We start from the raw sequence: 57,671 nt of genomic DNA, 5'->3' as shown, positions 1-57,671 counted from the left end.
ATTCCTTCCCGCGCTTCTTCATCAGGATCTTCATTCCGCTGATCGCAAGCGGCGTCGGCGTGGCGGCATTCTTCTGCTTCATGTTTTCCTGGGTCGAACTGCTGCTTGCCCGCACGCTGACGACGACGGCGGCAAAGCCGATTTCGGCGATCATGACGCGAACGGTTTCCGCCTCCGGCATGGACTGGGGCGTGCTGGCGGCGGCCGGCGTGCTCACCATCATTCCGGGCGCGCTCGTCATCTATTTCGTCCGCAACTACATCGCCAAGGGCTTCGCGCTCGGGCGCGTTTGAGGAGGAGACGGTCATGAATTTTTCCTGGATGGCCTGGACGCTGCCGACGGCGCTGTTCTTCCTGACGATCCTGGCGCTTCTGATCGCCATGAGCGTCTGGGAATATTTTTCGCCGGGCGGGTCGCCGCGCACAGGCGTGCTGCGCTTCGAGACGACGCGCGGCGACCGGCTCTTCGTTTCGCTGCTGGGCAGCGCTTTCATTCATCTTGCATGGCTTGGGCTCGCTGGGCCCAACCTGTGGTGGGCTCTTGCCATCTCCGTGGTCTACGCCATCGGCGTGTTCCGTTACGTGTGACGGCAAAGTGAAGACAGATGGCCGGGGGTTCTTGGCCGCCTGAGTATGTGACTGCAATCGCAAACCCTGGGAGGATATTATGCGACGGCACTTATTGACGACGACAGCAGGCTTGCTGCTGGCGATGACCGCATCGGCCTATGCCGGCATGGACGAGGCGAAGACCTTCCTCGACAAGGAAGTCGGCGATCTCTCGACGCTTCCCCGCGCTGACCAGGAAAAGGAAATGCAGTGGTTCGTCGATGCAGCGAAACCCTTCGCCGGCATGGACATCAAGGTCGTTTCCGAAACGATCGCGACACACGAATATGAATCCAAGGTGCTGGCCCCGGCCTTCACCGCCATCACCGGCATCAAGATCACCCACGACCTGATCGGCGAAGGCGACGTCGTCGAAAAGCTGCAGACGCAGATGCAGTCGGGCGAAAACATCTATGACGCCTATATCAACGATAGCGACCTGATCGGCACCCATTGGCGCTATCAGCAGGCCCGCTCGCTGACCGACTGGATGGCCAACGAAGGCAAGGATGTCACCAACCCGGGCATCGACATCGACGACTTCATCGGCAAGTCCTTCACCACGGCGCCTGACGGCAAGCTCTACCAGCTGCCCGACCAGCAGTTCGCGAACCTCTACTGGTTCCGTTACGACTGGTTCAACGACGAGAAGAACAAGGCCGACTTCAAGGCGAAGTACGGCTACGATCTCGGCGTGCCGGTCAACTGGTCGGCCTATGAGGACATCGCCGAGTTCTTCACCGGCCGCGAAGTCGACGGTAAGAAGGTCTATGGCCACATGGACTACGGCAAGAAGGATCCGTCGCTCGGCTGGCGCTTCACCGACGCCTGGCTGTCGATGGCCGGTAACGGCGACAAGGGCATCCCGAACGGCAAGCCCGTCGATGAATGGGGTATCAAGGTTGACGAGAACTCCCGTCCCGTCGGTTCGTGCGTCGCGCGCGGCGGCGATACCAACGGCCCTGCAGCAGTCTATTCCATCCAGAAATATCTGGACTGGATGAAGGCCTATGCACCGGCTGCCGCCCAGGGCATGACCTTCTCCGAATCCGGCCCGGTCCCCTCGCAGGGCGAAGTCGCCCAGCAGATGTTCACCTACACGGCCTTCACCGCCGACTTCGTCAAGGAAGGCCTGCCGGTCGTCAATGCGGACGGCACGCCGAAATGGCGTTTCGCGCCGAGCCCGCATGGCGTCTACTGGAAGGACGGCATGAAGCTCGGCTATCAGGACGCCGGCTCGTGGACGCTGATGAAGTCCACGCCCGACGATCGCGCCAAGGCGGCCTGGCTCTATGCCCAGTTCGTGACGTCGAAGACCGTCGACGTGAAGAAGAGCCATGTCGGCTTGACCTTCATCCGCCAGTCGACGCTTGATCATAAGTCCTTCACCGACCGCGCGCCGAAGCTCGGCGGCCTCGTCGAATTCTACCGTTCGCCGGCCCGCCTGCAGTGGTCGCCGACCGGTACGAACGTTCCCGACTATCCGAAGCTCGCACAGCTTTGGTGGCAGGCGATCGGCGACGCCTCTTCCGGCGCCAAGACGGCGCAGGAGGCGATGGACTCGCTGTGCTCAGAGCAGGAAAAGGTGCTCCAGCGCCTCGAACGCGCCAAGGTCCAGGGCGACATCGGCCCGAAGCTCGCCGAAGAGCATGATCTCGCTTATTGGAACGCCGATGCGGTGAAGAAGGGCAACCTCGCTCCGCAGCTGAAGATCGAGAACGAGAAGGACAAGCCGCTCACCGTCAACTACGACGAACTCGTCAAGAGCTGGCAGAAGAAGTAAGGCGGACCAGGCCGGAGGCAACGAGGCCTCCGGCCATCCCTTCCTGCCACCGGCGACAAGCCGGTGGCACCCACAATCTATCTCTCATGAAACATCCGCGTCCTGCCGATCGCCGGCAGGCGGAGCGATCTCGTGCGAGCCGGAGACGGATATGAGCGGCTATATTCTTTCGATCGATCAGGGCACGACGTCCTCGCGTGCGATCATCTTCGACGGCGACATGAAAATGGCAGGCTCCGCTCAGGCGGAGATCACGCAATATTATCCGCAGCCTGGTTGGGTGGAGCACGATGCCGCGGAAATCTGGCGCTCCGTCGTCGACACAGCGCGCAAGGCGATCGCCGATGCCGGTCTTAAGGCTGTCGACATAGCCGCGATCGGTATCACCAATCAGCGCGAGACGGTGGTTGTCTGGGATCGACGGTCGGGCGCTCCGCTTCACCGCGCGATCGTCTGGCAGGACCGGCGCACCGCCGAAATGTGCGAGAGCCTGAAAGCCGATGGGTATGAGAAGCTGTTTTCCGCCAAAACCGGCCTGTTGCTCGACCCCTATTTCTCCGGCACCAAGCTGCGCTGGCTGCTCGACAATGTCGGCGGCTTGCGGGAGAAGGCGGAAGCGGGCGATGTCTGCTTCGGCACGATCGACAGCTGGCTGATCTACAATCTGACGGGCGGCCGTGTGCACGCCACCGATGCGACCAACGCGTCGCGAACGCTGCTCTACAATATCGATGACGGCGCATGGGACGAGGAGCTTCTCGGCATTCTCCGTATTCCCACAGCGATGCTGCCGGAGGTCAGGGAATGCGCCGATGATTTCGGCCGTGTCGACAAGGCTCTGTTCGGCGCCGAGCTTCCGATCCTCGGGGTCGCCGGCGACCAGCAGGCGGCGGCCGTGGGCAATGCCTGCTTCGAGCCCGGCATGATGAAATCCACATATGGCACCGGCTGTTTCGCTCTGCTCAACACCGGCCGGGACCGCGTTTCCTCCTCCAACCGGATGCTGACGACCATCGCCTGCCGGCTCGACGGCGAGACGTCCTATGCGCTCGAGGGCTCGATTTTTATCGCCGGTGCGGCCGTGCAATGGCTGCGTGACGGCCTCGGCATCATCGAGCAGGCGTCAGAGGCGGGGGTGCTTGCCGCCAAGGCCGATCCCGGACAGCAGGTCTATATCGTTCCGGCCTTCACCGGTCTCGGCGCCCCCTATTGGGATCCGGCCGCGCGCGGCGCGATTTTCGGCCTGACGCGAAACAGCGGACCGGCGGAATTTGCCCGCGCCGTGCTCGAATCCGTCGCCTATCAGACGCTCGACCTGCTGGTGGCGATGAAGAAGGACTGGGGTGTCAACCAGCTGGAAACCGTGCTGCGCGTCGACGGCGGCATGGCGGCTTCGGACTGGACGATGCAGTGCCTGGCCGACATGACCGGAAACCCGGTTGACCGCTCGGCGATCCGCGAGACGACGGCACTTGGTGCCGCCTGGCTTGCCGGCTCGAAGGCCGGCATCTGGCCGGGCAAGCATGAATTTGCCAAGGCCTGGGCCTGCGACCGCCGCTTCAATCCTTTGATGGCGGAGGGCGAGCGGCAGGCCAAGATCATCGGCTGGAAGAATGCTGTGTCGCGGATGATCTCGGATACCGCGGCGGGGTAGCGACAGCCAGGTCACTGAACCGTTGAATAGAAACTCAGGCGCAGCCCACAGTCTTCTTTCGTTGAAATTGCGGCCAATGTCGCCAACACCTATGGGCTTCTCGAAGCCAACATAGGCCCGGTTGTTCAAAGGCCACGCAAATTTGACCAGAATCGCTCCTGAGTCGCCGAGCCGACGCCTTGCCGGCGGATGGCGAGGACGTTCAGGCTGACCTCTGTGGGTTTCCTGTCAATGATGCAGAGTTCGTTCTGTTCTATCTCGCGGACTGCGGCGCTTTCCGGCAGCCAGCCAATGCCCTTTCCTGCGAGGATCATGCGCTTGATGGCTTCTGACATCGAGTTCTCGTAGGTTGCACGGAAACTCGATCCTGCCTTCTGCATGTCGAGCATGAGTTGACTCTGTACCTTTCCGAGAAAGCAGTCGGATGAATAGGCGACCAGGGGTATGTCCTTGTTTTTCGGCCAGCTTGCCGGGTCGATGATCGGATTTCCTTCCTGATCGGCCTTGCTGACAAGGTAGAACGGATCGATCCGGATGATTTTGGACGCAAACTGTCCGGTCTGCAGCACTGGCGGGCCGAGTTCGTGGGAGTAGCAAAAGGCGATGTCACAGCGGCCGAGCGCAAGCGACTCCACGCAGTCGTAGAAGTCCGTCGCATGCATACGGGTGATGAAGGGGCCAGTGCGTTCCTCGATCGCCGTCAGCAGATCGGGAAAGATGCTGAGCGCGATCGTGTGGAGCGCGCTGAAGGTGACCGCCTCGATACCGGCGCGCGCTTGCTGCCGGCATTCATCCCGAACCCGGTAGATTTCGCGCATCAGTTCGCGGCTGGACTCAAGAAACGTCTCACCGGCGCCGGTCAACCTGACCGGATAGGAGCTGCGGTCGATCAGTTCCGTGCCGATCCAGTTCTCCAGTGCCCGGATGCGGCGGCTAAAGGCTGGCTGGGTGACATGGCGGGCGGCGGCCGCGGTGGAGAAATTCCGGACCGCGGCGAGTTCCATGAAGTCTTCGAGCCAGTTCAATTCCATTGCGCACCCTCATGCAATTTTTGCATAACCTAGAGGAAAACGGCATTTGCCACAATGCGGCCTGCCTGCCACGTTGCCCATCAAGGACGGGAAACACCGCCCGCGAGAATGCCTTTTCAGAAGAACATAGAGGGTGAACGAAGCATGCGAACGATTACGAATATCCTGACCTCCGCGGTATTGGTCTGCTCGACCGCGCTCGCCGGCGTGGCGCCGGCCTATGCGGCCTCCTGCGTCAACGAAACCTGGGGCAAGATCAAGGAGCGCGGCAAGATCGTCGTCGGCATCAAGTCGGACGCCAAGCCCTGGGGCTTCATCGACACGGACGGCAAGCTGGTCGGCATGGAAGCGGACATGGCAGAGGAAGTGGCGCACACGATCGGCGTCGAGCTCGAACTCGTCGGCGTTCAGTCCTCCAACCGCATGCAGTTCCTCGAACAGGGCAAGATCGATTTGATGATCGCAACGATGAGCGATCGCAAGGACCGCCGCGACATCGTCGGCGTGGTGCTGCCGAACTACTATACGTCAGGCACGAATATCATGGCGCCCAAGGCGCTCGGCATCAAGGAGTGGTCGCAGCTCAAGGACAAGCCCGTTTGCGGCCTGCAGGGCTCGTTCCACAACAAGGCGATCGAAGAGCACTACGGCGCCAAGATCATCGCCTTCGACAACAACGCTGCGGCCAAGCAGGGGTTGCGCGACAAGAAGTGCATGGCCTGGGTGTTCGATGATTCCTCGATCGCCGCCGATCTCGCTTCCGGTGACTATGCCGATTACGAAATGCCGCTCAAGACCGAAAACGACAATCCCTGGGCGCTTGCTGTGCCGCTTGCCGAGCGCGAATGCGTCTTCGGCCGCTTCATGTCCGGCATGGAGTTCAATTGGCTCCAGTCCGGCCGCCTGATGGAGCTGGAGAAGAAATGGGGCATCCAGGAAAGCGCTTTCCTGAGTGGTCAGAAGGAACGCTTCAGGGACTGGCTGGCCAAGTAGGCCGCCTCCTGACGTGCTGCCCCGGCCATTCCCCAATGGCCGGCGGCTTTCCTGATGCCTTGCGGATCCGAACACCATGATCGAAATCGTCCAGAGCTTCTTTAGGGAGCTGGCGCAGACCCATCCGAAGTGGAATTTCATCTTCTTCTACGAGCCGTCGCAATGGGCGCGTTTCGTCGGCGGTCTTGCCGTGACGGTCGAGCTTTCGGTGGCGTGCGTCGCGCTGAGCCTCATCATCGGCATATTGGGTGCCTGGGCGCAGGGTGCGCCGTCGCCTTTCGTGCGCTGGCTGACGCAGGGCTATATTCAGCTCTTCCGCAACACACCGCCGATGATCCAGCTTCTGTTCTTCTATTTTGCGCTCGGCCAGTTCACTCCGACGATCACCGGGACTGACGGCTGGACCGAAGAGCCTGTCATCTCGAATATCGGCTGGGCGATCGTTTCGCTTTCCTTCTTCGCCGGCGCCTTCAACGTCGAAATCTTCCGGGCCGGTATCGAAGCCATTCCGCAGACGACGAAGGAGGCCTGCGAGGCGCTCGGCATGAACCGGCTGCAGACTTATGCCTATGTCGTGCTGCCGCTTGCCCTTCGCGTGAGCTTGCCGGCGCTCAACAACAACCTGGTCAATCTCGTGAAGACGACGACGCAGGCCATCGCCATTGCGGTGCCGGAACTGCTCTATCAGATGGTCTCGATCTGGAACGACTACGCCTCGGCGCAGAATGCCGCGATGACGGTCCTGTTCGTCTCGTACATTCTTCTCGTCGGCGCACTGGCTCTTGCGATGAACCGCTGGGAGCGCGCGCTCCGCATTCCAGGCTTTGGGGGAGGGCGATAATGTCCGGTTTCACGAATCACTCCCTCCACAACGGTCAAACCGATCTTCCTGTGCTCCTGCCGCCGAAGCCGCTGGAAACCGATATGCTCGGCCTGTCCCGCTGGCTCGACTCGATGCCCGGCTGGACGCTTCCCGTGCTTGCAGCCGTCATGCTTCTCTGGCCGGCGCATGCCCTCGCGCAAACCACTTATAGCGGCCAGCATGTCTTCGCCATCCTGGTGAAATGGATGCCCCTCCTCCTCACCAAGGGCTTCGTCCTGAATATCCTCATCAGCTTTCTGACGATGGTGTTCGGTACGATTGCCGGCGTCTTTCTCGGGCTCGGGCGGGTATCGCGAAACAAAGCCGTGCGCTTCTTCTCGTGGCTCACGGTCCAGCTCTTTCGCAACTCGCCCTGGCTGGTGCTGCTCTTCGTCGTCATGCTGTCGCTCCCCTTCGAAGTGCGGATCGGCGGAGCGATCGTTCCGGTTCCGGACTGGATGAAGGCGGTATTCGGGCTCAGCTTGCCGGTCATGGCCAATATCGCCGAGATCGTCCGGGGCGCCATCGGGTCGGTTCCGAGCGGCCAGTGGGAAGCTGCGGAATCGCTCGCCTTCAGCCGCACCCAAACGCTCTGGCAGATCATCCTGCCGCAATGCTTCAAGCGGATGATCCCGCCGTGGATGAACTGGTACGCCATCATGACCATGGCCACTCCCCTGGTCTCCCTGCTCGGCGTGACGGAAATCATCGCGCTCACCCGCCAGGCCATGGAGGCGGAAGGCAACCATCCCTCTCTGCTGGTTCCCTTCTACGGCTTCGCGCTGATCGTCTTCTTTGCCTATTGCTACCCCATCGCCCGCCTGACGCTGTCGCTCGAGAAGCGCTTCGCAGTGAAACTCTGAAGGAACTGCCCATGAGCGACAACACTCCCTGGACCGCCGAACAGCCGATCGTGTCGATCAAAGACGTCCGCAAATCCTACGGCGATTTCGAAGTGCTCAAAGGCATTTCGCTCGATATCATGAAAGGCGACGTGGTCTGCATCATCGGCCCCTCGGGGTCGGGTAAGTCGACCCTCATCCGCTGCATCAATGCGCTTGCAGATATCCACGACGGCTCGATCAAGGTCGAGGGACAGGAGGTCCACGATCCGAAGCTCGACAAGCTGGCGCTGCGGCGCAAGGTCGGCATGGTCTTCCAGCAATACAACCTCTTTCCGCACAAGACGGCGCTCGAGAATGTGATGATGGCGCCCGTCAAGGTGCTCGGCCAGCCGAAACGGGAGGTGGAAGTCCGCGCCCGTGCGCTCCTCAGGAAGGTGCGACTGGAGGGAAAGGAAAACGCCTATCCCGGCGAGTTGTCCGGCGGCCAGCAGCAACGCGTGGCGATCGCCCGTTCGCTCGCCATGCAGCCCGATGTGATGTTGTTCGACGAAGTCACGGCGGCGCTCGATCCCGAAACGGTCAAGGAAGTGCTGATCACCATCAAGGAACTCGCGGCCGAGGGCATGACCTGTATCTTGGTCACCCATGAAATGGGCTTTGCCCGCGAAGTCGCCGACCACATCTATTTCACAGATCGCGGCGTGATCGTCGAGCATGGTCCGCCTGCGAGCTTCTTCGACAATGCCCAGGACCCGCGCACGAAAGCCTTTCTCGGGCAAATCCTTTGAGGCCGCACGACGATGGTGGAGATGCGCAATTTTCCGTCGCCAACCAGTCTTCGCGGTGGAACCAGACTACGGTCGGCGGCAGCGTCGCTCGTCTATGGGGCCAAAGAGCCGAATGAATGCTGGGGAGTGTCATGACCGGGCTTTCGCTTTATGTCACCGAAAACCGTTTCCCCGTCGCCGGCGCTTTCGCTCTGGCGCGCGGGGCGCGGTCTGAAATCCGCGTCGTGACCGTTGAACTCCGCGATGGTGATGTTTGCGGCCGCGGCGAATCCAGACCTTGGGTGCGCGGCGGCGAGACCGTCGAGAATGTGGTCGAAGCCATCCAGTCGATCCGACCGGACTTGCGCCACGGGCTGGACCGGAATGCGTTGCAACTGCGTCTGCCGCCCGGCGCTGCACGCAATGCGCTTGATTGTGCGTTCTGGGACCTCGAGGCGAAGAAAAAGGGCGTTCGGGCGTGGCAGTTGGCCGGGCTTGCGCCGCCTGTGCGCTTGAACACGGCCTACACGCTATCCCTTGCCGCGCCGGATGTCCTCCGGAAAGCGGCGGCCAGGAATGCGCATCGCCCGCTCATAAAGGTTCAGCTGGGTTCGGAAACGGATCTGGCGCGTATCGAAGCCGTGCGTGCCGCTGCTCCGCACTCGACGTTGATCGCCGATGCCAACGGGAGTTGCACTATCGAACGATATCTCGATCTCGCACCGGCATTTATCCGGCTCGGAGTCGTCATGGTGGAGCAGCCTCTGCCTGCCGGTGCGGACCATGGCCTGGGAGAGATCGAGCGCCCGCTCCCGGTCTGTGCGGACGACAGCTGCCGTGACCGGCTTTCCCTGGAAGAACTGAATGGCAAGTATGACGCCATCAACATAAAGCTCGACAAAACCGGCGGGCTCACCGAGGCGCTGGAGCTCAAGCGGGAAGCCCTGGCGGCTGGTTTTGACATCATGGTCGGCTGCACCCTCGGTACCTCGCTTGCCATGGCGCCGGCCTTCCTGCTTGCGCAGGACGCCAGATATGTCGATCTCGACGGCCCGCTCCTGCTGGCAAGGGACCGCGACACGCCAATTCACTACGAAGGCTCGCTGATGGAGCCGCCACCTGCATCTTTATGGGGTTGATCTCATGCGCCAAGTCTATGTCAACGGGAACTATCTGCCTGAAACCGAAGCTCGGGTTTCGGTCTTCGATCGGGGCTTTCTGTTTGCCGACGGAGTCTATGAAGTAACACTCGTGCTCGACGGCAAGCTCGTCGATTTTGCCGGCCATATGCGCCGCCTGCGCCGGTCGCTCGGCGAGCTCGGCATGGCTTTCGCACTCAGCGATGAGGAATTGCTCGATATCCACCGCGAACTGATCCGCCAGAACGATATCGTGGAGGGTCTGGTCTATCTGCAGGTGACGCGCGGAGCCGCCGACCGCGATTTTCTCTTCCCTGCCAAGGAGACGCCGAACACCGTCGTGCTCTTCACGCAGAAGAAATCGCTCGTCGACAGCCCGCTCGCCGAACGCGGGCAGCATGTCGTCACTGTGGAGGACATGCGGTGGCGGCGCTGCGATATCAAGACCGTGCAGCTTCTCTACCCTTCAATGGCCAAGATGGAGGCCAAATCACGCGGTGCCGACGATGCCTGGCTCGTGAAGGATGGTTTCGTGACCGAGGGATCGTCGAACAACGCCTATATCGTCACCCCGGAAGGGACGATCGTGACGAGGGATCTCTCGACCGACATCCTGCATGGGATCACGCGGGAGGTCGTTCTGCAATGCGCGCTGGATCTTCAACTGAAGATCGAGGAGCGTCCCTTTACCGTTGAGGAAGCCGAGAATGCCACCGAGGCTTTCTCGACCTCCGCATCCGGCCTGGTGAGCCCGGTTGTCAAAATCAACGGGCGGATTGTCGGTCTGGGAAAACCGGGTTCGACGGCGGCCCGGCTTCGGCAAATCTATATCGAGCGAAGCCGTGCATCGGCGATCTGACAGCCGCGCGAAAACACCGGGCATCTCGAAGGATTATCGAAGGAAAACATAAAAATCATCGTTCTCGGCGCTGGAATTATCGGCGTCGCAACGGCTTACCATCTCGCCAGAGAAGCGCATGAAGTGACCGTGGTCGATCGCCCGCCCGGTTCCGCGCTGGAAACCAGCTTCACCAATGCTGGGGAAATATCCTTCGGCTACTGTCCGCGCTGGGCGGTTCCGGGGATTCCGGTCAAGGCGCTCAAGTGGATGATGATGAAGCACGCCCCGCTCATCCGTGCGAACGGATGGTCCGCTCCGGAAACAAATCAAAATAGGGCAAATTGCTCGCCAGAAAAGGGGCGTGGCATTCACGCCTCCTACCGCGGCGAGCGCGCCATCAGCCGGGCATAGGCGATGGCTGAGAGCATGTTGACGTGATTGGCCTTGCCGGTGCCGGCGATGTCGAAAGCGGTGCCGTGGTCGACCGAGACGCGGTCGATCGGCAGGCCGAGCGAGACGTTGACCGCCGTTTCGAAGGCAACGAGCTTGATCGGGATGTGGCCCTGATCGTGATATTGGGCGATGACGAGGTCGAAGGCGCCATTATAGGCGCGGGCGAAGACCGTATCGGCGGAGATCGGGCCGACGACGTCGATGCCCTTGGCCTGGGCCTGCTCGACCGCCGGCGCCAGGAATTCCATGTCCTCGGTGCCGAACAGGCCGTTTTCGCCGCAATGCGGATTGAGGCCGGCAACCGCGATGCGCGCCTTTTTGCCGAGACGCAGGAAATGATTGTGGCCGGCTTCGATGGTGGCGAGTACCCGCTCGGTCTTGGCGCGCTCGATCGCGCCCTTCAGCGAGATATGGGTCGAGACATGGATGGTGTTCAGCCGCTCGGAAGCAAGCAGCATGAAGGAGCTTTTCGAGCCGGTGAGATGGGCGAGAAGTCCGGTATGGCCGTCATGGTGATGGCCGGCAAGGTTCATCGCCTCCTTGTTGATCGGCGCGGTGACGATGACATCGGCTTGTCCTGATATGGCGAGATCGACGGCACGGGTGATGTAGCGCACCGAGGCATCGCCGGCGATGGGGCTGACCTTGCCGATCTCGGGCAGGGCCGCGCCGAGCGGAACTTCATCGACGGCGATCCTGTCATCGCCGGGGGCATCGGCAGGCCCGAATTTCAGGCCGGTGCCACTGACGCGGTCGGCGCGTTCCAGCGCTTCGACATTGCCGATGATGACGAAATCGCGGCGCTCGTCGCTCGGAAGAGCCGCCAGGGCCTTGACGATCACCTCTGGGCCGACGCCGGCGGGATCACCGAGCGTGACGGCGACTTTCGCATTCCTGTCCATCATCAAAGTCCCTTCTGAAAACCGTGCCGCCTAAAAGGCGGCTGCGTAAATCGAGCGAATGTCGGCGCGGGTGAGGTCACGCGGATTGTTGTCGAGCAGGCGCCGGATGGCAAAAGCGTCGTCGGCCATGGCGTCGAGATCGCTTTCCGGTACGCCGAGCCCGGACAGTTTCATCTCGATGCCGAGTTCGGCGCAGAAAGCGTAGGCCGCATCGAACACGGATGCAGTGTTTTCCGAGGTTTGACGCCCAAGCGCTGCCATCACCGCTTTCGTCTTCTCCGGTGCGGCCGGCGTGTTGAAGGCGAGCACATGCGGGAAGATCAGCGCATTGGCCGCACCATGCGCCACATGCCAGCGCGTGCCGAGCGGATAGGCGAGCGCATGGCCGCCGGCGGTGTTGACGGGGCCGAGGCAGAAGCCGCCATAGAGCGAGGCGAGCGACAGGCCGGCGCGCGCTTCGGCGTCGTCGCCGTCCCTGACGGCGCGGGCGAGATATTTGCCGACCAGCCGCGTTCCCTCGATCGCGTAGATATCGACCATCGGATGAGCCTTGCGATTGGTGAAGGCCTCGACGCAATGGGCCATGGCGTCGACGCCGGTGGCGGCCGTGGTGCGGGCCGGCACGCTGAAGGTCAGGGCCGGATCGATGACGGCGATGTCGGCCAGCATATGCAGGCTTTCGACGGCAAGCTTGGCCATCGTCCTGGGGTCGGTGACGAGCGCGCGGATGCCGGCCTCGCTGCCGGTGCCCGATGTCGTCGGCACCTGGGCGAGCGCTGCCTTGCGCGGTCCTTGCACCTTGTTCGGGCCGACGACGTCATGCAGCGTCTGCGCCGAGCCGGCAAGAACGGCGGCAAGCTTTGCCAGATCCATGGCGCTGCCGCCGCCGAAGCCGACGATCAGCTCGGCGTCGGCGCCGTTCGCCGCCGCCAGGACTTTTTCGAGGTTGGCCGTATCCGGCTCGGGCGTCACCTCGGCAAAGACCGTCACCTCGCCCTTTAATTCCAGCAGGTCGATGCGCGAGGCATTGAAAGCGTCGGAGATGACAAGCGTGCGCCTATAGCCCTTTTCGGCGGCCCATTTGCCGAGCTTTGCCGCCGTGCCGATGCCGAATTCGATCAGATGCGGCCGAATGATCGTGATTGGCGAATCCAAGCTGGCCATGAACCAGTCCTCCTGCAAGATCTTGCGGCAATAGTGTTAACCCATTTATTGTAAAGTTGTAAGATCAATGTCAAGCCAGCATTCCCGGCTAGGGGATATTTTATTGCCGACCGTGCCGAAAAACAGATTTCAGCGGATCGAAATGTGCCAGTATAAGCTTAAAAATCAAATATTTATGATGTTGTTGGATGGGGTGGGCAGTGAAAGGGCCAGCCGCCATCATGTCGGTGGCGGAGAGCCCAAATCTGTTGTCAAATCCTCGGCGTGACCGGCCAATCTCTCTGTGTCCCGCATCCTCTCACGCCGGATCGGACAAGCAGATTTACAATTTCAGGCCGGCATCTTGCTTACGGCAGCGCTTGCGGGGCGAGCCGCACATATTTGATGGCGCGCCGGTAATAGGTGTAGGCGACATGGAGCGTGCCATCGCTGCCCTCAATGACCGAGGGGTAGGAGAATTCGCGGTTCAGCGAATCCTTGGAATTGTTGCTGAGGCAGAAGCCGTCGCCCGTATCGAGATCCATGCGATGCGGGAAGGTCCTGCCGCCATCCCTCGAGATCGCCAGGCTGAGCGGCGCGCGCGGAACACCCCAGACCGCCTTGCGGCCGGTATCGGCAACGATAGCAGCGCTCTCTCCAGCCTCGTCCCCCTCGATTTCGTCGTAGAGAGACTGGCGTCGCGCATCCGACATCGTCGCATTCGAATGGTTGTAAACCATTGCAATCCCTCCATCATCCAGAACGGTGGCCTGGATCGAGGAATTGTTGTTCGGCAGTTCGGTCGGCTCTGGCGGGCTCCACGTTTCGCCGCCATCCGCCGATCGGCTCGACAGTATGGTTTCGGCGAAACGATTGCGGTAGAAGGCGATCATCTCGTCGCCGCCAAGCGACAGGATGTTCATGTGCACGGCGCCGATGCTGTCCGAAATATCGACCATTTGCCAGTTCGCGCCGCCGTCGCGCGAGATCAGCACCGCTGCCGTATCGGCATCGCCGCTCCAGCGTTGGCCCGCAAGGCCGACGCAGCGGAAGATCGGCAGCAGCCAGTCGCCCCGGTCGTTGACGACGATCTGTTGGCGAACGAAGGTACCGGGGCTGTCGCAGAGGATTCGGACCGGGCCGAATGTCTTGCCGCCGTCATCGGATATCCGGCATTTGACAATCGAGCCATCCTGGTTGCCGGAGGTCTGCGATGTGTAGAGCAGCCATATCTTTCCGTCCGGAGCGTTGAAAATCAATGGGTTCTGCTCGGATTTCTCAGGATCGTCGCTCATCTTTTCTGCTTCCGACCAGCGATCGGAGCCCGGGGCCAGCCGCGACATGTAAATCGAGATGTCGCCCATGCCCTCCATCGTGCCGCCGAACCAGACGCAGGTCAGCGTCCCGTCGGGCAGAAAGGCGAGATTTGCTGCATGGTTCTGAATGCAGGGCGAGGGCAGGTAGGCATCGGCGCGGCCTGCGACAGAGGGGTGAGGGGTGACGGTCCCGGTCATCAGAGCGGGCACGGCTTCCGGAGGCAGGCCGGTAAATGTCATGGCGGATCTCCTCAAGGCAGTTTGGCGTAGCTATCGGCGAGTGCGGCATAATCCGCCTCGGCGAGCGGCATCAGCGGCGCGCGCGTGCGCTTCCAGGCGGGATTGCCCGTCTTCAGCCCGACCATTGCCTTGATGGTCGGGATCTGGACGTAGGAGTTGGAAAGCGTGCGATAGGCGTTGATGCGCGCCTGCGCCGCCTCGACATCGGCGCTGCGCGCCTCGTCATGAACATGGTCGTAAACGGTGCGGAGCGAATCCGCCACCAGATTGGAGGTGGCGGTGATGCAGCCGGCGCCGCCGGCCTTCATGAGCGGCAGCAGCAGCGGATCGGCGCCGGCCAGGACAGAAAAGCCGGGATGAGCGGCGATGATGGCCTGCATGTTGTTGAAATCGCCGGCCGATTCCTTGATGCCGACGACGGTTTCCGGGAAGGCCGCAATCAGCCGGCCGATCAGCGGAATGGACAGCGGAATGCCCGAAACCTGCGGGATATGATAAAGGATGACCCGCAGGCGGGTGTCGGCGACCTTTTCCAGCACTTGCGAATAGGCAGCGAAGAGGCCGTCGTCGGAGACGCCCTTGTAATAAAAGGGCGGCAGCATCACCACCTTGGTGACACCGAGCGACAACGCGTGCCGTGTCAGTTCCACGGTCTCCGGAATGGCGACGACGCCGGTGCCCGGCAAAAGCCTGTCGGCCGGAATGCCGGCCTTCACAGCCGCTTCCAGAATGGCGCGCCGCTCGCTACCGGAGAAGGAATTGGCCTCACCGGTCGTGCCGAGCAGGGCCACGCCGTGACATCCCTCGGCCAGCAGCTGCCGGCAATGGTCGGTGAAAAGCGCGAAATCCGGCGTGTCGTCAGCCGTCAGCGGCGTTGCGGCCGCGCTGAAGACGCCGGTGATCCTGTGATGGCTCATTTCTCCTCCTTCGGTGCGTCCTGGCTTGGCGATCCGTGTCCGAACCGCGCGACTGCGCCCGATTGTCATGCATCTGTCTGCGATGGAGTGCTAAGAACTTTTCCATTGCGGCGCTTTTGTCAAGAAGACAAAATGGCTTGACGTGAAGCAGAAAATTTATCTTGTTGTAATTATTGTTCTTTTTTTAGAGATAAATTTTGTTCTAGTGAAAATCATGATTTTTTGTTGACATATTTACAATAACGAGAGAACGATAGGCGACGGATTGTGCTGCGCCTGGCAGCGCAGGGAGAGCGCTGCCGATTTCACCTGGGAGGAATGCCATGTCTTTTGATCAATCGGATAAAACCAATCTATCGCGCCGCAACGCGCTGAAGCTCGGCCTTGCCGCCGGCGTCGGGCTGACCGTCTTCGGGATGAATGCCCGCATCGTGCTCGCCGACGAAGGCCAGGTCCTGAAGGTCGCCCATCCGGCCTTCGACCAGGATTGGTCGCCGTTGCGCGGCGGCGGCAGAACGTTCCGCTGGAACTCGATCTGGTGGGCTTCGCCGATGTATTTCGACAGTCAGGGCAATATCAAGCCCTACGTCTTCACCAGCTGGGAATCGGCCGACAACACAGTCTGGACCTTCAAGATCGACCCGAAGGCCGTCTTCTCCGACGGCAGCAAGATCACCTCGGCCGACGTCAAGGGATCGTGGGAAGTCGCCTCGATGCCGAACACCAAGAGCCAGCGCGCCGACCAGGTACTGAGCAAGGTCAAAGGCTACGCCGAAATCGCCGCCGGCTCGGGCAACGAGCTCACCGGTGTCGCGACACCAGACGAGGGGACCGTCGTCGTGACGCTGGCCGCCGCCGATCCGATCTTCTTCATGCGCCTCGCCAACCACATCGCACCGATCACCAAGGCGTCGCAGTCGCGCGGCAGCGACGGCGAGGAGATCATCGACTGGTACAAGCCGGAGAACAATCCGGTCTTCTCCGGCCCCTTCAAGCTGACGAGCATCGATATCGATGCCGGCAAGATCACCTTCGAGCCGAATGAGAACTTCTTTGGGCAGAAGCCGAAGCTTGCCCGCATCGACATCACCTCGATCGAGGACAATGTCACCGCCACGTCGCTGATCAAGTCGGGCGAGTTCAACGCCCATACCGAGCTCGTCACCTCGACGATCATCCAGGATCTCGGCCCGGAATTCTCGGCCGGCCCGCTGATCCCGACCAGCCAGCACTTCTGGTTCAACATCTCCCGCGCGCCGATGGACGATCCGAAGGTCCGCCAGGCACTGATCATGGCGGTCGACCGCGACGGCCTGTTCAAGGCGTCCTACCCGGATGGGCCGCACAAGAAGGCCGACCAGATCCTCAATTCGGTTCCCGGCGCCGACAATTCCGGCTTCGAGGCCTTTCCCTATGATCCGGCAGCCGCAAAGAAGCTGCTTGCCGAATCGAGCTATGGCGGGCCCGAGCGCCTGCCGAAGATCCTGTTCGTCGGCATTTCGGCGCCGGCCATTCAGGCCGCCGCCCAGTTCATCGCCGAGCAGTGGCGCCAGAACCTCGGCATCACTGCCGTCGACATGAAGCCGCAGCAAGACTCCTATGCCGGTCCGGATCAAAACTCGGTCCAGATCTTCCGCGACGACGTCGGCACCCGTGTCCCGGACGCCGTTTCCTATCTCACGGGCAGCATCGCCTCGACCTCGTCGAACGCGCAGAACAAGCTCGGCGGATACAAGAACGACAAGGTCGACAGCGCCCTTGCCGAAGCGGCGACCAAGGCTGCGGATGATCCGCAGCGCGTTGCTCTCGCCCAGGAAGCCCAGAAGGCGTTCCGCGAGGATTGGGCCTTCATTCCATGGTATTCTCAGGCGATGTCGCGCTGGGCCACCAAGGAGGTCACGGGACTCGAGAAGAACCTCGACTGGCAGATCGCCGAACCCTGGAACATCTCCATCGGCTGATTGGGAATTATCGTTCCTGGCAATAAGCGCGCGAAGGCTGCAAGGCCTTCGCGCAAGTTTCAAGACGAAGAGATGCGATCTGCCTTGCTTTAGACGGACCGCATCGAACAACAGGTGGGAGGTGGCCTTGCTGCGCTACGTGCTAACCCGGTTTGCCATCTGGATTCCGTCCGTTCTGGTGGTGATGCTGGCCGTTTACGCGCTGGCCTTCTATGGCGCCGGCGATCCGATCAAGCTGATCTTCCTGCGCGCGCCGGGCGACGTCGCCTATAATCCGCAGCGCATCGAAGCCATCCGTGAAAGTGCCGGCCTCAACAGGCCCTTCATCGAGCAGTTCGGCCTTTACATCTGGAACCTGCTGCACGGCCAGTTCGGCAATTCGCTGACGTCGGGCCGCGCCGTCTGGGCGATGGTCTCGGCCGCCGCACCCGTCTCCTTCCAGCTTGCCCTCTGTTCCATCATTCTGACGGCCCTCGTCGCAATCCCGCTCGGCATGATCGCCGCGCTGAACCAGAATTCCCGCCTGGACTACGCCATTCTCGGCTCGGCGCTCTTCCTCTGGGCGATCCCGGCCTATGTCGCCGGGCCGCTGCTGATGGTCGGCCTGATCGTGCTCTTGCCCGGTGCCAGCGTGCCCTATGGCTGGGGCGGCATTCTCGATGTCCGCATCCTGCTGCCGCTGCTCGTGCTGTCCTTCCAGCCGATCGCTTTGATCGTGCGTCAGACCCGGGCCGCCGTCATCGAGGTGCTGTCGGAGGATTTCGTCCGCACCGCCCGGGCCAAGGGCGTGCCGGAGATCATCGTGGCGCTGCGCCATATCCTGCGGCCGGTGCTGACCCCTGTCGTCACGCAGCTCGGCCTGATCATGATCACCATCGTCAACGGCGCGATCTTCGTCGAACTGGTCTTCGGCCTGCCGGGGCTCGGACGCCTGACGGTGCAGGCGCTGATCAATTCCGACTATCCCGTCATCCTGGCCATCACGCTGATCGGATCGTTCCTGGTGATGGTCTCGAACCTGCTGGTTGACGTGCTCTATCCGCTGCTCGACCCCCGCGCCAATGATTCAAGAAGGAGCCGCTGACCATGTCCGCAATCCCTCTTTCCCCCACCGAGACCATCGAGGAACCGCCGGTCAGCCTGTGGCGCGATGCCTGGCATCGGCTGCGGCGCAACAAGCTCGCGATCTTTGGCCTCATCGTCGTCCTGATCCTCGCCTTCACGGCGATCTTCGGGCCTTATCTCACGCCTTACGACTATCTGAGCCAGGATCTTAACGCCCGCAACGCGCTGCCGTCGATGAGCCATCTCTTCGGCACCGACGACCTCGGCCGCGACGTCTTCAGCCGCGTGGTGTTCGGCACGCGGACCGCTTTCCTCGTTGCCGTCATCGTCACGTTCTTCGCGGTGCTGATCGGGCTCACCCTCGGCGCAGTGGCCGGCTTCTTCGGCAATCCTTTCGACCGCGCCATCATGTGGCTGACCGACGTGACGATGTCGGTTCCCAACCTGCTGCTCGTCGTCGTCATCAACGCCTCGCTGAAATCGCCGATCACCCGCTGGATGGAGGCGCGCTACCTCGAGACCCTCAATCCCTTCTACCGCCAGACGATATGGGTGGATTTCATCCTCGTCTTCGGGTCGATGGCGCTGATCTCCTGGCCGCCTTACGCGCGCCTGGTGCGCGCCCAGGTGCTGTCGATCCGCAGCCGGCCCTATATCACCGCGGCCCAGGCGCTTGGACTTTCGAACTGGGTCATCATCAAGCGTTATGTCGTGCCGAATGCGCTCGGCCCCCTGATCGTCTCGGTCAGCGCCGGTCTCGGCACGGCGATGGTGCTGGAAAGCGCCTTCAGCTTCCTCGGCGTCGGGGTCAATCCGCCGACGCCGAGCTGGGGCAACATGATCTCGGACGGCCTTCGCGTCTGGCAGCATTATCCGCATCTTCTCGCCGCTCCGGCGGCCGTGCTCGGCCTTGCCTCGGTTGCCTTCAGCTTCCTCGGCGACGGCCTCAACGACGCGCTCAACCCGCGGGGCAGCAAATGATGGACACGCAAAACAGAGAACACCTGCTCGATGTCAGGGGACTTACCGTCGAGATCGATGGCCGCAATGGCCCGGCCGTCGTCGTCGACGGCATCGATCTCCATGTCGACAAAGGCGAAACCTTGGGCGTCGTCGGCGAATCCGGCTGCGGCAAGAGCCTCACCATGCTGAGCCTGATGCGGCTTCTGCCGAACAAGATCAAGGTCGCCAAGGGAACGGCCACCTTCGCCGGCCGCGACCTGCAGACGATGTCGAATGCCGAGCTGCGCAAGGTGCGCGGCGGCGATATCGGCTTCGTCTTTCAGGATCCGATGACCTCGCTCAATCCCGTCATGCGCGTCGGCGACCAGATCTGCGAGCCGCTGATCTATCACCGAAAAATGAAGAAGGCGGAGGCTCGCGCCCGCGCTGTAGAACTCCTGCGCCTCGTCGGTATTCCCGGCCCGGAAGAGCGGTTGCAGGCCTTTCCGCACGAGCTTTCCGGCGGCATGCGCCAGCGCGTGATGATCGCGATCGGCCTTGCCTGCAATCCCAAGCTTCTGATCGCCGATGAGCCGACGACGGCGCTCGACGTCACTATCCAGGCCCAGATCGTCGATCTGGTGAAGGATCTGCGCGCCAAGCTCGGCATGTCCGTCGTCTGGATCACCCACGATCTGGCATTGATCGCCGGCCTCGTCGATCGCGTCGCGGTGCTTTACGCCGGCACGGTCGTCGAGGATGCCCCGGTCGACGAGCTCTATGCGCGGCCGAGCCATCCCTATACGCGCGGCCTGCTCTCCTCGATCCCGAAACTGTCAGATCCGCCGGCAAGCCGGCTGAGCTCGATCGGCGGCACGCCGCCGGAACCCGGCCGCCGGCCGAAGGGATGCCCCTTTGCGCCGCGCTGCCCGCTCGTCGAGGCGATCTGTCACGAGAAAGTGCCGCGGCTCGAACCCTTGAGCGGCAGCAGCAATCATCGCGCCGCCTGTTTCGTCGTCCAGAGAATGCAGGAGGCCGCGTGATGGCTGCGCAACCGCTGCTCAAGGTCGAAAATCTGGTCAAGCATTTCCACGTCAAGCTCGGCGCTTTCGGCGAACGCTCGGCAACCGTCTATGCGCTCGACGATGTCGATCTCGACATCATGGAAGGCGAAACGCTGAGCCTCGTCGGCGAATCCGGGTGCGGCAAATCGACGACCGGCTTCACCATCCTCAACCTCTACAAGGCGACCAGCGGCAAGGTGGTCTACAAAGGCCAGGATCTCGCCAAGCTTGATGAAAAGCAGATGCGGCCGTTCCGCCGCGACCTGCAGATCGTCTTCCAGGACCCCTATTCGACGCTCAATCCGCGCATGACGGTGGGCGAGGCGATCGGCGAGCCGATCCTCTTTCACAAGCTGTGCACCAAGGCCGAGCTCAAGGAGAGGGTGGCGACGCTCCTCACCGATGTCGGCCTGCCGACACGGTTTGCCCAGCGCTACCCGCATGAGCTTTCCGGCGGCCAGCGCCAGCGCGTCGTCATCGCCCGGGCGCTCGCCTGCCAGCCGAAATTCATCGTCTGCGACGAGGCGATCTCGGCGCTCGACGTGTCGATCCAGGCGCAGATCATCAACCTGCTGCTCGATCTGCAGGAGAAATACGGCCTGACCTATCTCTTCATAGCCCATGATCTCGCAGTGGTGCGTCATATCAGCACCCGTGTCGGCGTCATGTATCTCGGGCGGCTCGCCGAACTCGCGACCCGCGAGGAACTCTTCGACAACCCGCTGCATCCCTATACGAAGGCGCTGTTGTCGGCCGTTCCGGAGACCGATCCGGAGCATGAGCGCACCCGTCAACGCCAGATCCTGCAGGGCGACGTGCCGAGCCCGCTGAACCCGCCTTCCGGCTGCCGTTTCCACACGCGCTGCCCGATCGCCATGGATGTCTGCAGCAAGGTCATTCCTGTCTGGAAGGAAGCCAAGCCCGGCCATCTCGTCGCCTGCCACGCCGTCAATACGGGTGAGATCGCATGACGCTGAAGGCCGTGATCATCGCCGACGATCTGACGGGGGCGGTCGATACCGGCACCCCCTTCGTTGCGGCCGGCCTCTCGGTCGCGGTCGCCGTCGATGTCGCAGCGGCGCAGGATGCGATCGCCACCGGCTGCGATGTCGTCGTCGTCAATACCGCCTCGCGCGCCCTTGGCGAGCGCGATGCCGCCGAAAAGGTCCGATCGGCGGCGAAGGTGTTTCGCGACGTGAAGCCTGACGTCGTCATGAAGAAGATCGACTCCCGGCTGAAGGGCAATGTTGCGGCTGAAAGCCTGGCGCTTGCGGATGCGCTCGGCCTGAAGAATATCCTCGTGGCGCCTGCCATTCCCGATCAGGAGCGCCTGACCTACCGGGGCTGCGTCGTCGGCCGCGGCGTCAACAAGCCGCTGCCGGTCGCCGATCTGTTCGAGAGCCGCGCGGACAATGTTGTCGTAGCCGATGCCGAGGACGATGCCGATCTCGATCAGATCGTCGCGGGTCATGTCTGGCTGACGACGCTCGGCGTCGGTGCGCGCGGCCTCGGTGCGGCATTCGCCCGCCGGCTCGGCGAAACCGGGCGGCGGCCGGTGACGGAATTTACGCCGACCCCCCGCACGCTGTTTGCCTTCGGTTCGCGCGATCCGATCACCGCCGCCCAGATGAACCGGCTCGAAGCCTCCGGCGCCTTGCGCGTGGTGGTGGACGCGCCGGTGGGGCAGATCGAATGCGGGGAGGGCCTGGCGCTGCCGGTGCTGCTGCGTTGCACCGGCGACACGACGGCCGATGCGGCGCTCGTCGCCCATGACTTTGCGGCCGGTGTCAAAAGGGTGATCGACGATACGAGGCCCGATATGCTGATGGTCGGCGGTGGCGATACGGCGCTGGCAATCCTCCACGCGCTTGACGTGAAGGTGCTCACGCCGAAGGGCGAAATCGAGGCCGGCATTCCCTGGTTCGATGTGACGGCCGCCGACGGGCGGCCTTTTCGGTGTGCCGTCAAGTCAGGGGGCTTCGGCAATTCCGATAGTTTGCTAAGACTGGTTCTTCGGAATCAGGCGGCCTAGAACAGGATGATTTCAGGCCGAGTCGGCCTGAAATCATCCTGTTCTCAATTCAAAGAGTTGGAGCATGATGTCGCCCGAAAACCGCTCACACTTTTCGGCATCATGCTAAGATACCGTCGGGGAGAATGACGTGACTGAAGCGAATGGCGAATCTTTGAACGCGGAAGCCGGCCCGCCGGGCAAGCCCGAACGCGGCAAGGCCGTCAAGCTGGTCGATCGCGTCTTCGACCAGCTGCTCGAGCGGATTCGCGGCGGAAACTATCCGCCGGATTCACGCCTTCCCGGCGAACACGAACTTGCCTCGATGCTCGGTGTTTCCCGGCCGATCGTCCGCGATGCGCTGGCGCGCCTGCGCGACCAGGGCATGGTCTATGCCCGCCAGGGAGCCGGCACCTTCGTCAGCGCCCATGGCTCGCCGACGACACAGCTTGCCTATTCGCCTGTTAAGACCATTGCCGATATTCAGCGCTGCTACGAATTCCGCCTGACCATCGAGCCGGCCGCCGCCTATTTCGCCGCCAAGCGCCGCAATGAGCAGGCGATCCAGAAGATCGCCAGCGCCCTTGCGGATCTGCGGGAGGCGACCAGCCATCAACTTCACCGCACCGATGCCGATTTCATCTTCCATCGCGCGGTGACCGAGGCTGCCAACAACCATTACTACACTGCCTCGATCGATGCATTGAAAGCCCATATCGCCGTCGGCATGCATCTTCACGGCCTCTCCTTGCTCGGCCCCCGGCAGGGGCTGGAACAGGTCTACGAAGAGCATAACGCCATCTACAAGGCGATCGCCGATGGCCGGGCCGACGATGCGCAAAGGCTGATGAAGGCACATCTCGAAGGCTCCCGGGACCGTCTGTTCGAGGGCAGGGTGCTCGACTTGTCCTTCTGAAGGGGCATGGGGAGCGGGTTTGCCCCGAACGAAGCATGGCGCAGATCGTAGCTTGCCGCCGCGACGCGGGTTCGTCGTAGCGGGTCCGGCACAGAGCTTTGGTAGGCCGACGGGCTGATGATCGCTCGGTACGCTATGGCCTGAGGTGACCCCAGGACGGATCCCACACAACGTCTTCGACAAGATCGACGAAGATCGGGGCACCGTTGGTGTCGCGATGGGTTTCAGCCAGCCTGAAGGCTGCTTCAGGTTCCATTTCCTCGCCGGGAAAGATCGTATCGTCGTGGTCCGTGTCTGCGACCTCGCTGACATATCCCCTGATCTGGCTTCCCGATCGATAGAGCTTGACGATCAGCGACCCGGCCGGGACGGGGCCTGGGGAATAGCTGACATATTCAGACATATCTGCCGCCTCCTCATTCGGCTTCGTACCAGTGCGCCGGGTCCTGATTTTCGCGGCGCCTCCGAGTGAGGCGATAACCAAATGCTTCACATGGATCTGCTGGGGCGATCAACCACTAAACTTGCGGATGCGCAGAGAGTTCCCGCTCTGTCGCGTCGATCGATCCCGCCTCGCTCTAGAAACCGAAGGGGAAGGTTTCCTGATCGCCCGTCCCGGACTGCCGAGCGATGAGTGGCGAAAGCGCGTGCGTTTCATCGAACCAGAGGAAGGCGTCGTATTGCCGCGACAGCGATGCCGACATGTAGTGGCTCAGCCGTTCGGTTTCCGGCCTGTAGATCACCCCTATGAAGCGCTGAAGCCGCTGTTCGACCAGGCTTGCGTGCAATTCCTCATCGGCCCTGAGGTCGAGAAGAAATCGCGGCTTTGCCGTGTCGTGACATAAACGCTCGCAGCTCTCCGGAAGCGACGGGTTCATCTGTTTCGCCTCCGCCTGCCCGTCCCAATCGTCAGCGGCGATCACCTCGCCGCAGTGTGTTCCCAGCCCTATGAGGCTTGTCATCTCGTTGAAGCGCTGCCGGCATAGCTGACCGAGGCTCAGTTCGTCGCGGGCGGTTGCCATATCCGTGTAGCGGGCGTCGCCGATGTGGGAGTTGTGAGCCCATATGATGATCTTTGCCGCCGGTCCGTGAAAGTCGAGAAGATGCTCGACGGTGTCGGCCATATAGGTGTCGCGCAGGTTCCAGGCCTGAGCACCGCCATAATACATAATGCGATAATATCGTTCGGCGGCGGCGAGCAGTCTTGCGGACTGGACGGCGTTTAGAAAATCATCGTCACCTGAGGCCGCATCATCCAGCGATCGCGTCAAAAGCTCCGTGCATTGCTTCAGCACCGCATCCTCGCATGATCGATAGGCTTCGGTCAGCACGGCCCGACCATAGATCGCGGGATTGCTCTGCCAGGGACTGAGGCAGCCATAGCGCTCCTTGGCAATCTTGGCGGTTTCCGGGCTGACATTTTCGAGATAGTCGAGGACGGAACGGATCGACCCGGACATATTATAGAGATCCAGGCCGTAAAACCGCACCGGATCCTTGTGCGACGCTTTGCGCCGTTCGTTTTCCTCCTTCATCCAGCCGATGAACCGCGAAAACTCCCGGTTCCGCCACATCCACGTGGGAAAGCGGCCGAACGGCTGTCCGTCTCCCGGTGCCCGACCATTTATCCAGTGGTCAATGGCGGCCGCATCCGGCCAATCCGCTTCGACTGCAATGAGATTGAATCCGTGATGCTCGATAAGATGCCGGCTGATGGCAGCCCGCGTCTCATAAAATTCGGCGGTGCCATGCGTGGATTCGCCAAGCAAAACGATGCGGCTGCCGGCAAAACGATCAAAAAGGGCGGCAAAGCCCTTGTCGTCGATCGAGGAAAATTCTTCAGCCGCGGCCGAGATGAGTTTGCTGGATGTTTCCCCTGTGCGCGATGACGGGGCTGTCGCCGTATACATCGGATGGGCGGTAGTCCAGGCATCCTCGCCGATCAACGGGACGAAAAGGACGCCGCCCAGATCTTCCTCGTCGAAGGTGGATGGCCCCGTGCGCGTGATGCGTTTCAGGCGCTGTTCGTCCCTGCGGCCGACCGGGATGATGAGCCGCCCACCGAGATCCAGCTGCTCCTTCAGGGCGGCCGGCACCTCGGGTGCGCCAGCGGAAACGATAATCGCATCGAAAGGAGCGGCGTTCGCCCAGCCCTTGCTGCCGTCGCCCACCCGGACGTCGACATTGCCGTATCCCAGCTTTTCAAACCGTTCTCTGGCTTGAAGCGCCAGCCGTTCATGGCGTTCGATGGTATAGACGTGCCTGGCGATCCGGCTGAGGAGGGCCGAGGCGTAGCCGGAACCGGTTCCGACCTCGAGCACTTTGTCGCCCGCACCCAGATGGGCCTTCTCGATCATCAGAGCGACGATGAAAGGCTGCGAGATCGTCTGACCCTCGCCGATCGACAAGGGCGCATCCTCATAGGCGAATTCCTCGAAGCCCGGATCGACGAATTTCTCGCGCGGCACTATGCGCATCGCCCTGGTGACGCTTTGATCGCGAATGCCGCGACGCACGACATGGTGTTCCACCATGTGGTCTCGCATGCGGTTCATATCCATGGGGTCACCTCCGCTCCAGGAGAAAACAGCCGAAAGCAGGTGGTTGTTCCGAAGCAGCGGCACCGATGGCCTGGGTTCGTTTGCCGCCACGGTTTTCCTACGCACCGCATCGCTGCGCCCGTCAGCACGGCATCGATTCCAACACGCGCCGGAGGCGGTATCGAACGTCTCGGCGCTGTCCGGCGGATCGCGGACCATTTGATGATCCGAGTGGAGCGCCGGCGAAAGCGGGATCCTGCGATCAATTTGCGACATGCAGCAGCGGAACTTAGTGTGAAGAGCGAAGTTGGACAGGCATCAGCAAGAGGCGCGCCCATGTCCAGCAATTCGCTTGTCAACGAACCGGTCGAAGATCTCGCCTCCCGCTTGGAGTCAATGACGGATGACGAGCTGTTCGGGACCATGAACGATCTGGAAAAAGCAAGCAACGCTGCCGAGGAGGGCGACGCGGTAGAAGAGATTATCTCCCGCATTGCTTTGGCCGAAAGCGAGATCGAGCGGCGCTATCCCGGTCGACTGCTCGCACCGTATCGCGAATGGAAGCAAAGGCAACCGCTGCTGTGACTGTTGTCGGCCGGTTTGCGCCACAAAAGACAACCGATGGAGATTTCGATGAGCAGTTCCGAGACAACGACGGACCACAGAAAAATTCGCAAATGGGCGGAGGACAGGAAGGGCAGGCCGGCGGCCATCCGGACCGCCGGCAAAGGCGGCGTCCTGCGCATTGATTTCGGGGACAAGGAAGAAGAATTCGACGAGATCGGCTGGGACGAGTTCTTCAGAATCTTCGACGAAAACAAGCTTGCCTTTCTTTACCAGGATGAGACCAAGGATGGAAAGACAAGCCGCTTCAACAAATTCGTCGAGCGTGACTGAGCGCCTTGACGCGGCGATCGGATCGCCGCGTTCCTGCTGAGGACCCTTGTCATTTGCGGCCAAGAGCCCGGTTCCGCCATCTTCGAATGCTGGTGGGCGGATAGGTTTCACGAGATGGCGGCAGGCGTCGGTAGCCAGGCACGGTAGAGATTTCATCTCGGCCATCCGCGGCGGCCCACGCCATGGACCGTTTTCCGGCAAGCCTGTCGATCACTCAGGCATAGGCAAAACTTTTAGTCGCACCGACCGACGGAACATTTCGTGCCATGACTTTCAGATCCTCGCGAACCATCTCCGCAACCAGCTGATCAAGACTGGTTTCATGTTTCCAGCCAAGCTGCGTGTGCGCCTTCGTCGGATCGCCAATCAGAAGATCAACTTCAGTCGGGCGGAAGTAGGCTGGATCGATCTCCACGACACACTGACCGGATGTCTTATCGTATCCTTTTTCCTCGACACCGCTCCCACGCCAATCAATTGGCATGCCCACCTTGGCAAAGGCCTTGTCCACAAAGGAACGAACCGAGTGCGTTTCGCCGGTCGCAAGGACATAGTCACCCGGTTCGTCCTGCTGCAGCATCAGCCACATGCCGCGGACATATTCTCGTGCATGTCCCCAGTCGCGCTTCGCATCCAGATTGCCGAGATAGAGCCGGTCCTGCAATCCAAGATGGATCGCAGCCGCCGCCCGGGTGATTTTACGGGTCACGAATGTTTCGCCGCGGATCGGGCTTTCATGATTGAACAAAATCCCGTTCGAGGCATGCATGCCATAGGCCTCGCGATAATTGACGACAATCCAATAGGCATAGAGCTTGGCCGCCGCGTAGGGTGATCGAGGGTAGAAGGGTGTCGTTTCGCTCTGCGGAACTTCCTGAACCTTGCCGTAGAGCTCCGAAGTGGACGCTTGATAGAAGCGGGTCTTCTTGGTCAACCCAAGGAGGCGAATTGCTTCCAGCAGCCGCAGGGTGCCGGTTCCATCCGCGTTCGCAGTATATTCCGGCGTCTCGAACGAAACTTGGACGTGGCTCTGTGCGGCGAGATTATAGATCTCGTCCGGCTGTGTTTCCTGTATGACGCGGATGAGATTGGTTGAATCGGTCATGTCCCCGAAGTGCAAAATGAAGCGAGGATTGTCGACATGGGGATCCTCGTACAGATGCTCGATGCGACTGGTGTTGAAGGACGACGAACGTCGTTTGAGGCCGTGGACGATATAGCCCTTGTCCAGCAGCATTTCGGCCAAATACGCACCGTCCTGGCCTGTTATACCCGTTATCAGCGCAACTTTTCGGTTCTTTTTCATTCCCGTATCCATGATTGCTCTCCAACTCGAATACAAATGCAGAAGCAGATGATGCTGTATTGTTGTGCAGCTTCAGAGAAAATCGGCGTTTGAATCGCACGTGCGGTGTATTTATACCTTGAAGTTATAGTACTTCATCAAGGATCTCGAAAACAGCTCTGAGTCGCTGAAATTATACAGCGCGTGCTGTTTAGGATTTACGCTGTTGATCGCGACAATGATTTCCAAATTTCGCGGGCTTTTCATTTGTTGCAGGCTGAACTCGACCGCGCGGCGGCTCGTCTTTCCCCATCTGACGACTGCCAGTGTTCTTTCCGCCAGCGCAGTCAAAAGCACCGTGTCCGTCGAGGCGAGCACAGGCGCGCTGTCGAAGATGACGATCCGGCCGGCCGCGCCCGCCATTTCGATGATTTCTGCCAGGCCATTCGAACGGACCCGCCGCTGAAGACTGAACTTGCCGGATGGAATGAAATCGATACCGCTTGGATGGTGGTCGACGATGTCGCGGATATCGGCGTGGCCATTCAGGAATTCGTTCAATCCCTGCTGTAGCCCCGACTTGAAATAGGACTCGAGTTCTCCACGTCGAAGGTCGCCGTCGACCAACAGCACCGGAATTGCCGCGGCGGCGAGTTCCATAGCCAGCGATCTTGCGATAAGCGACTTGCCTTCTCCGCTGTGAGCCGACGTAACGACGATACTGTTCGGCAACTTGCCCCCGTTGGACTGTTTGAGTGTAAGGATCACGGTGCGGATTGCTTCGTCAAACATCGGGACCTGCACATGTCCGAAAATCGTCTTCGGATTTTCCTTCCGCGCCAGCCGCGGGATAAGCCCAGCCGGTATCGTGCGGGCCATTCCTGCTATTTGGTCGAAACTCCGGATGGACCGGTCCCACATTTCAACCACGAAAGCAGCCGTTACCGCTGCCGAGATTGCAGCCAGAAGGGCGCTCACCAGATAGAAAAGCCGTCCACGGCCCTGCGATGCGAGCGGCACCGAAGCCGGTGATAAGACTTCCAATTCGGCTGCGGGAAGCTTGGCTTTGCCGACGAGGTCACGGCGCTGGTCCTCAAACTTTTCGAGCGCCGTTTGTTCCTTGTCGGCGATCCGCTGCAGTCGCGTCAATTCCGTTTGCACGAGGGCGTCGCGTGCGCGTTTTTCATGAGCGACATCCAAGACGGATTGTACTGCGGCAGCCTCATGGTCAAGCGCGGCGAGCTTGGCGCGCATTGTTTGCAGATATTGCTTGGTCGCCAGGTTGAGATCGGCGCGGGATTTTTGGATTTTCCCGCGCAAATCCACGACGGCCTCGGCATTGCCGTCGTACAGTTCAAGCAGACGGGCAAGATCTGCCTCCTGTGCGTGAAGATCACGTTGCTTTGTGGCAATGTCGTCCGGGAGGGCGATGTTCTGCACAGCGACCGAAGCGCTATCCGCTGCCTCAAGCGTCGATATCACCGCCTTTACCTCAACCCGGCTTTCCTCAATTTTCCCTTCGCGGCCGGTGAGTTCTATAAGTGATTTGAGCCGTTCATCCTGAGCGTCCTCTTTCGAGACGACGTCCATCGATTCTTGATAGTTTCGGGCAGCCTCGCGCGCAATATCCGCGCGAGCCTTCTGTTCGGAGATGCGCTGCAGGATCCATTTTTCCGCTGAATCGAGTCGGCTGCGGACATTGCCCTTCCGCTCATCGAGGTAGATGCTGATGACACGGTTCGGAACCGCGGCTGCGAGTTGAGGGTCATTCGTGGTGAAGCTGATCTGGATAACGTTGCTCTTATCTTCGTGCCAGACGCCGAGCGCCCTAAAAAATTCCGGGATGACGGCGTCGATGCCGTCGCGTACCGGCTCGGCGGGTTTTCGCGGATCGAACAGGCCGCGCAATTTTGTCCGGATGCTCTCAAAGAATGAGGGCTCCCGCAGCGCTGGATTGAATTCCGGCCGCAGGTTAAGCCGCAGCTCGCGAACGACCCGCTCTGCAATACTTCTGGATAGAAGCCGCTCAGTTTCCGCTTTCGCGTCAAGCATATCACCGCTGCTGGTATCCTCCTCACCAAGTGTCTTTGCGAGAGGCTGGTGGATAATCAACCGGGCCCAGGCCTGATAGGCGGGCTTCATCCCGGAGATCGTAATCGCCGCGGGCGCCACCAGCAGCACGGTTATCGCAATGATCATGACCATTCTTCGCCGGAGCAGACGAAAGGCGGATGCGAGGTCCAGGTTATCCGCCTTGGTCTCTACCTGAGCGCGAGGATCGTATCGCATCGACGAGATCGGAAGGTTGCGGTCCGGCGGAAGAGTGGAAATCGTCATCGCGCGTCAACCCATGCTTGAGGTTTCGCGGATACGGTTCCGTAAAGATTTTCGAGCGACCGCATATAGGCCATCATGCTAAAATGGTTGAGATAATGTGCGCGTCCCTGGACGGAGAGGCGGATGCATAATTCTGGATCAGACACCAGCTTTGCCAAAGCCGCCGCCAGGGCATTCTGGTCTCCTACCGGCACGAAGATACCGGTCTCACCATCGGTAATGACTTCGTCATGCGCCCCGACGCGCGTGGTGACGACGGCGAGCCCATGGGACAGTCCTTCGAGCACGGCCATTGCCAGCCCTTCGGCGTGCGACGGCAAGACCAGAATATCTGCACGCCCACACAAGGCTCGCGCCTCACCGGCGTCAAGCCAGCCAGGCATTTCGACCCGATCGGATAGCGCCATGGCGTCAGCCACACGGCGATAATGCTCGACAGGGCCATCGCCGGCCAGTACGGCCCGCCACCGGAGTTCTTTCATAAGCGGGTGGCTCAGGGCTGACAGAAGCTCCGTGACACCCTTGCGTTCGCTCAACCGGCCGAGGAATACGATCAACGGTGTCCCGCCGCCGCGAATATTGTGCGTTCCGGGATCGGGGACGCAATTATGGGCAACGACCGCGCGGCGCTCGTCGACACCGAGAAGCGTTGTCAGCGTCGCGCGATCGCGCTGGCCCAGTGCCACGACGCGGTCGGCATTCTGAAACATCCGGCGGATGAGCCGTTGTTGACCCGGCGAGCGTTGCGCGAAATCGCCGGCGTAATCGTAGTCGTGAAGGTGCAATATGTGGCAGCACCCTAGCAAACGGGCAGCCGCGGTCAGGATCAGTTTGCGGGAGGTGCTGCCGCGGCCAGCGATATGGATATGGTGAATGCGGTCAGGCGCAACGATCCGGTCCTTTGCCATCATCAGGATGGCACCGGCCAGTCGCGCCGGCGATGTCAATTTTGACCACCGAACCCCTCTCGTATCGGTGACGAAATGCTTGGTGCCGGTCTGTTTTGCCGTCTCTGTTATATAGCCGACGAGCCGGCCGATGCCGCCGCCGTTCTCGCAGCCGCCCGGAAGATAGTGGCGGACGCTCGCAGCGCTGCGTGCCGTCAGCCCGCTTCTGTCTGTGAGGGCTTCCATCAGCATGACCCGACCACCTCCCGATAAACTGCTGCGGCCTGGCCGCCGACCCGTTCAGGCGAATTCGGCCCTTTGGCCCATTCGAGCGCATTGGCGCCGAGCTTGTTTCTGAGCTCGCCGTCCTCTGCCAATGCCCTGATCGCTGCCGCGAGCTCTTTGACATCTCCGGGAGGGACCACCATTCCCAGCCCGTTGGGCTGAACGGTCTCCCGCAACTCGCCGACGTCAGTAACGATGACCGGTTTGCCAAATGCGGCGGCAAGGTTGAGCACGCCGCTTTGGGATGCTTCCGTATAGGGAAGCACGACAATATCGGTGTCCAGGAAAAGCTGGGCGACCTCTGCATCTTCGATAAAACGATTGCGAATATCATAGCGGTCGGCATCCCCCATAAGCGGCAGGAATATCGCCGGATTGTCGCCACGGCCCGCGACCGTGACGCGCAGGTTGGGGAGCACGTCCTTGAGCATCGCCTCGGCCCGGACCAGATGTTCCAGGCCCTTATAGGCAAAAATCCGTCCGAACAGCAGGACGCGTATCGTTCCGTCCGCCTCGCGCGGCGCCATTTTCTGTCGCCGGGCGAGTTCCGCATAGCGAAGGATGGAGGGATGCGACAGAACATGGACGCAGTCCGGCGATTTTGCATATCGATCGAGGACCATCCGCTTCAGTCCCTGGCCATGCACGACAAGGTGTCCGGATTGCTTCACCATCAGTTCGGGCGCCCAGCCGGGCAAGGTACGCGTATCGGAGTCGCCCGGATGGATTTCGACGTCGTGGATGGTCGTCACAAGCGGGATCGGGTGCCAGAACGGCACGGCGAAGTTCAGCCAAAGCGTAGAATTGCTGAGGAGATGAATAAGGTTCGGCTGTTCGCGCCGGATCAGCCGCGTAAGCTGATACAGAAACCACGGATTGGAGAGAGAACGGTGTCTCGGCCAGTCCAGAAGGTGCAGGTCGACAGCCGGGTCGAAGGAAGAGGCGAGATGTGCATAGCGCCGGCGCGGCACGGCAAGCACGACATCGAGGTGCTGGGCGACGCCGCTGGCAAAGGAGATGGTATAGTCTTCCAGTTCGGAAACCAACAGCAGCGCCTTCATTTCGCTACCCCCGACAAGCCGACGTCCAGACCGAGCCGTGACAGGCCGCGCGCCGAGCGCAGGCTGTCGCGCGTCCGCCTGAGCAGGTTCGGTTCGCCGGCAAAGAACAGGCCTTCGACGGCAAGCTTGAACCGCGTGAGCGCATCGGCGCCCTGCAGCTTGGCCGACGCGATGCGATAGGGATAGTGGTCCCTCAGATGTAGTCTCGCCGGCAGGTCATGGGCTGAGAGAAACAGGTTCGTTGCTTCAACGGTATGCTGCCAGTGCGTCATCCGTCTCCTGAGCGTGGCGGCATCTTCGGCAGAGCGGTACCAGTTGTTATTGTGGATACGGTAGAAGCCCAGCGGATCCGGCATGGCAATCACGTCCCCCAGAAATGGATAGATCCCCACGAGCCAGGCGTCGGCCGATATGCGGAACTGTTCTGGAATGCCGCCCGCGGCATTCCAACTGCTTCGCCGTACCGCGATGGCCGACGTCATCGGAAAAGGCCACCAGCCCGCCGATCTTGTAAGCAGCGGCGACAAGGCACCCGAACACAGGGTTCGAGGGATCGGCTTGGACGTCGGGGTGCCATCGACAAGCGTCGGCTGCAGCCGGTGATAGACAAGCGATGCTCGAGGGTTTGTCCGGAAGGCTGCAACCGTCGCCGACAGCTTGTTCGGCGCCCACCAGTCGTCGGCGTCCAGGAAGCAGAGGATCTCGCCGGCGCTCGATCCTACCGCGGTATTGATCGCAGCGGCCTGTCCCGCGTTCTCCTGAAAGATCACCTTCACCCGGTTGTCATAGGCTTCCAGAACGGAGCGCGAGTCGTCGGTAGATCCGTCATCGACAACGATTATCTCGACGTTGCCCTCGGCCTGGCTCAGCACGCTGTCGATCGCCCGCCCGACAAAGCGTGCGTAGTTGTAATTATTGATGAGGACGCTGAGGGTCGGCCGCTCCATGACGCGCTCTCAGGCAGGTTGTCGCCATGCGCCGCTCTGCAGCGGCGCAAAGCTGCGCAGGGCCACGACAGGTGGAGCGCCCGTCGCATTGCATGGAGAACTAGGATCATGACGCAGGAACATAGCAATCCTAAACCTTCCAGGCTTCGACTGCAGAGACAGCCTCTGCCAGAATTGTTGCCTTGGTCCAATGGAGCGCGGCTTAATCACCACGCTTCACGAGACATTCATCGCCACGGTACCGGTGAACGGACATGCGCAACACCTGCTCTTAAGGGCAATCATACGGACACGAAGACCCGCCTTTGGGGTAGATGCCGGCTCGGAGATTAGCCGCACCATCGCCTTTGGGTGGAGAGAAGGTGCATTAGGCGTAGCCCGCCCCTCCCTAGGACAGGTTGACTGCGGATGTGGCCGGATGATTGCTTGAAAGCAGCGCAGCCACGCGGGCCGACACCTGTCGTTTGATCTGCCGCGATCAACAGTCGCTTATCTGTTCAACTCAGTCGGAACGGATGATGAGAGTAGATAGCCTCAGAACTGCCAGTGGACCCGCCATCAGTTGGCGGGCCATCGAATGCTGGGGCGCCGCCATATCCCTGTTTTTCCAGGCGGGCGCTTTTCTGCCGCTTATCCTGGCAGATCCGGACGGATCGCTCAGCGAATCTGCGAAATCTATACTGCGGCTTCCGTGCTTTCCCGTATACGTTTTTACACTCGTGGTCCTGGTGCGCAATTTTCCGCAATTTCTGACAGCGCTCAGGCGAAATCTGCTTGTTCCCCTCATCCTTATCCTGCCGTTCTTGTCCACCCTCTGGTCAATCGGACCTCCAACAAGCTTGAGGCGGGCAATCGGCCTTTTCTTTTGTGTGCTTCTTTCCTACGTCCTGGCGATACGTTTCACGCCAAGGCAACTGCTGTTCCTGTTATTTGTGACCCTTGGAGCCTGCAACGTCCTCAGTGTCGTTATTGCCGTGACGTCGCCAAGTCTCGCCTTGATGCCGGATGGTGCCATGCGGGGCGTCTTCATTCACAAGAACGTGCTGGGTTGGTACGCGTCCTTGATGACCTTGGTGGCGACGGCCGTGCTGCTTGACGGAACGCTCGGCCTTCGGCGAACCGCGCTGGTCATGCTGGCGGCGGGGATTATCTGCCTTGCAGGCTCCGGATCGATGACCGCGATCATTGCAACGTCAGTGTGCTATTGCCTGATCGGATTTTATACGCTGTTGCAAAGAAGCAGCAGCGTTGGCCGCGTCGTCATCGTCCTGTCTTTCGTTCAGCTGTCTCTCGGCATTCTGATTTCGCTGCACGAATTTCTGGTTCCGGCCCTCGAAGCGCTCGGAAAGGACGCGACTTTGACGGGTCGGGTGCCGTTGTGGGAACTGGTTGACCGCGAAATATCCGATCGTTGGATGCTCGGCTACGGATACCAGGCTTTCTGGACAACCGTGAACCCGCAAGCGACGCAAATGTGGCTAAAGATCGGCTGGGCGGCGCCCCATGCGCATAACGGATATCGCGATATCTTGTTGAGCTTTGGAGTTGTGGGAATGATCCCATTTGTTCTGATGCTTCTCCATGCGATCCGCCAAGGGGCGGTCCTTCAATGCCGCGATCCGCAGTACGGATGGCTTTGGCTCAACGTCCTGACGATCATGATTTTGGTGATGAATCTGACCGAGAGTTCCTTCTTCGTTCAGAATGACACCATGTTCATCCTGTTCACCGCAGCGATCATCATGTTTTCGCTGTACGCGCCTGTCGTGTCGATCAGCCATGCGCCACCTTGGCAGGTGCCTTCGCGCGGCTTTACGACCGGGTTGCAGATATCGTGAGCCGGCCTTTCGGACTGATCCTGAGCATTTTGCCTGTGATGCTCTTTCCGAACTCCGGCAATCCCGCTCCAGGCGCGAGGGATTTGGATGCGCCCGAGCGCCTGCAGATCCTCATAAGGGAGGCGACCTGCGCGGAAGTTTCCGCGCCTTGGTCAGCCAAATTGAATGGGACTTCCTTAAGCGACGCATTGAGCAGCAGCACCGCGGCGCGGACGATATTTTACGTTTCTCCCGATGGAAAAGACACCTGGAGCGGCCTGCTCCCGACCGCAAACCAGCAGGGGGGCGACGGTCCATTCGCCAGCATTGAAAGAGCCCGTGATGCTGCCCGTGAGAAGGGCGGTCCCACCACGATCGCACTGGGTAAAGGCGATTACTACCTCACTCAGCCGATCGTCTTCGACGCCCGCGATACGGGCTTGGTCCTCACAGCCAGATGCAATGAAGCGCCGGTTTTGCATGGCGGGCCACACGTGGGCAGCTGGGCGCAGCAGTCCGATGGCCGCTGGACCGCGCTGCTGAAATTGCCGCCGGATGAAGGCGTCGGTGACCTGTTCGTCAATGGCGTACGGCAAACTCGCGCTCGATTCCCCGACGCACCCGCTGATGGCGATCCGCGCAAGGGGTGGTTATTCGCCGCAAAGTGCAAGCCCGCAATCGATATATGGGATGGAAACACGCGCTTTTGCTTCCATGCCGGCGATCTTCCGGATGTGGTTGATGCCGGTGGGCTGGTCGTGAACATCGTTGGAGGGTATCGACCTGGAACCCAGTGGGGTAACGATACGCTGCCGGTTGTATCGATCGATGGCGCAGGCCGTACAGTTTTCACCAAGGGCACAGGCTTTTTCTTTACCGCAGAAGGCAGCCGCTACTTCCTCACCGGAGCCAAGGCCCTGCTCGATGCTCCCGGAGAGTGGTGGTACGGCCTTGCCGCGGGCGAGCTTCACTATATCCCTGTCGATCAGTCGTTCCCCGATTCAGTTGTCGTTGCGGGCGTTCTGCCGACATTTCTAAAGTTGGATGGCGCCAATGGGATGGTTGTATCGGGGCTCGAGATTAGAGATGGAGCGCCTGAAGGCAGCGGCAAATTTTATACGGATACGAGAGGATTTGGCGCGATCCGGATCGAACACGCCGATGGTGTCAAAATCCTCGGCAACAATATCGAGAATGTCGGCGTCGGGATCCATGTGACGGAAAGCAAGGACGCGTTGATCGCCGGCAACGTGATCGCGGATGTGGCTGGCAACGGGATTTACGTCGGCACCAATTATGGCACCTTCGGCAAGTCGGACGGGTCCAGAATCCTTTCAAACCACATCCATGACATCGGAAAGGTTTACATCGAGACCGCCGGAATATGGTTCCAGGCGGCCGACAATGTCAGGATCGCCGACAACCGGATCGAAAACACGGCGCAGTTCGGGATCGCCGGCGGTTCGCTGTGGGGTTCCAATGACGCGGTCTATAACGCCGTCATCGAGCACAATGTGGTCCGTAACGCCAACCAACAGACTGCCGATGGCGGCGCCATCAAGATGATGGGCGAGCAGGCCGACCCGTTGAACAGCATCATCCGCTCCAATCTCGTGACCGGGACCGGTCACCTTATGAACAGGGCCGACGGCACGTTCTGGCCTCCCGGATATGAAAACACCAGCGAATGGCCGTCTCCGATCAGCTGGGCAATCTACACGGATGGGAAGGCGAGCGGGCTGCGCATCGAAGGAAATTCGCTCTCGGACAACGTATCGGCGATCGGCATCAACGGCGGCTGGAGCAACCTGGTGACGGGAAACGTCATCACAGGCGGATCGGGCGCGGCTTTTCGCGTTGATGACGGTACCGGCAGGGGCTGGCACCCGCCATGGGCACGCCCCAATCGTATCGAGAGCAATGTCGTGTCGATCGACAGTAGCAATGGGCTTGCAGCATATGTCCATGCTCCGGACCACGGGGCCGGATATGTGCAATTCGCGCGTAACCGCTACATCGGCAATTTGAGCAGCCAGAGCTTCCGAGTAGATCCTGAAATCATGCGGTCCGGAGAGTTTGGCAGTCTGGAGGATCTTCAGAAGGCCGGGGCGGACACGGGAAGCGTAGTCGCGCCAGAGTAACAAGGGCACCGCCACCAACGGTGTTCTGTGGCGATTAAGTCCGGCGCCGCGGCAACTTGTACTGCCGATCAAGGATAGTGGTGCCTGCTGCAGGCAAGAGCATCGACGAGTGGAGCGTGGCGATCGAACTGGAAGGCTCGCCAGCCGGAGCCGCCATCTCCCCATCGGTTCACCATGTCTCTCTTCCCGGCTTGTTCGTGCTCAATCCTAACCATCTTCGCTCGCACGGAACGATATCTTCTGCGGCTCTGCTCGGGTCAAAGCGCAATTTCGGGGCGGCGTTCATCATAAGGAGCAACGTGGCAAGCTATGGGGTACGCAGACTTACTTCGAATATTGTACGTCATCTCGGCATAAGACGTAAACGAAAAGACTATCCTACGTCCAATAGCTGGAGCGGCAAGTATGGAGGCAATCGGTCTACCAGGATATTCTGATGACAGTTTCGGTCGCGAAAGCGCAGGTCATGAGAAAGCAATCAGCAGACAGCAGCCAAACTTCAGTTCTCCATCCGAAGGGCTCCTTGGGGTGGACGAATGTCCTTGGTGTTCGCATTTCGGCAGTCAATCTCAAAAGCGCGACCGGACTTATTCAAGACGCGATCGAAGACGGCAGGAAGGAATATGTGTGCGTTCGCGACGCGCACGGCATCGTCCGATGCCAGGACGATGCCGAGCTTCGGTCGATCCATAACCGGGCGTTCCTCGTGACCCCTGACGGCATGCCGTTGGTATGGGCATTGAAACGTGCCGGCCATTTGGAGAGCGACCGGGTCTACGGACCTGACCTGATGCTATCCGTTTTCGACGCCGGCAGATCCAAAGGCGTGCGCCACTTCCTCTATGGCGCGACGACCGAGACGCTGGAGCAGTTGCAAGCGCGCCTTCTCGCAAGATTCCCGGAAGCGCAGATCGTCGGCTGCTACGCACCGCCTTTTCATCAATTGTCGCTGCAGGAAGAGACGGATATTGCGGAGCGGATCAATCGGTCAGGCGCGGATATTATCTGGGTCGGTCTGAGCAGCCCCAAGCAGGAGCTCTGGATGGCTCGCATGCGCGATCGTCTTGATGCATCGATGCTCATCGGTGTCGGCGCTGCATTCGACTTCCACGCCGGCCTGAAGCGACAGGCTCCCAGGATCATTCAAAGAAGCGGCTTCGAATGGGTGTTTCGTCTTCTGTGCGAGCCGCGACGGCTGTGGCGGCGCTATGCGCTCGTCGTGCCGACCTTCATCTCACTGACAGCATTCCAGAGACTGGGACTTCGGAAATTTCCCATCGAAGACGAGGTTTTTGGATCGAGCGCGCCAAAAGCAGTAGCTGTAAAGGTGTAAAGCCATCATGTCCCTACTAGCGTCGATATCCGACCTGCCGAAGGCAATCACCCCAAATGATGTGGCCACGCGAACGGGTCCGGCAAATTCTGTCCCGCCGATGGCAAACGCCACGCCGGGCGCTGCGTTCGGCAAGGGGCTAAGGCTGAATATACCAGCTCCACTCGGACGCAGGGCACCTCGGCTTGCTACGTCGTCGATCTTGGTTGCCGGCGACATTGCGAGCTATCTCATCGCCTACTCTCTTCTATTGCTGTTTCTTCCATACGGTTCGGAGAACATGCTGCTGGAGCGTGCTTGCGCACTCGCAGCACTGGCAGCGATCATCCTCTATGCGTCGAGCGCGCTCTATCCTGGCTATCGGATCCACGACCACGAACATCTGCGCCGCCGCACGATGGCGTCTGTCAAGGTGGCTGTCATTGCGGCGCTTGGGGCAATCCTTCTACCGGAAGGGACGCGACTGTTGCTTCCCCTCTTTGGGTTTCTTGGCCTCGGGCTGATTGTTCAGCCTGCCATGCATGGGGTTGCCCGTGGTCTGTCGCGCAGACTCGGTGTCTGGGGAGAGCGGGCGGTGATCATCGGGAGCCGCAACCGTATCCCCGCGCTCATCGCGCATTTCAAAGACCATTGGCAGTATGGCATTCGGCCGGAATCCTGCTCCCCCGACATTTCGGAACTATCACCCGATGACCGCCCATCGATTGCCTTGATCGCCGATGATACGGGCTCACACATCGCCGAGTTGGCGACGTTGCGTCAGACGTTCGCCGAAGTCATCCTCCTCTCCGACACGCCAAACGTCAAAGTGGCCGGATTGCGACCGGCGGAGATCGGCGGCGAGATCGGTGTTCGCTTGGCGAGCAGCGGGGGGGCGGCAAACTCGAACCTGGTGCGTCGCGCCCTCGATCTGGCGATCGCCATCCCCGCGGTGCTGGTGCTTATGCCCGTCATTCTCATTGCTGCTGCGGCGATCTATGCCATCGATCCGGGGCCCGTTTTCTTCAGGCACGCCAGGGAAGGTTTGTTTGGCAAGCCGGTTCACGTCCTGAAGCTCAGGACGATGTACCGAGATGCGGAACAACGCCTCGAAGCGTTGTTCCGAGACAATCCAGCCGCACAAGCCGAATGGTCCACTCACTTCAAGCTTCGGGAGGATCCGCGCGTCTTGCCGGTGATCGGACATCTCCTTCGCGCATCGAGCATCGATGAGCTCCCGCAGCTGGTGAATATCATTGCGGGGGAAATGGCCTTCGTGGGACCCCGTCCGTTTCCGGAGTATCACCTCTCGGCGATGGATAGCGATTTTCGTGACAAGCGCCGTTCGGTCATACCGGGCCTGACAGGCCTCTGGCAGATATCCGAACGAAGCGATGCGAACATCGAGCTGCAGCAGCAACTCGACGGGTTCTACATCGATAACCGGTCCTTGTGGTTCGACTGGCACATCCTTCTCAGCACAATTCCTGCGGTCTTGAAGGGCAAGGGAGCCTGCTGACCGGTTTCTCGTCCTGCGCGCAATCATCAACAATGGAGCACATCAATGCACGGACACAAGCGAGTTTTGGTTACCGGTGGCACCGGATTTCTGGGATCATTCCTGTGCGAAAGGCTTTTGCGAGAGGGCAATGACGTCCTCTGCGTGGACAACTACTACACCGGTTCGCGCGACAATGTGCTGCATCTCCTTGACGATCCTCGCTTTGAGGTGCTCCGTCATGACATCACCTTCCCGCTTTATGTGGAGGTCGACGAGATCTACAACCTCGCCTGTCCGGCATCTCCGGTCCACTATCAGCACGACCCCGTGCAGACGGTGAAGACCAATGTGCACGGTGCCATCAATATGCTCGGCCTGGCCAAACGCACCAAGGCGAAGATCTTCCAGGCATCGACGAGCGAAGTTTATGGCGATCCGGCCGTCCACCCCCAGCCCGAGGAGTATCGAGGCAGCGTTAATCCCATCGGTCCGCGGGCATGTTATGACGAAGGCAAGCGGTGCGCCGAGACGCTGTTCTTCGACTATCATCGTCAATACGGCGTCGAAATCAGGGTGGCGCGGATCTTCAATACCTATGGGCCGCGCATGCAGACCAATGACGGCCGCGTCGTCTCCAATTTCATCGTTCAGGCACTTCAAAACGAGCCGATCACCATCTTCGGCAACGGCACGCAGACGCGCTCGTTCTGCTATGTAGACGATCTGATCGAGGGCTTCATCCGCCTGATGGGTGCGCCCGCCGGTGTTACCGGTCCGATCAATCTCGGTAACCCGGGAGAATTCCAGGTCCGGGAACTGGCCGAAATGGTCATCGAGATGACGGGATCGAAATCAAGCATCGTCTACAATCCTTTGCCGATCGACGATCCGACGCAGCGAAAGCCCGACATTTCCCGCGCAACGCAGGACCTCGGCTGGCAGCCGACGGTGAATCTGCGTGAAGGTCTTGAGAAAACGATTGCATATTTCGAGTGGAAGCTTTCAGGCGGAGGCAAGAGCATGGCCGGCGCCCGGGCCCAGCGAACGGGTTACGCCCATCTGACTACCCCAGCCGTCGGCCTTCCTGTTCAGGAAGCCGCAGCAATCCGGCCATGAACGGCAACGTCGATCATTACAAGGCGAAGCTCTCTTTCGATGGGATATGCCGGAAACATGAATGTGCGTAGCGTACCAACAGGAGTCGCCCCTGCGGGCACAAAACAGCGGTTAGGCCCCATCGTCTTTGCGGTCGATGCGGCCTACGCCGTCCCCTTGGCGACCGCCCTTAGATCGGTCGCCGAGAATAACCAGAGCGCATGGCCCCTGGACATCCATGTCATTCATGAGGGCATAGGCGAAGAAACAAAGCGACTGATCTTTGAATCTCTACCGGCAAGTTCTGCCGTCATTCAGTGGCATCCCATCGCCACATTGTCCTTCGCAAGCGGATTTTCCACTCGCCCCGGCGTTTCCAGGATGACTTTTGCAAGGATCCTTCTGCCGCAGTTCCTTCCGCAGACCTGCGACCGGGCTCTGTATCTGGATGGCGACATCCTGGTGCTGACTGCGCTTGAACAGTTATGGAATACCGACCTCGGGGACGCGGTGATCGGCGCGGTACCCGATTACTGGCTGGATAGCGCTGCGCGCAACGGACCAGGTGCAACAGGGGGCGCTCGGGTCAAACGGTATTTCAACGCCGGCATTCTCCTTATCGACCTTGCAAAATGGCGAAACGAGCGAATATCGGAACGATCGCTGGATTATCTTGAGCGCTTTCCGACGACGGAATATTCCGACCAGGACGCTCTCAACGTTGCCTGTGACGGAAAGTGGAAGATCTTGGACCGGGCGTGGAATTTTCAATTCGAGCCGATGCGGGCGATCGCCGGCATCGCGCTCGAGCAGAAGCCCGCCATCGTTCATTTCGTGACCAATGTGAAGCCTTGGAAAACAGGAAGCTTGAGCCCGAACGTCGCCTTTTACGACACGTTTCGGTCCCGGACCCGTTTTGCCCTTACACGTTGGGGGCGCCTTCAGAGCAGTTTGAAGCGTGCAGGCTCCCGGCTGCTTGCCCGATCTGCCTTGTTGAGAGCTGCATGGTCCTACACGAAAGCGGCTGTGCGGGCGCACGCCTCAACGTCCGTGCATAAAGCAAAGTGAAGCCGAAAGACAGGCTGCGGAGGAACAAGCGTGCAACGCGTTGATGTCGTCATTCCCTGCTACAACTACGCTCATTTCCTAGAGGAATGTGTTGAAAGTGTTCTTACGCAAGCGGGCGTCGATGTGCGGGTACTTATTCTGGATGACTGCTCGCCAGACAATACGCCGGAAGTCGGAATGGCTCTGGCATCCCGGGACAGCCGGGTCACCTATCGGCGGCACGCGGCAAACAAGGGCCACATCGCCACCTACAATGAGGGAATCGAGTGGGCAGGCGGCGATTTATTCCTGCTTCTCTCCGCGGACGACTATCTCTTGCCCGGTGCGCTCGGCCGCGCTTCGGAACTGATGCGCGATCATCCGGATGTCGGGTTTACGTTCGGCAACGCCCTCATTGCCGAGCCGAGTGGCGCCATAACCAAGCGCGTCGATCCTCTCGGCTCCCACGGCGTGCCCGCGACGCAGGTCTTTTCCGGTCCGCAATTCATGCGGTTGAGCGGAGCCAACAACCTGGTGCCGACACCGACCGCCGTCGTAAGAACGACGCTGCAAAAACAGGTCGGCGGCTATAATAAGGAACTGCCGCATGCCGGTGACATGGAGATGTGGCTGCGGCTCGCATCACATGCCGGAGTGGGTTACATCAACAAAGATCAAGCAGTGTACCGCAGACATGCTTCAAACATGTCGCTACAATACTATGGACAAACTATCCTTCCCGATCTCCGGCAAAGACAACAGGCTTTTGATATTCTGTTTCGCCAAGGCGCCGATAGCCTCAGGCAAGATGAGAAATTAAGACGTTTTCTTGCCAGAGATCTCGGAAAACAGGCGCTTCGGCAGGCTGGCCTGGCATTCAACAATTTCGATGTCGCCACAGCCGTGGCTATTCAACGCTTTGCTCTCGAGGTTTGCCCCGAAGTCAGAAATTCATTGCCCTGGGTCAAGTTGGTCTGCAAGCGGGCCATCGGGCCGAAGTATTGGTGCGCCTTGAATTCTATCGGGCGACGAGTCACAGGATGAGCAGAGATCAACGGGTCCCTGAAACACAAAACCCGGTGACGCATGCGCGTCACCGGGTGAGTTGGGCAGTAACAGCTTGCAAGTTACGAAGATATTCCCTGCTGTTGGTATCAGCATAACGTCTTTGCGCTCATGCCAGACATACCATCCTGGAACAAGTCGTTGAGCTTGAACACAACTTCCGTCCTGTTGGTTGCCTTGACCTTTTTCATGATGTTGCGGACATGCACCTTGACGGTGCTTTCTCGCAGATTGAGCTCATAGGCAATGATCTTGTTCGCCTTGCCGCGCCGCAGGGCTGCGACGACTTCGGCCTGACGATCTGTGAAGATCCCAGCCAGCGGCTGGGCTGTCGAGCTGCTCGACTGCAGCAGGTGACGCATGGCGAACAGCGCGCTTGCGGGCACAAAAAGTCCACCTGCTACCGATAGCGCGATCAGTTCCATGCAAACGCTAATGCTGACGGAGGCCGGTATGTAGCCTTTGGCTCCGCAGTCGATCGCCCTGACGATCTGGGCGAAATCGTCACTATCAGACAGTATGATGACCGGCGTCGAGACAAATTCGGAGGAAAGGCTCTTGATCTGCTCCGAAACGGCAGGCTCGTCTACCATCTTGCCGCCGACATTCAAGAGGATTGCCGAAAGCGGAGGATATTCTTCGCGCTTCTGCTTCCACTCCTCAATCGATCCGAACGCCAGAATCTGGAAGTCTTCCGTGTGGGCGGCCATGCATTGGGCAAGGCAATGCCGATCAAGTTCCCTCCTGTCGAGAATGACAAGGGAGTGCTTCGGACTGCCCGGTCGGACAAGCACCGCCGAACCGTTTTCTATTTCTAGGGGAAGTGTTATATTTTCCTGCCTATGGTTTATGTTTATTGAATCCAACGCCTTATCCTCCTAGTCTTTTTCCACGCGTACACAAAGTCGAACATTTAACTCCCCTCGCAGAAAGGAGAGTTTGGTTAACAAAAGTGCTAATTTATTACCACAGTTCTGGGGTTGTCACACTAATTAATAGTGGTTACGCCTGCACCTTTGTTCCATGATTGGCTATCAATAGATCAACTTTTGAAACTTATCAATATATTTCTAAGCAATTTGCATGTCGGTTTGTGACATTACTATATATATTCAATGAAGCTCGCCAAACATAGCCAATCAATGCCCCGTGTTTGATGTAGGGGCAGGATCGGCCACTGGCGGACGGCCGCTGCTGTCGAGCGATGGCCATAGACGTTCGCGATCCTCGTCATCCGATTTTCGTAAGCATATACGCCTTTTGGTGAATAAGCTTCGACGTATTGTTTCTTTACTAAGAGGGCGAAAACAATTCTCTTTGGAGGCAGAGAAATATTTGCTCTGTTGAAATGAAATCTTGCGCATTCATACGATTGTGACCGGTTTCCAGATCAGGGCCTGTTTGAGTAGGGGACGAGCCGGGATGATTGCATCGAACGTCAAGCTGGATGACAGCTGCGTTATTCACCATCGAGATCTTGTGAATCTCTACGGCTGCACGATTGGCGCGGGAACGCGCATCGGCACCTTCGTTGAAATCCAGAAGAACGTCACCGTCGGAAAAGACTGCAAAATCTCCAGCCATTCCTTCCTCTGCGAAGGCGTGACGCTGGAGGACGGCGTTTTTATCGGCCACGGCGTGATGTTCACCAATGACACTTACCCGCGTGCCGTCAATGCGGACGGCAGCCTGCAGACCGAAGCCGACTGGGTCGTCATTCCCACGCTGGTCAAGCGCCACGCGTCGATCGGCAGCAACGCCACCATTCTGCCTGGCGTGACCATCGGAGAGGCCGCCCAAGTCGGCGCCGGCGCTGTTGTGACGAAGGACGTGCCTGACGGCGCAATAGTTGCCGGCGTTCCGGCCAGGATCACCGGTCACGTGCATGACCGGTCAGTAAACATGCAAGCGTTTGGAGGAATGCGATGATCGGCATTGCTGTTGTTGGATATGGCTATTGGGGCCCGAACCTGGTTCGCAATATTTCAGAGGCGGGCGGCGCACAGCTCATTTCAGTCTGCGATCTCAATGTCGAACGGCTGGCGGCGGTGAAGAGCCGCTATCCAGCAGTGACGATCACCGACAAATTCGAAGAAGTCCTGCGCGATCCGAGAGTGGATGCGATCGCCATCGCGACGCCGGTCTCCACCCATTTCAAGCTGGCAATGCAGGCTATGATGGCCGGAAAGCATGTCTTCGTCGAAAAGCCGATGGCATCGACGACGGAGGAAGCCTCGCGAATGGTCGAAGAAGCAGCGCGGCGACGCCTCGTGCTCGCCGTCGATCATACCTTCGTCCACACCGGCGCCGTCCGCAAAATGCGCGAACTGGTCGAAAGCGGCTTGGGCGACATGTATTACTATGACTCGGTTCGCGTTAATCTGGGGCTGTTCCAGCATGATGTGAGCGTCATCTGGGATCTCGCCGTGCACGACCTGTCCATCCTGGACCATGTCCTGCAGGAAAGGCCGGTCGCGGTTTCCGCGACGGGAATGAGCCATGTCCTCGGCGAACCGGAGAACATCGCCTATCTGACGCTCTTCTTCGAAAGCAAGCTCATCGCCCACATCCACGTCAATTGGCTGGCGCCCGTCAAGGTGCGCCGCACGCTGATCGGCGGCAGCAATAAGATGATCGTCTATGACGATCTGGAGCCCAGCGAGAAGATCAAGGTCTACGACAAGGGCATCACCATGTGCCCCAACTCTGATGCATATGGCGAGAAGGTCCATCAGATGCTGGTGGGATACCGCAGCGGCGACATGTGGGCGCCGAAGCTCGATATGACAGAGGCGTTGAAACGCGAACTGGATCAGTTCGTCGATTGCATCGAGCAGAATTCGCGGCCGATCACGGATGGCCAGGCAGGCCTGCGTGTCGTCCGCATCCTGGAAGCCGCAAGCCGGTCGCTCGCTCAGCGCGGTCGCATCATCGAGCTCGAAGAGGCGAGGCTTATTGCATGATCCCGTTCCTCGACATCAAGGCACAATATCAATCGATCAAGGGTGAGATCGACGCCGCCGTGCTTGGCGTTCTCGCCTCCGGGCAATACGTGCTGGGCGAAGAGGTTCTGCGCTTCGAGCAGGAATTCGCCGACTATTGCGACGTCAAGCATGCAATAGCCGTCAACACCGGGACGAGCGCGCTGCATCTCGCTCTGCTTGCCGCAGGCATCGGCCCCGGCGACGAAGTCATCACGGTGCCCTTCACCTTCGTCGCGACCGTGTCGGCAATCTGCTACGCAGGCGCACGGCCGGTGTTCGTCGATGTCGAGCCCGTGACGCTCACAATGGATCCGGCTGAGATCGAGGCGAAGATAACCTCGCGGACCAAGGCCATCATCCCCGTCCACCTCTACGGTCAGATGGCCGATATGGACGCGATCAAGGCGATTGCCGATCGCCACGGCATCCCCGTCATCGAAGACGCCTGCCAGGCCCATGGAGCGCTATATAAGGGCCGGCGTGCCGGCAGCATCGGCGTATCGGGATGTTTCAGCTTCTATCCGGGCAAGAACCTCGGCGCCTGCGGCGAGGGAGGCCTGGTGGTCACCGATAACGACGACCACGCCAAGACGATGCGTATGCTGCGCGACTGGGGTCAGGAACAGCGCTATCACCATCTTCTGAAGGGGTTCAACTATCGCATGGACGCCATTCAAGGAGCCATCCTGCGCGTGAAGCTCCGGCACCTGGAGGACTGGACGGAGGCGCGCCGCGCTCATGCGCGCCGTTATTCGTCGCTGCTGGCCGGATTGGCGCATTTGAAGCTACCCGCCGAAACCGCCGACCGGCGTCACGTCTACCACGTCTATGCCGTCAGGAGCGCCGATCGCGAGGGACTCCAGCGTATGCTCAGCGCCGAGGGCATACCCTCGGGATTACACTACCCCATTCCCGTTCATCTGCAGAAGGCTCATGCCGATCTTGGTTACCGGGCCGGCGATTTCCCCGTCTCGGAAGCCGCGGCACGCGAGGTGCTCTCCTTGCCGATCTATCCCGAGATGCCATCGCGGCATATCGACCAGGTCGCGGCCGCCCTGGAGTATGCCTATGTCAGCTAGTCATGCAGGCGGGGCCCGGATCGTGCAGGCGGTCCACGGTCGCCATGAGCGGCCGGCAGATCCGGCTTATCAAGCGGGGCTTGTCGAAGAGCTCAGGCAATCATATGGGCGCGCCGGCCTGATCGAACTCTACGGTCGTTTTGCGACCGGGGACGGCCCTGTCGACACCCTAATGCGAAAGGCAATCTGGCAGGCGATCGCGCGGAGCTGCGGCACCGGATTGCAGGTTGCTGGCGGCGCCGGTTTCAAACATCCGGAAACATTCGAAATCGGTGATGGCGTATTCATCGGCGCCCAGGCCTATATCCAGGGACGCTTCGACGGAACCTGCAGGATCGGCAACAATGTCTGGATCGGCCCGATGGCCTATTTCGACGCCCGCGATCTCGTGATCGAGGATTCCGTCGGCTGGGGACCTGGCGCCAAGGTGCTGGGATCGACCCACACGGCACTGCCGGTGGATGTCCCGATCATTCGCACGGATCTTGAAATCAGGCCGGTCCGCATCGGCGCAGAGGCCGATATCGGAACGAATGCGACCATCCTTCCCGGCGTGACGATCGGGAAGGGGGCGATCGTTGGAGCGGGAGCAGTCGTCGTCTCGGACGTCGAGCCCTTCTCGGTTGTCGCGGGAGTGCCTGCAAAATTTATTCGTTGGCGTTCGGAGAATGATCCGATGACGAACATGTCGCGTGAGGAAAGATCATGAGAAATAAACGGGTGCTCATTACCGGCGGTGCCGGTCTGATCGGTTCGCATATTGCCGATCTTGTCGCATTGGAAAAACCTCGCGAGATCATCATCCTCGACAATTTCGTCCGCGGGCGCCGGGACAATCTCAGCTCGGCAATAGGCAGCGCGCCCCTTAACATCATCGACGGAGATATCCGCGACAGGGCACTGCTGGCGAAAGCCTTCGACGGCGTCGATATCGTCTTTCATCAGGCGGCCATCCGCATAACCCAATGCGCCGAAGAGCCACGACTGGCTTTCGAAGTCCTGGCCGAAGGAACGTTCAATGTTCTCGAAGCTGCCGTCAAGGCGGGTGTTTCGAAGGTCGTCGCGGCCTCTTCCGCCTCCGTGCTGGGGCTTGCCGAAAGCTTTCCGACGACCGAAGAACATCATCCCTACAATAACCGGACGATCTACGGCGCGGCAAAGACCTTCAACGAGGGATTGCTGCGCAGCTTCGCGGACATGTATGGCCTACGCTATGTCGCGCTGCGCTATTTCAACGTCTACGGGCCACGAATGGACGTTTACGGCGCCTACACCGAAGTGCTGATCCGCTGGATGGAACGCCTAGCAGCCGGAATGCCGCCGCTTGTCTATGGCGACGGCAGCCAAACGATGGACTTCGTCGATGCACGCGACATCGCCCGGGCAAACCTGCTGGCGGCAAAGAGTGACGTTACCGACGAGGTGTTCAACGTCGCGAGCGGTCGGGAAATAAGCCTGCTGCAACTCGCGCAGATGTTGAGTGACATCATGGGATCCTCACTCGAGCCGCAACACAAAGAGGCGCGCGCGGTCAATGGCGTAACCCGTCGTCTTGCTGATATCAGCAAGGCCGAAAGGCTTCTGGGCTTCAAGGCGGAAATCTCGATGGAGCAGGGGCTTCGTGACCTTGTCGCGTGGTGGCAGTCGAAGACTGCTGCGGCCGGAGGTCAAGCTGCATGAGCCCGTCATTATCCACAATCCCCGTCGCCAAACCCGTGCTCGGAGAGGAAGAGGCTGAGGCTGCGCGCCGCGTTATTCTATCGGGATGGGTGACCCAGGGGCCGGAAGTCGCCGCTTTCGAGCGTGAATTCTCAGCCTTTGTCGGCGCGGCACACGCCTGTGCCGTATCCAACTGCACGACTGCGCTGCATTTGGCCCTGATGGCGGTCGGCGTAAGCGCCGGCGACGAGGTCATCACGGTCAGCCATTCGTTTATCGCAACCGCGAACGCCATTCGATATTGCAATGCGGTGCCTGTATTTGTCGACATCGAGGCCGATGGCTACAACATCGATCCCAGCCTGATCGAAACGGCCATCACGCCCCGCACCAAGGCAATCCTGTGTGTGCATCAGCTTGGGATGCCTTGTGATCTGCGGCCTGTCGTCGAGATCGGCAAGCGCCACGGGGTCCCGGTCATCGAAGATGCGGCCTGCGCGACGGGAAGCGAAATCCTTTGGGACGGCCGCTGGGAAAAGATCGGCAAGCCGCATGGCGACATTGCCTGCTTCTCCTTCCACCCGAGAAAGGTCGTCACGACGGGCGATGGCGGCATGTTGACCACGGCCAATGCCGAATATGACCGGAAATTCCGGCTGTGGCGCCAGCATGGCATGAGCGTCACCGATGCCGTCCGCCACGGCTCGAAGCAGGTGATTTTCGAGGATTATGACGAGCTGGGCTACAATTACCGGATGACCGACCTTCAGGCCGCCGTCGGACGCGAGCAGCTGCGGCGGCTGCCGGAGTTGGTTGCCCAGCGCCGGCTGCTTGCTGAGCAATATTGCGAACGTCTTTCGACGATTTCAGGGCTTTCACTGCCGGCCGAGCCGGGCTGGGCTCGAAGCAACTGGCAGAGCTTCTGCGTGAGGTTGTCCGACACGGTCGACCAGCGGGCCGTCATGCAGAGCCTGCTCGACCAGGGCATCTCGACCCGGCGTGGTGTGATGAACATTCACCTGGAGGGAGCCTATTCCGGTGAGCGCACCCACCGCGCTGCCACGAGCCTGACGCGAAGCACATCTGCGCAGCAGCAAACGATTATCCTACCGCTTTACGCCCAGATGACGGTGTCTGACATGGACCGGGTTGTTGAGGCACTTCGCGCAGCCCTTGCGGAAGCGACCGTCGGAGCCGCCGGCGATCAACGTGCCATGGATGTCGCAGTCGCCTGAACCGGCATTTGCCCGACACGATAAATCTGCATAACCAACAATGCGCGTATCTGCGGATGCGCGCATTGCTCGTTATGCGGATTTCGTGATCCAGGCGCGGATGATTGCCGGCACGGACTCCGGCGGGAGCAGGTCGATCAGCATACGCAGCGAATAGAGCCCGCAGATAATGACGGCGACGAAGCCGATCATCGTCGCCGGCCAGAGCGGCACGATCGAGAACATCAGGAACACCAGTCCCGATGCGGGCAGGAAAAGCAGCGCGTGTCTGCGATTGGCGGCGGACCAGCGAAAACCGGTCAGTGTCCGCACGATCACGTAGATCAGGATGCTGTGCCAGACATAAAGGCCGAAAAACGCCATGCCGGCCCCTTGGGTGCCGAGCAGCGATACCAAGAGCCAGGCAAGCCCGACATGCACGACCGCCGCTGCAACTTCCGTCCAGAAGAAAATCGCCTGGGTATGCTTGGCAACGACGATGAAACCCATCGGCCAGGAAATAATCCGCAGCATCATGCCAAGGCAGATCCAGCGCAGAAGATCGACTGCGCCATGAAAATCTGCCGAATAGAACAGGTTCATCATGAGCGGCGCGAGCGTCAGCGTTCCGAGCAGGCCGGGGCCAGCGAGCAGCATGCTGATTTCCGCCTGTTCATTGACCAGCCGATTGCATTCGGCATTGTTGTCGGCTGCCGCGGTCAGGCGCGGATAAAAATCCGTCCCCATCGCCTGCAGGATGAAGCCGGCATAGAGACCGCCGAGGCCCCACGCCGCCTGGTACAATCCAGCCGCCATGACGCCGCCCTCCTTCAGCACGATGAGGCGGACGGCATAAGCCGCACCGAAGGTCAGGAGCCCGCTCGCCATGAAGACGAATCCGAGCCTGAGCAGTGCAGACACTTCCCGGCCGAACTGGCGCGTGGGCATTGGCGCGGGATGCGGTGAGATCCGCCGGCTGTACCACCAGGTCGGAAGGATTGAAGCCGCCGCAATCACCACGAGGGACGGAGCGATCGCCTGTAGGCCGAACAGATAGATCAGCGGGATGCTCACGGCCGTGCCGAGAAGCCCGGCGAGCACGTTGATACGGGCAAGATCGGCAATGCCCCGCAGGCCCTGGATCAGTGCTGTCTGCCCTGCAGAGACCAGCCGAAAGAAGATTGCCAGTGACAGCAGTGCAATGCCGCCGGCATGCTGGTAGTCGCCGAAGGTGAAATTCGAGACGGGAAATGCCAGGGCGGCGAGAAGCAGCGCACCGAGCAGTCCGAGCACCATCGATATGCGTCTCAGCACTGTTGCCGATCGTGCGATCCTTTCCGCGTCATCGGTGCCTGCAGCTTCGGCAATCTGGCGCACACCGCTGCTGCCGACGCCGAGCCCGGCAATCGCCTGGGCGATATCGAGGATCGACCCGTAAAGGCCCATCAGTCCCACGCCTTCCGGCCCAAGCATGACAGCCATGGCTTTGTTTCTGATAATGCCGAGCGCAACGTTGACGAGGGAAGAGCCACCCATCAGCATCGTCGATTTGAGGATCTGGGTGTAGGTCGGGCTGCTGGGCGGGATCATCCTCAACGTCATCGAAAGCCCCAGCCGTTTACCCCGGGCCGACGTTCAATCGCCCGCCGCGGGCTCGATTGCAGCACATGCTTTTCGCTGTTCACCGGCTTGCCTGACTGACATGCGCCTCTGTCTGAACAGGCAGCGCAGCGTCGTCTTTGGATGGTGCATCGGCGAAGCGGGCCCGGGTGACCCTGACCACGTCGCCCGGCGCCAGTTCCGTCGTTTCGGAGGCCGGGAACTGATTGACCTCACCCTTGTGGCGCCGGCTGACGCTGAACGTCAACGGCAGTTCGTCGCTGCGGTTCATTACGCTCGCGCCGTTCGACACTTCTTCGAGAAGCAGTTGTTGCGTGGTGTCGCGCTTCAGTTTGAGCTGATCGAGATTGGCCTTCTCCGCCTGCACCTCGGAAGCGTTGTCGCTGCGGCGATTGTCGGAAAGTCCCTCGAGATTGCGCGTCGTCTCATTGATCGCCTGGCGACCCCGCATGATGGCGGTGACGAGGTCGAGCCGGTCGGAGCGATAGGTGGTCAGCAATCGTTCCAGATCCATCTGGCGTGAGGTGATCGTCAGGCCCTTCTGGACCAGCGTCCTCACGCTCGTCAGCTGGTCCTCGACCGACTGGATGTTGTCGTCCGAGCCTTTCAGCTTTTCTTCCAGCGTCTCGATTTCCGCGTTCAAGAGATTGCGCAATTCGACGAGGGCCACCGACTGTTTGTCCAGCGCGCTTGCACGGGCCTGAAAAATGACCCGCTCCTCCTGGTAGATACTCTCGGCATATTGCCGGTCGGCAGCGGGCGGTTGATCGAAGACGATCTCCTTGGCGCCGGTCATCTCCGCTTGCAGCCGCGCGAGCTTTGCCGCACTGCGCAGCAGCGCGTGGTCGATTTCGCGCAGATCGCCGGCAAGCTTGATCGTCTCCGATTGCTGCTGCGCCGCAGCCCGCAACGGGCCGCCGCTCATGGCGAGCGATTGCAGGACGCTCAAGCCGGAGTGAAACTTGTATTCTCCCGGCGCCATCACGTCTCCGACGACGTAAATGGAGGGATAGTTGAGGATATCGATAGTCACGGCAGGTGCCTGGGCCAGACCCATCTTCGCCTGAAGGCGCTTGCCGATCTCGTTGGTGAGGCCCTCATTGTCCAGATTTCCAACCGCCAGCGACCCTAGAAAGGGCAGGGAGACTATGCCTGCATCCGAAACCGTATATTCGCCGCCAATCCCATCCCATCGTTCAAACTGGCCCTTGGACGGTATCCATTGCACGACCGTCAGGCGGATCTTCGTTTGTGGAGTCAAGGGGGAGCTGTCGGCGAGAGCTGGCGGTACAGCTCCGGCAAGAAAGACGAGTGCACTGATGACGAACGTCGCGCGAAAGAACGCGCGCGGGGTGCGGTGCGAAAGATTGATATACATGGCTCGCCTGCAAAACATTCTTACACGGACGCTGATACGATGCCTGAACGCTGTTCGAGCGCCGGACGCGAAGTCCGACGCTGCATCGCCAGTGTGCAGTCTGGCGAAGCCTTGAGGAAGGTGGAGGTCGTTTGCTTTGCCACATCAATATTGATGAGGTGGGGAGGTGCTTCAGGCTAAATTGGGTAGAAACATATATCCTCGGCGCGACGCGAAGCTATAGACCGGGGAAAATCAACAGGTTCTGCACGCAGGAATAGGCGGGCTCGCTTTGAGGAGCCGCAACCTTGCCGGCAGCGCCTTTCTGCTCGGATCGTCGTTTTTGCCGGATGATGACCGGCGGCGTCGCCACTGCCGCGGCTTCGAGCCTGCACAGGGCGCGCTGAACTTCGCCCTGGTGCCTCTGATCCAGCGCCTCAGCGGGAAGCGAGGCCGTTTGCCCAAAGGATGCCGCCAGTAGAGCGAAAGGCGTAGGACATACCCGGGTGTTTTTCGACTACAATTCAGGGCCGCATGCCGAACGATTCTTATAGATTCGGTCCCGTTAATCACGCGAGAGGTGCCGGCCATGTATCGCAACGCTCGTCGGTGGACGTCGCGCTCACTTCTGGTGGATTCGTTGATTCCTCGGTGGTTGGCAGCCGGCGAAAAGGGAAAGCCGCGCAAGCCTGCCGACAGGCGCGCGGATAGCGCGCAACTTGCGGCATCCTCGCAAACAGCGGATGGAAACAAGTATGATGGCACGCTCGTCGACGATCCCAACGATAAGCCGGCGCTCAACGAGCACGACGCTGAACATCGGACGGGCGTGATCGCCGATCCGGACGGTCAGGAGAGTATCGCTCACCCACTGCCGGCCTTGTTCAACGCTTTCGCAGCAAATGGCGAGACGGGGGACCGGGAAGGCGACACGGTTGCGTCGCGGTTGTTCGCCCATGCGCCGGGTTTTGCAGGCTTCAACGTGAAGGCGAACGGGGTTGCATTCGGATATCAATCGCCGCCTTATCACGCCTACGCTGGAATGAACCTCATCGGCGATGATCCTCTGGCTCCGTATCTGCCGCAAAACCCCGCACCGACAGGCTCGGGGCACGAGTCTGCTTCGGTGGCGGGCGAGCGTGCGCAGTCGGGCAACGTCGTCATTCTCGAATCGAGCCCGTCAGCGCAGGCGAGCGCCCAGCATGCTGGAGCAAATTCACTGGCGTTCGGCATGCCCTTTGGCGTGTGCGGGTGCGGCTACTTTACGTCCCCCACGCGAATTCTCGATTGGGCGCATGGCGGCGCCATGCTCCAACAGGACGGGCAATTGCCGGGAACCAAGCTGACCGTAGGGCCGGACTTTGTGTCGACGGCCAAGCGGGCCATTGCCGCCTCGATCAGCGACCCGCTTCTCGATCGAAACCTGTCGCCCCTCTCGGGCTGGCGCGGAACGGCAAGTTGGACGGAAACAACGGCCTTGAACGGATCCTTGCCGGGCGGCGGTGAGACCGGAAAGGGCACCACCACGAAGGGTGTCGGCATCCTTTCCGGCTCGGTGACGACGTCACCGACGACGCAGCGGTCGCTGACGACACAAAATCAGGCAGCCGCGGCAGCTGCGGCCAGCAACGCGATCGTCCTGGAAAATCAGAAGCAGGGTAATCCGGAAAGCGAGTGGGGCATCGTCGGTGCCGGTAGCTCCAACATCGAAGGGTTTGCGACCGATATCAGCGTCGACAACGGCAAGACGATCAGCTTCAAGATCAACACGAATTCCACCAACTACCGGATCGATATCTACCGGCTCGGCTATTATGGCGGCATGGGGGCCCGCAAGGTCGCGACCATGCAGCACACCGGTTTGCAGACCCAGCCTAATCCGTTGCGCAATGCCACCACGGGCACGGTGGACGCGGGGAACTGGGCTGTTTCGGCGTCGTGGACCGTACCTGAGGATGCCGTCTCGGGCGTCTATATCGCCAAGCTCGTGCGTCAGGATGGCACCTCCGGCTCAAATCATATCCCGTTCATCGTGCGTGACGACAGCAGCCAAAGCGACATCGTCTTCCAGACCGCCGACCAAACCTGGCAGGCCTACAACGGTTGGGGCGGCGCAAACTTCTATGGCGGCAACGGGCCGGCGACGGGGCAGGGTGCTGGTCGCGCTTATGCGGTCAGCTACAACAGACCGATTGCCACCCGCGGCGGGGTCGGCACTTTTGCCGGTCCGCAGGACTATCTGTTCGGCGCCGAATATGCGGGCATCTACTGGCTGGAGCAGAACGGCTACGATGTTTCGTACATGTCCGGTGTCGACGCCGACCGTTATGGCAGCCTGTTGCTCAATCACAAGACCTATATCGATGCCGGGCACGACGAATATTGGTCCGGCCAGCAACGCGCCAATGTCGAGGCCGCACGCGACGCGGGCGTCAACCTGCAGTTCTGGAGTGGCAACGAGGTCTATTGGCGCACCCGCTGGGGCAATGCCTATAGCGCCGACGCCACGCCCTATCGCACGCTGATCTCCTACAAGGAGACATGGTCGCCCAGCGCCAGCATCGACCCTTCCAACGAATGGACAGGCACCTTCCGCGATCCGCGTCTTAGCCCACCTGCGATCGGCGGCGGAAACCCGGAAAACTCACTGACCGGGCAGTTGTTCAAGGTCGACGATGTCGGCAACAATCTTCAGGCGATTACTATTCCCTATGACGACGCCAATCTGCGTTTCTGGCGCAATACGAGCGTCGCCAACCTTCAGCCCGGCCAGACGGCGACGCTCACCAAGAACTATCTTGGTTACGAGTGGGACGAAGCGGTCGATAACGGCTTCGATCCAGCCGGCCTCGTAAAGCTGTCATCGACGACGGTTCCGGTCAGCACCTATTTGCTCGATTACGGAAACACGACCGGCAATGGCGTCTCGACCCATAATCTGACACTCTATCGCGCTCCGAGCGGCGCGCTGGTGTTCGGCGCCGGCACCGTCTACTGGGCCTGGGGCCTGAGCGACAATCACGACCTCCAGGCGACGCCGACGGACCCGCGCGTACAGCAGGCAATGGTCAATCTGCTTGCCGATATGGGCATTCAGCCGGGAACACTGCAATCCGGGCTCGTCGCCTCAACCGGTTCCACGGATAATGTTGCGCCGACCTCCGTCATTACGGTGCCCGCCACGGCGGCTGTTGGAACCACCGTCACGATTTCGGGTACCGCGGCTGACACGGGCGGCGGTGTCATCGCCGGTGTCGAGGTTTCGACCGACAACGGGGCGAGCTGGCATCCGGCGACAGGCGATGAGAACTGGACTTATAGTTGGTCGCCACAAGTGGCAGGCAGCTATACGATCCGCTCGCGGGCCGTCGACGACAGCATCAATCTCGAAACGCCTTCGGCGGGACGCACGGTCACCGTCAGCGGGCCGAATTACACGTCGCTCTTCGGTTCGGCGACGCCGGCGGTCGTCAACACCAACGATAGCTCAGCCGTCGAACTCGGCGTCAAATTCCAGACCTCCGTGGCAGGCACCGTTACCGGCATTCGCTTCTACAAGGGCGACCAGGATACCGGCACGCATACCGGTTCATTATGGTCGAGCACCGGCACGCGGCTTGCGACCCTCACCTTCACGAACGAGACCACCAGCGGCTGGCAGACTGCCTATTTCACCAGTCCGGTGTCACTGACGGCCGGACAAACCTACACTGCATCTTACCACACGAATACCGGTCACTATTCGACGACCACCAACTACTTCACCTCAAATGTGACCAGCGGTCCGTTGACGGCGCCGGCCAGCGGCAACGGCGTCTACCGCTATGGCAACAACAGCCTGTTCCCCTCGAGCACCTTCCAGTCGACAAACTATTGGGTCGATGTGATGTTCACGACGCCGAGCTCGAACAGGGCGCCGACGGCGGTTGCCGATGCGGGGAACGCGACGGAGAAGGGCGGGGTGGCCAATGGTTCGGGCGGTGTGGTTGCGAGCGGCAACGTGCTGACCAATGACACCGATCCGGATTCCGGTGATACCAAGACGGTCACGGCGGTGGTCTTCGGTGCGACGTCGGGCACGCTCGGC

At 60.4% G+C, this 57,671-nt stretch carries 48 protein-coding genes and 1 pseudogene (1 of these 49 running past the window's edge); 34 read left to right on the top strand and 15 right to left on the bottom strand.

The features are described 5' to 3' along the window. From CO655_RS25685 to glpK, 4 genes are all read left to right on the top strand, one after another. Positions 1–293, top strand: partial view of a carbohydrate ABC transporter permease gene (locus CO655_RS25685; protein WP_010027958.1) — the end only. It extends 529 nt beyond the left edge of the window; the window shows 293 of its 822 coding nt (coding positions 530–822); its start codon lies beyond the left edge, outside the window; it ends in the stop codon at positions 291–293. A 13-nt stretch (positions 294–306) separates the two neighbouring features. Continuing rightward, positions 307–588 carry a DUF2160 domain-containing protein gene (locus CO655_RS25680; protein WP_097607526.1) on the top strand — a complete coding sequence of 94 codons (282 nt, stop codon included), beginning with the start codon at positions 307–309 and terminating at the stop codon, positions 586–588. Between the two features lie 79 nt (positions 589–667). After that, the gene (locus CO655_RS25675) at positions 668–2,392 is read left to right on the top strand and encodes an ABC transporter substrate-binding protein (RefSeq protein WP_097607525.1); all 1,725 of its coding nucleotides are present in this window, start codon (positions 668–670) and stop codon (positions 2,390–2,392) included. 151 nt (positions 2,393–2,543) lie between these two features. After that, the gene (gene glpK, locus CO655_RS25670; protein ID WP_097667311.1) at positions 2,544–4,046 is read left to right on the top strand and encodes a glycerol kinase GlpK; all 1,503 of its coding nucleotides are present in this window, start codon (positions 2,544–2,546) and stop codon (positions 4,044–4,046) included. A gap of 125 nt (positions 4,047–4,171) precedes the next feature. Here the strand turns inward: glpK and CO655_RS25665 are convergent, their stop codons facing one another. Beyond that, the gene (locus tag CO655_RS25665) at positions 4,172–5,071 is read right to left on the bottom strand and encodes a LysR family transcriptional regulator (RefSeq protein ID WP_176539303.1); all 900 of its coding nucleotides are present in this window, start codon (positions 5,069–5,071) and stop codon (positions 4,172–4,174) included. Between the two features lie 150 nt (positions 5,072–5,221). Between CO655_RS25665 and CO655_RS25660 the strand changes: the two genes are divergently transcribed. From CO655_RS25660 to CO655_RS25630, 7 genes and pseudogenes are all read left to right on the top strand, one after another. Further along, positions 5,222–6,070, top strand: a complete 849-nt coding sequence (locus tag CO655_RS25660; RefSeq protein ID WP_097667309.1) for a transporter substrate-binding domain-containing protein — start codon at positions 5,222–5,224, stop codon at positions 6,068–6,070. Between the two features lie 76 nt (positions 6,071–6,146). Next, a complete protein-coding gene (locus CO655_RS25655; RefSeq protein WP_097667308.1) occupies positions 6,147–6,911 on the top strand; it encodes an amino acid ABC transporter permease in 765 nt (254 codons plus the stop codon). Beyond that, the gene (locus tag CO655_RS25650; RefSeq protein WP_097667307.1) at positions 6,911–7,795 is read left to right on the top strand and encodes an amino acid ABC transporter permease; all 885 of its coding nucleotides are present in this window, start codon (positions 6,911–6,913) and stop codon (positions 7,793–7,795) included. The genes CO655_RS25655 and CO655_RS25650 overlap by 1 nt, the downstream gene beginning before the upstream one ends. 11 nt (positions 7,796–7,806) lie before the next feature. Further along, complete coding sequence (locus CO655_RS25645; RefSeq protein ID WP_097667306.1) at positions 7,807–8,565, top strand: amino acid ABC transporter ATP-binding protein; 759 nt, start codon at positions 7,807–7,809, stop codon at positions 8,563–8,565. A 131-nt stretch (positions 8,566–8,696) separates the two neighbouring features. Further along, on the top strand, positions 8,697–9,683 hold the full coding sequence (gene dgcA / locus CO655_RS25640) for an N-acetyl-D-Glu racemase DgcA (protein ID WP_097667305.1): 987 nt from the start codon (positions 8,697–8,699) through the stop codon (positions 9,681–9,683). Between the two features lie 4 nt (positions 9,684–9,687). Further along, positions 9,688–10,542, top strand: coding sequence for a D-amino-acid transaminase (locus CO655_RS25635; protein ID WP_097667304.1), 855 nt, complete (start codon positions 9,688–9,690; stop codon positions 10,540–10,542). A gap of 48 nt (positions 10,543–10,590) precedes the next feature. Then, positions 10,591–10,818 (top strand): annotated as a pseudogene (locus CO655_RS25630) (FAD-dependent oxidoreductase); the annotation flags it as partial. Between the two features lie 83 nt (positions 10,819–10,901). Here CO655_RS25630 and pdxA read toward each other — a convergent pair. The 4 genes from pdxA to CO655_RS25610 form a co-directional block, all read right to left on the bottom strand. Continuing rightward, complete coding sequence (pdxA, locus tag CO655_RS25625) at positions 10,902–11,879, bottom strand: 4-hydroxythreonine-4-phosphate dehydrogenase PdxA (RefSeq protein WP_097667321.1); 978 nt, start codon at positions 11,877–11,879, stop codon at positions 10,902–10,904. 30 nt (positions 11,880–11,909) lie between these two features. Beyond that, positions 11,910–13,043 (bottom strand): iron-containing alcohol dehydrogenase, encoded by a 1,134-nt coding sequence (locus CO655_RS25620; RefSeq protein ID WP_097667302.1) that lies wholly within the window; start codon positions 13,041–13,043, stop codon positions 11,910–11,912. 347 nt (positions 13,044–13,390) lie between these two features. Further along, positions 13,391–14,578, bottom strand: a complete 1,188-nt coding sequence (locus CO655_RS25615; RefSeq protein ID WP_097607521.1) for an exo-alpha-sialidase — start codon at positions 14,576–14,578, stop codon at positions 13,391–13,393. An 11-nt stretch (positions 14,579–14,589) separates the two neighbouring features. Further along, entirely contained in the window at positions 14,590–15,495 is a 906-nt protein-coding gene (locus CO655_RS25610; protein ID WP_097667301.1) for a dihydrodipicolinate synthase family protein, read from the bottom strand. A 323-nt stretch (positions 15,496–15,818) separates the two neighbouring features. On the opposite strand from CO655_RS25610, the gene CO655_RS25605 reads away from it, so the two are divergent. From CO655_RS25605 to CO655_RS25575, 7 genes are all read left to right on the top strand, one after another. Then, a complete protein-coding gene (locus CO655_RS25605) occupies positions 15,819–17,456 on the top strand; it encodes an ABC transporter substrate-binding protein (RefSeq protein WP_097607519.1) in 1,638 nt (545 codons plus the stop codon). Between the two features lie 127 nt (positions 17,457–17,583). After that, entirely contained in the window at positions 17,584–18,540 is a 957-nt protein-coding gene (locus CO655_RS25600) for an ABC transporter permease (RefSeq protein ID WP_097607518.1), read from the top strand. 2 nt (positions 18,541–18,542) lie between these two features. Next, complete coding sequence (locus CO655_RS25595; protein WP_097667300.1) at positions 18,543–19,502, top strand: ABC transporter permease; 960 nt, start codon at positions 18,543–18,545, stop codon at positions 19,500–19,502. Next, positions 19,499–20,506: an ABC transporter ATP-binding protein gene (locus tag CO655_RS25590; RefSeq protein ID WP_097667299.1), complete on the top strand. Its 1,008-nt coding sequence runs from the start codon at positions 19,499–19,501 to the stop codon at positions 20,504–20,506. Before CO655_RS25595 ends, CO655_RS25590 begins: the two co-directional genes overlap by 4 nt. Further along, a complete protein-coding gene (locus CO655_RS25585; protein WP_097667298.1) occupies positions 20,506–21,498 on the top strand; it encodes an oligopeptide/dipeptide ABC transporter ATP-binding protein in 993 nt (330 codons plus the stop codon). Before CO655_RS25590 ends, CO655_RS25585 begins: the two co-directional genes overlap by 1 nt. Next, entirely contained in the window at positions 21,495–22,559 is a 1,065-nt protein-coding gene (locus CO655_RS25580) for a four-carbon acid sugar kinase family protein (protein ID WP_097667297.1), read from the top strand. The genes CO655_RS25585 and CO655_RS25580 overlap by 4 nt, the downstream gene beginning before the upstream one ends. Positions 22,560–22,689: 130 nt before the next feature. After that, positions 22,690–23,454, top strand: coding sequence for a FadR/GntR family transcriptional regulator (locus tag CO655_RS25575; protein WP_064696735.1), 765 nt, complete (start codon positions 22,690–22,692; stop codon positions 23,452–23,454). A gap of 133 nt (positions 23,455–23,587) precedes the next feature. On the opposite strand, the gene CO655_RS25570 is transcribed toward CO655_RS25575, so the two are convergent. Beyond that, the gene (locus CO655_RS25570) at positions 23,588–23,857 is read right to left on the bottom strand and encodes a hypothetical protein (RefSeq protein WP_097607513.1); all 270 of its coding nucleotides are present in this window, start codon (positions 23,855–23,857) and stop codon (positions 23,588–23,590) included. A gap of 175 nt (positions 23,858–24,032) precedes the next feature. Further along, positions 24,033–26,015: a protein-L-isoaspartate(D-aspartate) O-methyltransferase gene (locus CO655_RS25565; protein ID WP_097667296.1), complete on the bottom strand. Its 1,983-nt coding sequence runs from the start codon at positions 26,013–26,015 to the stop codon at positions 24,033–24,035. Between the two features lie 315 nt (positions 26,016–26,330). Here CO655_RS25565 and CO655_RS25560 point away from each other — a divergent pair, with 315 nt between their 5' ends. Both CO655_RS25560 and CO655_RS25555 read left to right on the top strand, forming a co-directional pair. Continuing rightward, positions 26,331–26,579 (top strand): hypothetical protein, encoded by a 249-nt coding sequence (locus tag CO655_RS25560; RefSeq protein WP_097667295.1) that lies wholly within the window; start codon positions 26,331–26,333, stop codon positions 26,577–26,579. Positions 26,580–26,627: 48 nt separating this feature from the next. Next, complete coding sequence (locus tag CO655_RS25555; RefSeq protein ID WP_097607511.1) at positions 26,628–26,891, top strand: hypothetical protein; 264 nt, start codon at positions 26,628–26,630, stop codon at positions 26,889–26,891. 214 nt (positions 26,892–27,105) lie between these two features. Here the strand turns inward: CO655_RS25555 and gmd are convergent, their stop codons facing one another. The 5 genes from gmd to CO655_RS25530 all read right to left on the bottom strand — a co-directional run bounded on the left by gmd (position 27,106) and on the right by CO655_RS25530 (position 33,693). Beyond that, the gene (gmd, locus tag CO655_RS25550) at positions 27,106–28,209 is read right to left on the bottom strand and encodes a GDP-mannose 4,6-dehydratase (RefSeq protein ID WP_097607510.1); all 1,104 of its coding nucleotides are present in this window, start codon (positions 28,207–28,209) and stop codon (positions 27,106–27,108) included. Positions 28,210–28,308: 99 nt separating this feature from the next. After that, complete coding sequence (locus CO655_RS25545; protein ID WP_097667294.1) at positions 28,309–30,513, bottom strand: polysaccharide biosynthesis tyrosine autokinase; 2,205 nt, start codon at positions 30,511–30,513, stop codon at positions 28,309–28,311. After that, the gene (locus CO655_RS25540) at positions 30,510–31,652 is read right to left on the bottom strand and encodes a glycosyltransferase family 4 protein (protein ID WP_097667293.1); all 1,143 of its coding nucleotides are present in this window, start codon (positions 31,650–31,652) and stop codon (positions 30,510–30,512) included. The genes CO655_RS25545 and CO655_RS25540 overlap by 4 nt, the downstream gene beginning before the upstream one ends. Beyond that, entirely contained in the window at positions 31,646–32,746 is a 1,101-nt protein-coding gene (locus CO655_RS25535; RefSeq protein WP_097667292.1) for a glycosyltransferase family 4 protein, read from the bottom strand. The genes CO655_RS25540 and CO655_RS25535 overlap by 7 nt, the downstream gene beginning before the upstream one ends. Next, on the bottom strand, positions 32,743–33,693 hold the full coding sequence (locus CO655_RS25530) for a glycosyltransferase (RefSeq protein WP_097667291.1): 951 nt from the start codon (positions 33,691–33,693) through the stop codon (positions 32,743–32,745). The genes CO655_RS25535 and CO655_RS25530 overlap by 4 nt, the downstream gene beginning before the upstream one ends. A 518-nt stretch (positions 33,694–34,211) precedes the next feature. Between CO655_RS25530 and CO655_RS25525 the strand changes: the two genes are divergently transcribed. From CO655_RS25525 to CO655_RS25495, 7 genes are all read left to right on the top strand, one after another. Beyond that, the gene (locus CO655_RS25525) at positions 34,212–35,531 is read left to right on the top strand and encodes an O-antigen ligase family protein (protein WP_097667290.1); all 1,320 of its coding nucleotides are present in this window, start codon (positions 34,212–34,214) and stop codon (positions 35,529–35,531) included. Beyond that, the gene (locus CO655_RS25520) at positions 35,528–37,651 is read left to right on the top strand and encodes a right-handed parallel beta-helix repeat-containing protein (protein ID WP_097667289.1); all 2,124 of its coding nucleotides are present in this window, start codon (positions 35,528–35,530) and stop codon (positions 37,649–37,651) included. Before CO655_RS25525 ends, CO655_RS25520 begins: the two co-directional genes overlap by 4 nt. Before the next feature lie 466 nt (positions 37,652–38,117). Then, positions 38,118–38,984, top strand: a complete 867-nt coding sequence (locus CO655_RS25515; RefSeq protein ID WP_097607645.1) for a WecB/TagA/CpsF family glycosyltransferase — start codon at positions 38,118–38,120, stop codon at positions 38,982–38,984. A gap of 7 nt (positions 38,985–38,991) precedes the next feature. Continuing rightward, a complete protein-coding gene (locus CO655_RS25510; protein WP_176539302.1) occupies positions 38,992–40,482 on the top strand; it encodes a sugar transferase in 1,491 nt (496 codons plus the stop codon). 45 nt (positions 40,483–40,527) lie between these two features. Beyond that, entirely contained in the window at positions 40,528–41,580 is a 1,053-nt protein-coding gene (locus tag CO655_RS25505; RefSeq protein ID WP_097607502.1) for a UDP-glucuronic acid decarboxylase family protein, read from the top strand. A 57-nt stretch (positions 41,581–41,637) separates the two neighbouring features. Further along, positions 41,638–42,627 carry a glycosyltransferase family 8 protein gene (locus CO655_RS25500; RefSeq protein ID WP_097667287.1) on the top strand — a complete coding sequence of 330 codons (990 nt, stop codon included), beginning with the start codon at positions 41,638–41,640 and terminating at the stop codon, positions 42,625–42,627. 30 nt (positions 42,628–42,657) lie between these two features. Next, entirely contained in the window at positions 42,658–43,650 is a 993-nt protein-coding gene (locus CO655_RS25495; protein ID WP_097667286.1) for a glycosyltransferase, read from the top strand. A 110-nt stretch (positions 43,651–43,760) separates the two neighbouring features. On the opposite strand, the gene CO655_RS25490 is transcribed toward CO655_RS25495, so the two are convergent. Continuing rightward, on the bottom strand, positions 43,761–44,537 hold the full coding sequence (locus CO655_RS25490; protein WP_097607500.1) for a response regulator transcription factor: 777 nt from the start codon (positions 44,535–44,537) through the stop codon (positions 43,761–43,763). Positions 44,538–45,093: 556 nt separating this feature from the next. Between CO655_RS25490 and CO655_RS25485 the strand changes: the two genes are divergently transcribed. Genes CO655_RS25485 through CO655_RS25460 form a run of 6 tightly spaced genes read left to right on the top strand, consistent with a single transcriptional unit; the run spans position 45,094 to position 50,628 of the window. After that, complete coding sequence (locus CO655_RS25485; RefSeq protein WP_010028549.1) at positions 45,094–45,600, top strand: acyltransferase; 507 nt, start codon at positions 45,094–45,096, stop codon at positions 45,598–45,600. Further along, positions 45,597–46,634: a Gfo/Idh/MocA family oxidoreductase gene (locus tag CO655_RS25480; RefSeq protein WP_064685173.1), complete on the top strand. Its 1,038-nt coding sequence runs from the start codon at positions 45,597–45,599 to the stop codon at positions 46,632–46,634. The genes CO655_RS25485 and CO655_RS25480 overlap by 4 nt, the downstream gene beginning before the upstream one ends. Continuing rightward, positions 46,631–47,734, top strand: coding sequence for a DegT/DnrJ/EryC1/StrS family aminotransferase (locus CO655_RS25475; protein WP_010029995.1), 1,104 nt, complete (start codon positions 46,631–46,633; stop codon positions 47,732–47,734). The genes CO655_RS25480 and CO655_RS25475 overlap by 4 nt, the downstream gene beginning before the upstream one ends. Further along, positions 47,724–48,443: an acyltransferase gene (locus tag CO655_RS25470; RefSeq protein WP_097607499.1), complete on the top strand. Its 720-nt coding sequence runs from the start codon at positions 47,724–47,726 to the stop codon at positions 48,441–48,443. Before CO655_RS25475 ends, CO655_RS25470 begins: the two co-directional genes overlap by 11 nt. Further along, the gene (locus CO655_RS25465) at positions 48,440–49,414 is read left to right on the top strand and encodes an NAD-dependent epimerase/dehydratase family protein (RefSeq protein ID WP_064685170.1); all 975 of its coding nucleotides are present in this window, start codon (positions 48,440–48,442) and stop codon (positions 49,412–49,414) included. Before CO655_RS25470 ends, CO655_RS25465 begins: the two co-directional genes overlap by 4 nt. Next, positions 49,411–50,628 carry a DegT/DnrJ/EryC1/StrS family aminotransferase gene (locus tag CO655_RS25460; RefSeq protein WP_097667285.1) on the top strand — a complete coding sequence of 406 codons (1,218 nt, stop codon included), beginning with the start codon at positions 49,411–49,413 and terminating at the stop codon, positions 50,626–50,628. Before CO655_RS25465 ends, CO655_RS25460 begins: the two co-directional genes overlap by 4 nt. Positions 50,629–50,700: 72 nt before the next feature. On the opposite strand, the gene CO655_RS25455 is transcribed toward CO655_RS25460, so the two are convergent. Further along, positions 50,701–52,209, bottom strand: coding sequence for an O-antigen translocase (locus CO655_RS25455; RefSeq protein ID WP_097667284.1), 1,509 nt, complete (start codon positions 52,207–52,209; stop codon positions 50,701–50,703). 79 nt (positions 52,210–52,288) lie between these two features. Further along, complete coding sequence (locus CO655_RS25450; protein WP_097607496.1) at positions 52,289–53,605, bottom strand: exopolysaccharide biosynthesis protein; 1,317 nt, start codon at positions 53,603–53,605, stop codon at positions 52,289–52,291. A gap of 568 nt (positions 53,606–54,173) precedes the next feature. Here CO655_RS25450 and CO655_RS25445 point away from each other — a divergent pair. Then, a partial coding sequence (locus CO655_RS25445; protein WP_097667320.1) for a N,N-dimethylformamidase beta subunit family domain-containing protein occupies positions 54,174–57,671 on the top strand: 3,498 nt, incomplete at its 3' end.

This window comes from Rhizobium sp. M1 (assembly GCF_002531805.1).
GTDB classification, from domain to species: Bacteria; Pseudomonadota; Alphaproteobacteria; order Rhizobiales; family Rhizobiaceae; genus Rhizobium; species Rhizobium etli_C.
Note: the sequence above shows the minus strand (reverse complement) of the source record. Positions and strands in the feature narration are given on the sequence as shown.

Excerpts from the sequence above, each read along its gene's own strand:
- CO655_RS25680 (WP_097607526.1), top strand. The coding sequence starts at position 307 with ATGAATTTTTCCTGGATGGCCTGGACGCTGCCGACGGCGCTGTTCTTC.
- CO655_RS25675 (WP_097607525.1), top strand. The coding sequence starts at position 668 with ATGCGACGGCACTTATTGACGACGACAGCAGGCTTGCTGCTGGCGATG.
- glpK (WP_097667311.1), top strand. The coding sequence starts at position 2,544 with ATGAGCGGCTATATTCTTTCGATCGATCAGGGCACGACGTCCTCGCGT.
- CO655_RS25660 (WP_097667309.1), top strand. The coding sequence starts at position 5,222 with ATGCGAACGATTACGAATATCCTGACCTCCGCGGTATTGGTCTGCTCG.
- CO655_RS25655 (WP_097667308.1), top strand. The coding sequence starts at position 6,147 with ATGATCGAAATCGTCCAGAGCTTCTTTAGGGAGCTGGCGCAGACCCAT.
- CO655_RS25650 (WP_097667307.1), top strand. The coding sequence starts at position 6,911 with ATGTCCGGTTTCACGAATCACTCCCTCCACAACGGTCAAACCGATCTT.
- CO655_RS25645 (WP_097667306.1), top strand. The coding sequence starts at position 7,807 with ATGAGCGACAACACTCCCTGGACCGCCGAACAGCCGATCGTGTCGATC.
- dgcA (WP_097667305.1), top strand. The coding sequence starts at position 8,697 with ATGACCGGGCTTTCGCTTTATGTCACCGAAAACCGTTTCCCCGTCGCC.
- CO655_RS25635 (WP_097667304.1), top strand. The coding sequence starts at position 9,688 with ATGCGCCAAGTCTATGTCAACGGGAACTATCTGCCTGAAACCGAAGCT.
- pdxA (WP_097667321.1), bottom strand. The coding sequence starts at position 11,879 with ATGGACAGGAATGCGAAAGTCGCCGTCACGCTCGGTGATCCCGCCGGC.
- CO655_RS25620 (WP_097667302.1), bottom strand. The coding sequence starts at position 13,043 with ATGGCCAGCTTGGATTCGCCAATCACGATCATTCGGCCGCATCTGATC.
- CO655_RS25615 (WP_097607521.1), bottom strand. The coding sequence starts at position 14,578 with ATGACATTTACCGGCCTGCCTCCGGAAGCCGTGCCCGCTCTGATGACC.
- CO655_RS25610 (WP_097667301.1), bottom strand. The coding sequence starts at position 15,495 with ATGAGCCATCACAGGATCACCGGCGTCTTCAGCGCGGCCGCAACGCCG.
- CO655_RS25605 (WP_097607519.1), top strand. The coding sequence starts at position 15,819 with ATGTCTTTTGATCAATCGGATAAAACCAATCTATCGCGCCGCAACGCG.
- CO655_RS25595 (WP_097667300.1), top strand. The coding sequence starts at position 18,543 with ATGTCCGCAATCCCTCTTTCCCCCACCGAGACCATCGAGGAACCGCCG.
- CO655_RS25590 (WP_097667299.1), top strand. The coding sequence starts at position 19,499 with ATGATGGACACGCAAAACAGAGAACACCTGCTCGATGTCAGGGGACTT.
- CO655_RS25585 (WP_097667298.1), top strand. The coding sequence starts at position 20,506 with ATGGCTGCGCAACCGCTGCTCAAGGTCGAAAATCTGGTCAAGCATTTC.
- CO655_RS25580 (WP_097667297.1), top strand. The coding sequence starts at position 21,495 with ATGACGCTGAAGGCCGTGATCATCGCCGACGATCTGACGGGGGCGGTC.
- CO655_RS25570 (WP_097607513.1), bottom strand. The coding sequence starts at position 23,857 with ATGTCTGAATATGTCAGCTATTCCCCAGGCCCCGTCCCGGCCGGGTCG.
- CO655_RS25565 (WP_097667296.1), bottom strand. The coding sequence starts at position 26,015 with ATGGATATGAACCGCATGCGAGACCACATGGTGGAACACCATGTCGTG.
- CO655_RS25560 (WP_097667295.1), top strand. The coding sequence starts at position 26,331 with ATGTCCAGCAATTCGCTTGTCAACGAACCGGTCGAAGATCTCGCCTCC.
- CO655_RS25555 (WP_097607511.1), top strand. The coding sequence starts at position 26,628 with ATGAGCAGTTCCGAGACAACGACGGACCACAGAAAAATTCGCAAATGG.
- gmd (WP_097607510.1), bottom strand. The coding sequence starts at position 28,209 with ATGGATACGGGAATGAAAAAGAACCGAAAAGTTGCGCTGATAACGGGT.
- CO655_RS25545 (WP_097667294.1), bottom strand. The coding sequence starts at position 30,513 with ATGACGATTTCCACTCTTCCGCCGGACCGCAACCTTCCGATCTCGTCG.
- CO655_RS25540 (WP_097667293.1), bottom strand. The coding sequence starts at position 31,652 with ATGCTGATGGAAGCCCTCACAGACAGAAGCGGGCTGACGGCACGCAGC.
- CO655_RS25535 (WP_097667292.1), bottom strand. The coding sequence starts at position 32,746 with ATGAAGGCGCTGCTGTTGGTTTCCGAACTGGAAGACTATACCATCTCC.
- CO655_RS25530 (WP_097667291.1), bottom strand. The coding sequence starts at position 33,693 with ATGGAGCGGCCGACCCTCAGCGTCCTCATCAATAATTACAACTACGCA.
- CO655_RS25525 (WP_097667290.1), top strand. The coding sequence starts at position 34,212 with ATGAGAGTAGATAGCCTCAGAACTGCCAGTGGACCCGCCATCAGTTGG.
- CO655_RS25515 (WP_097607645.1), top strand. The coding sequence starts at position 38,118 with ATGAGAAAGCAATCAGCAGACAGCAGCCAAACTTCAGTTCTCCATCCG.
- CO655_RS25510 (WP_176539302.1), top strand. The coding sequence starts at position 38,992 with ATGTCCCTACTAGCGTCGATATCCGACCTGCCGAAGGCAATCACCCCA.
- CO655_RS25505 (WP_097607502.1), top strand. The coding sequence starts at position 40,528 with ATGCACGGACACAAGCGAGTTTTGGTTACCGGTGGCACCGGATTTCTG.
- CO655_RS25500 (WP_097667287.1), top strand. The coding sequence starts at position 41,638 with ATGAATGTGCGTAGCGTACCAACAGGAGTCGCCCCTGCGGGCACAAAA.
- CO655_RS25485 (WP_010028549.1), top strand. The coding sequence starts at position 45,094 with ATGATTGCATCGAACGTCAAGCTGGATGACAGCTGCGTTATTCACCAT.
- CO655_RS25480 (WP_064685173.1), top strand. The coding sequence starts at position 45,597 with ATGATCGGCATTGCTGTTGTTGGATATGGCTATTGGGGCCCGAACCTG.
- CO655_RS25475 (WP_010029995.1), top strand. The coding sequence starts at position 46,631 with ATGATCCCGTTCCTCGACATCAAGGCACAATATCAATCGATCAAGGGT.
- CO655_RS25470 (WP_097607499.1), top strand. The coding sequence starts at position 47,724 with ATGTCAGCTAGTCATGCAGGCGGGGCCCGGATCGTGCAGGCGGTCCAC.
- CO655_RS25465 (WP_064685170.1), top strand. The coding sequence starts at position 48,440 with ATGAGAAATAAACGGGTGCTCATTACCGGCGGTGCCGGTCTGATCGGT.
- CO655_RS25460 (WP_097667285.1), top strand. The coding sequence starts at position 49,411 with ATGAGCCCGTCATTATCCACAATCCCCGTCGCCAAACCCGTGCTCGGA.
- CO655_RS25455 (WP_097667284.1), bottom strand. The coding sequence starts at position 52,209 with ATGACGTTGAGGATGATCCCGCCCAGCAGCCCGACCTACACCCAGATC.
- CO655_RS25450 (WP_097607496.1), bottom strand. The coding sequence starts at position 53,605 with ATGTATATCAATCTTTCGCACCGCACCCCGCGCGCGTTCTTTCGCGCG.